This is a genomic window from Reichenbachiella sp. 5M10, assembly GCF_002742335.1.
Classification (GTDB): Bacteria; Bacteroidota; Bacteroidia; order Cytophagales; family Cyclobacteriaceae; genus Reichenbachiella.
Genome location: NZ_MDGR01000007.1, coordinates 1,485,244 through 1,542,914, shown reverse-complemented (window position 1 = coordinate 1,542,914; position 57,671 = coordinate 1,485,244). Strand labels below are relative to the sequence as shown.

Below are 57,671 nucleotides of genomic sequence, written 5' to 3'. Positions count from 1 at the left end.
TCCTTGGAATAGACCCTCATCCTGACAACATTCAAAACTTAACAAAAGAACAGGCCAAGGAATATTATATCCATAGCCGTTTCGAAAAATATAGGATTAACGAAATCTCCAGTGAAAAGACTGGAAATGCGCTACTTGACCAAAGTGTACTGACTCCTAGTTTGATCAACAAAAACGTAAAAAAAGCCCTCAACTCACTTGGACATACGCTTGAAGTTAACAAAGCAAGATTATCAGATATTGAACTTCAAATGCTGAACAAGGCAGATCCAGATAAATTTGTTGAAGAATTTGTCAAACTTCAAAATGAATATTACCGATCCTTGAAGAGCAGCAAATACGAAAAAGGATGGCTTAACAGAACGAAACGACTAACTAAATTCAACGAAACGCAATGAAAACAGCGCTAACACTCTCAGTATTACTGGTTTTATCTTCTTGCACAGCAAAAACACAAAACACTTCTAACCTTGCCCAGGACTATTGCTACGGAGACGGCTACAATGATCTAAAAATGACTTTAAAGCAAAGTCAGGATACAGTATATGTGTATTACCTCAACATACTAGATGAAGGCAATTACATCAACGGCTATGCAGAGGATGACGACTATGCTGGTTTTTTCATTCTCCCCGAAACGGGAATAACATCCCCTATTTCTTTCTCCCTTCTCAATTATCGCTCTCCCGATTTTTCATACCTCCTTACATTGACTCCCAGCCCAGAAGGATTGACATGGAAAATTCAAGAAGAAAACCCAAGCTTTCTTCCAAGGGAAGCCATACTTAGCCCATGCAAACCCTGAAATTGCACGAGTAAGCGCTCTATGGCACTTACTCGTGCTACTAACGATATGCTAACAGGAAAATGGCAATCCATAGAAGGCGACCACTGGACTATCGCTTTTGTATCTGATACCCCCGCCTATTCACAACTCATATCATACGACAATGACCTCAAAAGCGTGCCAAGCCCTTCTCAAAAGTGCCGTTTAAAACACCTGGAGAGGGTTTTTATCCTTCTTTTTGAAACACGTGTGTTTGATCGATCAAACACACGTGTTTCGAGCGCCAAACACACGTGCTTCGACGGTCAAACACACGTGTTTGTTTTGACGAGTACTTGTAGTCGGTTCATCCGCAACTTTTAGGTCTCAATGTTGATCTCTTTGCTCTTCCCTTAGTGCCCACCAAGACCAAAGGATTGGTCGGTATTTTGGGGGCTACAAATCAACATTCGACATTGAACATTCGGTATTCATTATTGAAATGATAGGAACTATGAACCTTGAATAATGAAGTGCTCTCCCTGTGTTTGGTTCGAGTCCCCTCACGAAACTCTGCCTCTAATGCGAATATTTTTCGCTTGGAATATCAATATTTATACTTGAATAAATTACTTTCACGGTATGCAAGAGCGAACACAGCCCTCTTGCTTTAGAATCAACCATAACCAACCACCTAACACTCCCATTCTCTACTACCAAACATTTTCATTTTCAACCACAATAAACACTAGGATTATGCGCCTTACTCAAAATTTTTATGAACTCATGACAAAGACCTCTCAACTCCTGCTGCTCGCTATCATGACTACTCTCATGGTCGCCTGTGGCGGTGATGACGATAGCGATGGAGACGATGTAGTCCCTTCGTGTGACGACTTCTCAGCCAGCGCAGTACGTACAGCAGCCAATGAGATCCAACTGACCATCACTGAGGGATCAGCTCCCTATGCCTACACCGTCACCTACCAGGGAGGGGCGACTCAGGACGGAGAGACCAGCCAATCACCCGTCACCATCGCTCTCACAGAGACCGCAGAGGCACAATCCATCACCGTCACCGACGAGACAGACTGCAGCGCGACTGCTGAGCTAGCCGCCTGTGCACTCACCGCTACTGCAGTAGCTTCGGACGGGGAGATCACACTCACTGTAGCAGAGGCTACAGCTCCCTACACCTATGTGATCACCTATGCAGGAGGCAGCACACAGGAGGGACAGTTCACAGACGAGAGCACGACGATCACTGCGGATCAGTCCGAAGACGCCACCCTCGTACTCACCGATGCAGACTTCTGTACCACAGAGACTACAGTGAGCGCAGACGACTTGACGTCCCTACTCGATACCCGAGACGGACAGAGATACCAAATCGTCACCATCGGCACACAGACTTGGCTCGCGGAAAACTTCAACTACGACTACTCCGGATCGCTATGCTACGATGACGATGCAGCCAACTGTGAGGTAAATGGCAAGTTCTATTCTTGGGAAATGGTCACTCAAGAAGACTTTGCACCAGAAGGATGGAAAGTCCCTAGTAAAGATGATCTAGATGCTCTTTTGACTGAGGTTGGAGATAACTCAATTGATAAATTAGAAATCGGCGGAGAATCTGGACTTGACCTACCGTACAGTGGAATTAATGAACTGACTATATTTGGTGGAGCTGGTGACATAATGAACTTAATGTCTACAGATGCCAACGGCGAGGAAATATACATTTTGGAAGTCATTAGGACTAACCCTGTTGCCTTAATATCAGACGGTTACGGAAAAACTGCTGCTGATGTAATGGGATCCGTCAGATTACTCAAAAAGTAAGAACAACTAAATAAGGTATAAAAGGGAAAGATATGAAGATGATATTTTTAGTGTTTTGTTTACTGCTAGTTGGTTCAGAATCAATTGGGCAAATAACACTTAAAACATTGGACGGTACCACATCTACAACTGGAGACATATCTGACCCTTTACTTTACCTTATATTAGATTACTTTCACGGTATGCAAGAGCGAACACAGCCCTCTTGCTTTAGAATCAACCATAACCAACCAAAATCAACCACCTAACCATCCCATTCTCTACTACCAAACATTTTCATTTTCAACCACAATAAACACTAGGATTATGCGCCTTACTCAAAATTTTTATGAACTCATGACAAAGACCTCTCAACTCCTGCTGCTCGCTATCATGGCTACTCTCATGGTCGCCTGTGGCGGTGATGACGATAGCGATGGAGACGATGTAGTCCCTTCGTGTGACGACTTCTCAGCCAGCGCAGTACGTACAGCTGCCGATGAAATCCAACTGACCATCACTGAGGGATCAGCTCCCTATGCCTACACCGTCACCTACCAAGGAGGGGCGACTCAGGACGGAGAGACCAGCCAATCACCCGTCACCATCGCTCTCACAGAAACCGCAGAGGCACAATCCATCACCGTCACCGACGAGACAGACTGCAGCACGACCGCTGAGCTAGCCGCCTGTGCACTCACCGCTACTGCAGTAGCTTCGGACGGGGAGATCACACTCACCGTAGCAGAGGGTACCGCTCCCTACACCTATGTGATCACCTATGCAGGAGGCAGCACACAGAAGGGACAGTTCACAGACGAGAGTACGACGATCACTGCGGATCAGTCCGAAGACGCCACCCTCGTACTCACCGATGCAGACTTCTGTACCACAGAGACCACAGTGAGCGCAGACGACTTGACGTCCCTACTCGATACCCGAGACGGACAGAGATACCAAATCGTCACCATCGGCACACAGACCTGGCTCGCGGAAAACTTCAACTACGACTACACCGGATCGCTATGCTACGATGACGATGCAGCCAACTGTGAGGAATACGGCAAACTATACACTTGGGCAATGGCTACTGCCGATGATTTCGCCCCAGAAGGATGGCACGTGCCTTCAAAGGAAGAAAGAGATATTTTCATCATTGAAATTGGTGATGATGCGGTGTCCAAACTACGAGAAGGCGGGTCTAGTAAATTTGAAGCAAAATTCGCTGGAGTTGAAAACAATGGAAAATATATCTTAATGGGCACAGATGCCTATTTCTGGACAAGCACAATTTCTGATGACCCAACAAGAGCCTGGTTGTTTAGGCTTGATGAAGAGGGAACCATTATTGAAGCAAACTCTACTTTAACTTCAGCATACTTAAGCTTGAGATTAATAAAAAACTGAATTGATGAGAAAGTATAACTTATGTTTCTTTTTTCTGCTTAATGTTCTTACCTCAATTGCAGATATACCTTCAATTTCATCATCGTCACCTACTGCTGGTGACGATGATATTACTCCATACATAACTTCAATATCAGTAGTCTTTGCTTCTGATGTAGCAGACCCAAGAACAACTGACAACATATCATTAAATGGAAACACAATATCAAACTCAGACCTATCTTGGGATGAATTAAATTATACTCTAACTATCAATAATATTTCAGGATTAGAATATAGTACGATATACACAGTTCGTTTCGAATATCTAGAAGATGGGGATACTCCAACAGACAACGTGTCCGATCTGGAGTACTCCTTCACCACCGCAGCGGCCACTCCTCCTTCTATATCCACCACGACCCTACCTGATGGAGACGAAGATATGGGCACCAGTGCCTCTGTAGCATTTTCTTCCTCTGTCGCCACAATCACACTCCCCCCGACCCTCACTCCCGCATACAACACGCGCTACCGTGTCGTCATGAATGACGTCTGGGCATTTGCAATGCGTTCAAAAGCAGGAGTAAGGAGATAAATACCTCATAGCAAGTCAACATTCGACATTGAACATTCGGTATTCATTATTCAAATGATAGGAACTATGAATCTTGAATAATGAAGTGCTCTCCCTGTGTTTGGTTCGAGTCCCCTCACGAAACTCTGCCTCTAATGCGAATATTTTTCGCTTGGAATATCAATATTTATACTTGAATAAATTACTTTCAAGAGACCAGCCAATCACCCGTCACCATCGCTCTCACAGAGACCGCAGAGGCACAATCCATCACCGTCACCGACGAGACAGACTGCAGCGCGACCGCTGAGCTAGCCGCCTGTGCACTCACCGCTACTGCAGTAGCTTCGGACGGGGAGATCACACTCACTGTAGCAGAGGGTACCGCTCCCTACACCTATGTGATCACCTATACAGGAGGCAGCACACAGGAGGGACAGTTCACAGACGAGAGCACGACGATCACTGCGGATCAGTCCGAAGACGCCACCCTCGTACTCACCGATGCAGACTTCTGTACCACAGAGACCACAGTGAGCGCAGACGACTTGACATCCCTACTCGATACCCGAGACGGACAGAGATACCAAATCGTCACCATCGGCACACAGACTTGGCTCGCGGAAAATTTCAACTACGACTACTCCGGATCGCTATGCTACGATGACGATGCAGCCAACTGTGAGGAATACGGCAAACTATACAATCACATCATGATCACTGCCGATGATTTCGCTCCTGAAGGCTGGAAAGTACCTTCTAAGAATGATTACCAGACTTTGATCGATTTCATAGGTGGTGATGGTAGTGATCTTATGGTAGGAGGATCATCAAAATTCGAAGGGCAATTATCTGGTCAATACAACTCTGCAGACAAAGAATTCAGACAACTTGATCAATACGGGTGGTTTGCAAGTTCCACTAAAATCACTGAGTTCTCATACACACAACTGCTCCTCGGGTTCGGAGATCAATTAGCCAGATTGGACAATATATTCAATGAAATTGAAGAATACCCTGCGGTAAGACTTCTCAAAAAATAATCAGTTACCGAATTTAAGGAGAGTGAGAAATACAGAATTATGAAAAAAGCATTCCTACTAATTGCAGTATTTTATTCGTTAATTGGCAATGCTCAGCCCAGTTTCGATTCTAGTAATGGCAATAACACGTCTTCTCCCTCTCCTTATCTTTCGACAATACGAGTTGGGTTAACAGGTGTCACGACACCTACAAGTCTTTCAGTAGTAAAACTACATAATGGAGCCAGTAGTACTGATTCAGAAATCACTTCTGCTATATCAGCATCCGGTTATAAAAATGGGGCAGGGACAAATATGCATTTTTCGACCTAGCCATAAACCTTGAATACAATCACGATTACACTATTTCATTTGAAATTAATAGCACAATTAGAGTATACCTTCACCACCGCAGCGACCACCTACACCACTACCCTACCTGATGGAGACGAAGATATGGGCACCAGTGCCTCTGTAGCATTTTCTTCCTCTGTCGCCACAATCACACTCCCCCCGACCCTCACTCCCGCATACAACACGCGCTACCGTGTCGTCATGAATGACGTCTGGGCATTTGCAATGCGTTCAAAAGCAGGAGTAAGGAGATAAATACCTCACAGCAAATCAACATTCGACATTGAACATTCGGTATTCATTATACCAATATCACCTCCAATCCCCATCAGTAGAGGGGCATGAAAAACAACAACCCATGTCGAACTATGAACCTTGAATAATGAAGTGATCTCCCTGTCTCCGCCCTGCTCCCAACAATTTATCTCTGCCATTCGCAATATTTTTGCTTAGAATATCAATATTTATACTTGAATAAATTACTTTCACGGTGTATAAGAGCGAACACAAATTGCTTACTTGTAAAATCAACCCATAAACCAGCCAATAAACCAACCAGCAGACAACTCCATTCTTTTCGTATCACACATTTTATCATTTACAACCACAATAAACACTAGGATTATGCGCCTTACTCAAAATTTTTATGAACTCATGACAAAGACCTCTCAACTCCTGCTGCTCGCTATCATGGCTACTCTCATGGTCGCCTGTGGCGGTGATGACGATAGCGATGGAGACGATGTAGTCCCTTCGTGTGACGACTTCTCAGCCAGCGCAGTACGTACAGCAGCCAATGAGATCCAACTGACCATCACTGAGGGATCAGCTCCCTATGCCTACACCGTCACCTACCAGGGAGGGGCGACTCAGGACGGAGAGACCAGCCAATCACCCGTCACCATCGCTCTCACAGAGACCGCAGAGGCACAATCCATCACCGTCACCGACGAGACAGACTGCAGCGCGACCGCTGAGCTAGCCGCCTGTGCACTCACCGCTACTGCAGTAGCTTCGGACGGGGAGATCACACTCACCGTAGCAGAGGGTACAGCTCCCTACACCTATATGATCACCTATGCAGGAGGCAGCACACAAGAGGGACAGTTCACAGACGAGAGCACGACGATCACTGCGGATCAGTCCGAAGACGCCACCCTCGTACTCACCGATGCAGACTTCTGTACCACAGAGACCACAGTGAGCGCAGACGACTTGACATCCCTATTCGATACCCGAGACGGACAGAGATACCAAATCGTCACCATCGGCACACAGACCTGGCTCGCGGAAAACTTCAACTACGACTACACCGGATCGCTATGCTACGATGACGATGCAGCCAACTGTGAGGAATACGGCAAACTATACACTTGGGCAATGGCTACTACCGATGATTTCGCCCCAGAAGGATGGCACGTGCCTTCGAAGGAAGATTTCGAAGCACTTCTCACAGAAGTCGGAGATAACTCAGAAACCAAATTAATAAAAGGTGGTAGTAGTGGGTTCGAAGGTCAATATGGCGGATATATTGAGTACTCAGATCACGATGGGATTACTGAACATGGTCTTTTTTGGTCTGATACACCGGACGAGGACGAATACTATTTCTTATCATTTGGACACTTATCTAATGCTAGAATACTATCAGTTGATAATTCATTTTCACTAAGTGTTAGACTCATTAAAAAGTAATACATCATTAATAAATGGCAGGTTAAACCCTGCCTATTTTCTTTCAAAAATTGAGTTGTATGAAACTACATGTTAACTTTCTTATAGTATCTCTAATATTGACATCCTCAAACGTAGTGTTTGCAACAGTGCCTAGTATTATTGATAATAGTAGTACGCCTCACAATAACTCAATTGATGTAACCCCATACCAAAATCAGATCGAAATAGTCTTTAATATTGACATTGAAGAAGTTATTTCAAGTAATGAGGCTTCAAATCAAATTACAATTACTTATCTAGACAATGAAAACAATTCTCAAACAATTGGTAACGAAAACTACAGCATAAGTGGTTACGCCCCTGGAAATAGAGAATCCTTTTTCATAGATTTTATTGCAAGCTTCAATTTCAATTATAATCAAACCTATACCATAAACTTGACTGGAGTAACAGAGCGTGGGGGGACGGATTCAAACGACCTCACCTATTCCTTCACCACCGCAGCGGCCACTCCTCCTTCTATATCCACCACGACCCCATCGGATCCTGCCAACGCCACCGATCAAAAGCCTTCGATTGGTTTCAGCACCATCACGGTCAACTACTCCCAAGACGTCAAAGATGGGAACGGAGCAACCAACAATGCAACCATCTACACCACTACCCTACCTGATGGAGACGAAGATATGGGCACCAGTGCCTCTGTAGCATTTTCTTCCTCTGTCGCCACAATCACACTCCCCCCGACCCTCACTCCCGCATACAACACGCGCTACCGTGTCGTCATGAATGACATCTGGGCAGACGAAGATGCCCAAAACCCCGCGGCGACTGGCGAATCGTTCACCTTCACCACGACAAACGAACCACCCGCTATCTCCAGCACTACTCCTGAAGCTCCCACCAACGCCACGGACCAAAAACCTTCGATTGATTTCAGCACCATCACGGTCAACTACACCAAAGACATCAAAGATGGGAATGGTACGGTGGACGGCAATGTCTCCATTTATGTCAATGGCAACTCTACCCCAATCGAAATCCCACAGAGCAGCACGACCTTCGGTACCAACAATGTACTCATCGATTTGGCTAGCCTCCTCACTCCAGATTACAACACCACGTACCGAGTCGTCATGAATGACATCTGGGCAGACGAAACGGCCCGAAACCCTGCTTCCACAAGTGAATTTTCCTTCACCACCACAGCCGAACCACCTACGATCGACACGACAAATCCTACAGGGACAGGTGTGACACCTGACTTCTCCTCGATCACAGTCACCTACACCAAAGACGTCATCGATGGCAATGGGGGCAGCCACAACGCTACGATATACACCACAGTGGGGGGCACAGAAGACAGTGGCACCAGTGTCGCCGTAAACTTCACGAACAACTCCTCAGAAGTAACCCTGGCCCTCACCCCACAGTACGGCACCACCTATCGAGTCGTCATGAATGACATCTGGGCAGACGAAACGGCCCAAAACCCCGCAGCGACTGGGGAGTCGTTTACTTTCACTACTGCGGATGCCGTAGCGCCGACCATAGATACTTCCGTTGACACAAGCCCTGCAGGGACGAATGTCACTCCTGATTTTGACGAGCTCACCGTCACCTATACCCAAGACATCAAAGACGGGAATGGCGGGACGAGCAATGTCTCCATCTACACGACCTCACTGCCTAGTGGGACCGAATCAGCAGCCATCTTGGTTCCAAACAACAAGGTGAATTACTCGGACAAAGTAGCTACAATTGATCTTGCGGGCGTACTGACGCCAAACTACTCTACGACCTATCGAGTAGCCATGAGTGGAATCGCAGCAGACGAAAGTGCCAATAACCCGGCCGTGGATGGTGAATTTTCCTTCACTACCCAGATGGCCGTCACCATCACAGACCTGGGAGACCTCGGCACACAGTGCCCAGCGACAGCCATAGACCTAGGTGACATCTTGTGGTTTGAAGGAGAACCAGGACAATTCATGGACCCTGATTCGGGAGCGCCAAACGATCTCATATCCATGACCATCAGTGCTCCTAGCGCATTTGCATTTGACACTACGGGGGTCACGCTATCCGTCCATGCGACAGACAAAGACATTGACCTATCCCAAATCCAGTTGAGCTACGTCTACACGGATGGCGTACGCCAAGACAATCAATTGATCATTGGTTTTGATCCCGATGACATCACCACCGACAACTATGCTGATCTCCTCACGCTCTCGGGGCTAAAACTCGTCTACATAGGAGGTAGCGTCACCGGGGATCAATCCATCACAGCGACACTCAGCAACCACGACGATTTCCCAGGCTGGACCACAGCATCAAGAACCATCGCTGAATTCACCCTATCCCCGAGTACAGACGGATATATGAACGGAGGAACACCCACTAGTGCTGTTGTAACACTGACCGACTATGAGTCGGTCTGTAGTGAAGATTTTAGATTTTATGACTCCTACGACCAACTTTGGAAGATCGATGACAACAACGTCATTTCTCTGGTCGGCTCCTTCAGCGGAAATACTATATTTGTCGACTATGCGGACTATTATGATCAGGGACGAACGATCTTCTTTGCGACATCAGGTCCAGGCCCTTGTCCGACTACCGTATCCAGCCCCACTGAGCTGCATTTTCAGCCGAGTTTACCACATCCGTATAGCGTCTATTTCAAAGTGACGACCGGTACTGATGGTAACGTCTCCCCCAAAGTAACTCATAATGTTTCATACGGCAGATCCATACGCTACATGATCCCCCCAGGGACATCAAGCTCTGAATGGGATGACCAAGATGTCACCATCCAAGCCTATGCCAGTATATTCGACTTGAACAACGACACCCCACTGAGTGGTACTATCTCTGGATCAGTAATTGCACCCGTAGATAGTGCACTTACTTACAATAGGGATGAAAAAACCGCACACTGGAATCCCTTCAAGTCGTTTGAGCAAGGGATCACCGACTTTCGCGTCACCATTGACCCGGTCTGTACCACCTCCTCATACCACCCTTACTATCAAGATCCGGTGATAACTATCGTCAATTTTGACCCAGAGACAGGCAGCCAACTCTCCAGTACAGCCCTCAACAATAGTTCGGTATGCCTACAAGATATGGATGACGCACAACTGACTTGGATCCCTGGTGAAGTTACCGGGGTAGAGGTGAGTAGCATTACAAGCTCCATCTCGGGTTTGATCTATACATCCGCGGGCAAATACATGATCTCTCCCTCAGCCATACCTGAGACGCTCGCAGGTACAACCATCCCCATCGTCATACAATATATCACCCCAGAAACCACTACCGCCAAAACCACCTACCAATACATCTACGTGTCTCAACCTGTAGAACCCACCGTACAGACCTTCTCCAATGGACAAACAGAGACGCTCTCCGATGCGGAAACTGACACTACCTCATATTGCTATGGGGACAATCTCATACTCGGCGTAGAAGAAAGAGGAACCGCTACTTTTTACATCACCAACAACGACAACTTAACGCAGAGCTGGTTGGAAGAACCCACGTTGATTTTCAGGGAACTGACAACAGACGACCTCAATGGAAAAATCACTACAGCCAACTCACTAGTAGCCAACGAAACAGGCTACACCTTGACTGCCGAGTTTAGAGAACCATTTGGAGAATGCTTGAGCACCAAAACCTACAACATCAAAGCATTGCCAAAGGTGGAAGCCTTTGATGAGATGTCTTTCACCTACTGCAGAGGCTATGGTGGAGACGAATTGAAGCCAGTAGAAATCACACCAGCAGTAGACACGATTGAATTGCGCTGGTACAACGACGAAGATGTGTTTCTTGGGACGGGATGGACATTTGACGTGGGAGTTCCCAACCACACCACGACTACCGCCCCTTATGTCTTTCATGTGATCAAAAAAACAGAAAAGGGTTGTTTCAGTGATGCGTCACAAGTGAACGTTAATATCTCAGATGACATCACTGACAGCTCTGTTTCGCCTTTGGTCCCCTCTGCCCTAGGAGATACTACTCTCGCCTATTGTAGAGGCTATGGTGGAGAAATCCTGCCCGAAGTAGACATCACCCCTCTAGCGGCGGACAGTGTACTGCACTGGTACGATGACGCAGGGAATTTCCTTGGGACAGGCTGGTCCTTTGACGTAGACGTATCCAACGCCGTAGTGCAAAGCACGACCTTCAAGGTAGAGCGTGTCGTGACGGGTGGCTGTATCAGTGCCCAATCCGATGTAGTCGTCCAGATCTCGGATGACACGACTGACGATACCGTCTACCCACAGGTCCCTACAGCGCTCGCAGATGCCACCCTCGCCTATTGTAGAGGTTATGGAGGAGAAACTCTGCCCGACGTAGAAATCACCGCCGTAGCAGCAGACAGTGTACTGCACTGGTACGATGACGCAGGAAATTTCCTTGGGACAGGCTGGTCCTTTGACGTAGACGTGTCCAACGTCATAGTACAAAGCACGACCTTCAAAGTAGAGCGCGTCGTGACGGGTGGCTGTATCAGTGCCCAATCCGATATAGTGGTCCAGATCTCGGACGACACGACTGACGATACCGTCTACCCTCAAGTCCCTGCGGCTCTTGGAGACAGGACATTGGCCTACTGCAAGGGCTATGGAGTAGATGCTCTCCCAGCCGTAGAGATCACTCCTGTAGTAGACAATGTCGTCTTGCAATGGTACGACAGCTTAGGCAACCCCTTGGGGTCAGGTTGGACCTTTGATGTAGGTGTTTCCAACCTGACGCAAGCAATCACCGAATTCAAAGTCGAAAAAATCACAACCGATGGTTGCATCAGCCCCCAATCTTCCATCAATGTCCAGATCACCGATGATGCCTCAGTTGCCAACGTCTACCCTGAAGCATTCGAAGCGCTGGCGGACACCACCATGGTCTACTGCGAGGGCTATGGAGGTCAAAATCTCCCTGCAGTCATAGTGACGCCTACAGAAGACAATGTCGTACTCAACTGGTACGATAGAATCGGCAATTTTCTAGGTACAGGTTGGACGTTTGACGTGGGAGTTTCGAACCTAAACCTACAGACCACAACTTATGCCGTAGAAAAAGTCAAAACCAACGGCTGCATCAGTGCCCGCTCAGTGATGAACATCCAAATCACCGACAATGCGACCACTGCAAATGTCTACCCGAGCATCCCGGCTCCTCTAGAAGCGAAGACATTGGTCTATTGTGAAGGCTATGGTGGAGAAAGATTCCCAGCGGTAGAAATCGATTCGGTCGCCCATAGCAACCTACTCTGGTACGACAAGAATGGCAAAGCACTGGGTACCGGATGGACCTTTGATGTGGGTGTTTCAAACCTTGATTTGGAGACCACCCAGTTTATTGTAGAAAAAGTAACCACAGACGGTTGCATCAGTGCACAATCTACCGTGGACATCAAGGTCACCAACAAAAACGACACAAACAATCTCCCGGGAGTACCCGATGCACTAGCCGATACCAACTTGATCTATTGCGTCGGAGAAGGACAGGACGGACTCCTGCCCAATCTTGAAATCAGCGAGACTCCCGGATACAGCCTACTCTGGCTAGATACCAAAGGCAACTTGTCCGAAGAAACCTGGTCCTATGCTTCCGGCATCAAAAACGACCAAGTATCCGACAATGCACTGACTGTCAGGCTCAAAGAAGATGAAACGCACTGTCTCAGCCCACTATCCACAGTCAATGTTGCCGTGGGAGCCAACCCAAAGGCTGATTTCGAATACGCATTCAATTGCGAAGGCGGTCTCTTTGTCCACGACTTATCCACCGAAGGCATCGTCAACCGAGACACCATATCCCTATGGGACTGGCACATCGTCAATGACGACACGCACATCGTCTATCAAGACAACGACCTACCCGACACAGGCATTCAACTCACCCCAAACCATACTGGAGTTCAAAACGTAATGCTGACTGTCTCTACTCCTATGCAATGCGCAGATTCGGTCACCCGGCAGGTCAGCCTATTCGAACAAGCCACAATCACGAATGCTACCTACCACACTGATTTTGAATCTGGCAAGGACGGATGGATCGCTACCTCTGACAACCCCAACACCTCGCTAGAGGATGTCCAGCGCAACAGCAGCTGGACACTGGAAGAGTGGGAAGGCGTGCCCTCCACCTGGCACACCGCCGGCAACAACGAAAAAAGCTGGGTCACCAGTCCCTGCATAGACCTGAGTCTATTCACCGCACCCAAATTGACCATGCAACTCTACCACGACAGCCCTTCACTCGAAGGTGCAGTAGTCCAATACAAAGTCAAAGCGGACACACCAGATCAAGACAGTGACTGGGTCCAGCTGGGAGTAGCGAATGTTGGCATCAACTGGTACAACAGCGAAAGCATCTCTGCAAGCCCTGGAGGCGGGATAGTAGGCTGGAGTGGTACCAGCGATGAAGAGGAAAGCCTATGGAAGACTGTCTCCTATGGTCTGTCTGATGTCCTGCGATCCATGAGCACCCACGGCAGTGACCAAGTACAATTCAGAGTTGCCTACGCGAGTTTGGATCTAGGGGACAACCGCTCCAACGGCGGAGTGGCCTTTGACAACATCACCATCGACAACAAAAGCCGCAAAAACCTCATCGAGCACGTCACCAACCTCAATGCCCCCTCTGACCTACTCGACCAGCGACAACTCGTCGACGACTATGTCCAAGACATCAATCGATCCCAGGATCCTGACGTCATCTACATACAGTATCACGGCATGGATCTAGAACCAGACGAACTCTACTATGGGTATCACTTCAGTGAAAACACTGCCAGCGACCACTCCATCAGAGGGACCTACCCTACCGGCACTACACTAGTCAATGGTCAGGGTGGTGAGAATAAAGATTTTCGTACATGGGGAGACCAACAATACAACGCCGAGACCCTACTCTCTCCGGCATTTGATGTATTTCTCAGCTACGAAGACTATGTCCCAGGAGAGCCTCTCCAAGTGACCGCATCTGCCGTACGTACCAGCGCTCCCTACCTCCCCTTGGATACCGCCAGTATGGACCTCTTGCTCACGCTAAACATCGCTGTAGTCGAAAAAAATGTCACCGCCACTGACGGTAGCCAGCATCACAACGTACTCGTCAAGTTTCTGCCCAAATACGGTGCAGATGCCAAATGGGCCGACTGGGACGTACAGCTGGGTGAAACCCTCAGTGCTCAGGTAGAATGGCAAGTACCTATAGAAGCTGACCCCAATCGATTTGCCCTTATCGCTTGGGTAGAGAAAACCAACACCACACGTGACAACCCCAATGCTCCAGTTCGCCCGGAGGTATTCCAAGCCGTACAACTGGACATCAATGAGTCGCTCCAAGCAACACCCCTCATCACATCGGTGGACGAGCAAAACATGCGCTATCAAGTGTACCCCGTCCCGGCACAAAACCATCTCATGGTCAGCAAACAGGGACAACCGCTCCCTCCCTCGCAATGGGTCATCTATAGCTTGCTCGGCCAAGAAATACTCCAAGGCAACACCAACTCCGTCAATGGCACACTGATGATGGACGTCTCCGGTTTGAATACGGGGACATACATCCTCCAAATCCAAAATAGTGACGGGCAGTTTTTCGAACGTTTCATCAAGCAATAAAACCCAAGTCCTAGCCGCTGTATGCACCACAAGCCCTCTACTTTTGGCTCTACAAGCCCTACACCCGACAGCTCTCCCTACGCCCTAGGCATAGAGAGAGCCATCGGACGCTACGATTTCTCATTGCATAATCACCTCAAAACGGATCATAAGAAGAATTCTATCCTTATTTTAGCCCCTAACCCAACCTAATTCTCCGTCCATGGGAACAGAAATTGCATACGTAGACCCTGTAGAAGAGCTCGAGCACGAAACCGAATCGCTCCGGCAAAAGTACATCCATGCAGCATTTTTGTCTGACGATCAGCGCAAAGCCCTTCGACACGTTGCAGAACGCGCCCACAACGATGCTTCTCTGTCCTACTCCTACGATCAGGTCCTTTCGGAAATACAGGACTTTCATCGTCGCAAACATGCCCCCGCTCCAGGCATGGTGCCAAAGGACGGCTCCTCCAACACAACAGAAACAGAAGCCAAAGTAGCCGCAGACCATCCCTCCACCCCCGTCACCCAAGACGAAAAAGCACCAAAAGTCAGCCAGGGAGATGGATTTGCCAAACTCCAAGAAATCAACCGCCGACGAAAAGCCAAAGAAGCCTTCGAAAAAGGGATTATCAAATACTACAAAGGCGTCAAAACGACCTACCTCAATGCCTGCCTCAACCGTCGTGAGAAAGAAGGGACTCGGGCGAAATTCAAACGCTTCGAAAGCAACGTAGTGCGCAACGGGCTCGGTTGGGGATCGAGTGCATTTGTCAGCGCACTCAAAGCACAGTTTCCGCAGATTCTATGGGCGGCCGAAATACAGCATTTTGACCAACCAGAGGTTGCTGCTGTACGCGAGGACCCCGCAGCAGCAAGCACCACACCAGTGCCCCCCTCTACCTCTGCTGTACCTCCCACCAGCGACACTGTGGACGCACGACCTACCCCACAGGCCCCAGATTCGAAAAGCCAAGAAGAAAACCAAGAAGAAAGCCAAGAAGAAAGTGAAAAGGAGGACAAAGGGCAAAAAGAAACAGACACTAAAAAAGCCAATGCTGATACATCTGAAGGGGTACTACAGGCCTACATCCAAAAGCGACCTACCGAACAAATCGATGCTGCAGCAAGTCTAGCTGATCAAGTCAAAACCAAGCTTCACGAAGAATCAACCAAAGCCAAGGAAGAAATCCCGACGGTAGATCAAGTCCCTACGGGTCTAGCATCCAGTGAGTCCAAGCCCGTCAAGCGCCCTCCACTGGGTGAGAATAAAATCCCTGACTTGGCCCCCACAGGCGAGACCGTTAAAGGAGACACACTTATGTCTCCAACTCCCAGACCCGATGGCGATTCGGCACAATCCGCAGAAGCCATCCAAGCAGCCAAACCACCCTTCGAACCTGCTCCCACTCTGCCATTGCAGGGAGCTACTGATCCAGAGCAGCTTGGGGACTTTGCACAGCAATCCAAGACCGCTACTCAAAAAGCCGCACAAGCCGCAGACCATCGGACACAAGCCCATACAGGACTGGACCGTATCGCTCCTGCTCCATCGACCAAGGGGCTAGAGCCTCAGGCAAAGGACGTAGCAGAAGTCGAGATCAATCCGATCGCCATCGATCCCATCCAGACCAAAGTCCCAGAGATCGAAGACCAACTCAACGCGCAAGCCAGTCTAGCGATGACCGAAAAACTGGCCGCAGAAGAAGCCAAATTGACAGAGGCCAGCAGCACGCTCGAAACGCAAAAAACGGAAGCCAAAGTGGATTTTGAGCAGAAGATGGCGAATGAAGTCGCACAAACTACCGCAAAGCAGAAAGCCGCACAGCAGAAAGCCAAAGCAGACACCGAATCACACCAGGCCGCATGGCAAGCAGAAAACAAGCAACTGGTCAATGAGTTTGACACGCAGCAAGCAGCCAGCCGTGCACAAGCCCAATCGCAGATCGAAGAGCAAGTCGCGCAAACCAACCAGCAGACTGCCGCCAAAATGTCTCAAGCGCAATCCGAGGCAAACAAAGCCGTAGCTACCGCCAAGTCTGAAGCAACGGCAAAACAAAAGAAAGCAGAAGAAGACAAAAGCTGGTTCGACAAAGCGGCCGACTATGTATCCAGTGTCTGGGAAAACCTCAAAAGTGCGATCAGCAATATTTTCAATGCCCTGGTCACACTTGTCAATGGCATCATCGATGCAGCCAAAACAGCTATCGCCGGACTGATCGACATGGCGACCCAGCTGATTGTAGGTTTTATCAAGACCTTTGGTGAAATCCTCAAAGCAGCCATCAAAGTATTGTTTGCGGCCTTCCCTCGTATAGCCAAGAAATTTGAGACCCTCATCGATGCAGCGATCAATCTGGCCGTCCAGGCAGTTCAAAAACTGGCCGACCTGCTCAAAGCAGCCATTCAAGCCTTGCTGGATTTTGTTGCCACAGTGATCGTGGCTTATATCCAAGCCTATCAAGCGATCGTCAATATGGTCCTCTCTGCGATAGAGGCTATTGCCAAAGTACTAAAAGCCGCCCTTCAAGGCATCACTCACCTGGTCTTGTCTGCACAGCAGTCACCCAGCCAGTTTTGGGGACAGCTATCCGAGGAGTTGCTGGGGCAGGATGTGACCCGACCACTACCCAATGAGATCATCCCTCCTGCCGTGGAGACCGCTCCCAGTACCAACGAGCTAAAGGATCTGATAGCGTCGAGTCCAGTCTCTGCCAATGACGCCAGCATCCTCCACAAAACATCCTACGAAGCGGGTGATTTCAGTGTAGAGCCGAGCCCAAGTGAAGTCACACTTGATGGAGGACTCATGAGAGACCTCAGCCTATTGGGAGATGGGACACATGAGTTTGGGCACAACGACCAAGACATCCAAGGACTAAAAGCAGATGCACTGCAACAAGATGATACCACCGCAGAGGTCACGGAGACTACATCGGTCGATACACAGTCTGTCAGTCCTGATCTGGTAGGTCCCTTCCACACGCCGGGCGAACGAGCAACCTTCCTCATCGGTCAGATGAAAGATGGCGTGATGAAGTGGCTGGGCGAAAACAAAGTAGCCATCCTCGCAGGATTGATCGCTGGCATCACAGGAGTGATCCTCGCCAATATACTCACAGGCGGTGCGATCATGGCAGCTTTGCCGCTGATCATGCAGCTCATGAGCGCCTACTTCGCCGCAGAGCTGGTCTATCAGGTAGCCAAGCGACTGGGTAGTTATCTTTCTAGCGCATGGCCAGGCAATCTGGTCGAGGGAGCCAAACACCTCGCCAGGGCCTTTGTGATCCTGGCCATCGAACTGCTCATGGCCCTTCTCTTTGGAGCCAAAGGAGCCATGAAAGCCGCCAAGGGAGCTGCCAAAACAGCCAAAGGAGGTAGGAAAAGCGCCCAACAAGCCGTCAAGGCAGGTGCTAAACAATACATCAAGAATCAAAAACAAGCAGCACGCAAGCTAGCAGCCGTCTCCCAAGGTGGTGCCCAAGCAGCTATCAAAAACGGGAAGTTCGTGATGAAGGGCGTGAAGAAGAGCACACTCAAAGGCGCCAAATCTATCGACGACCTGACTCAAAAACTCATGAAGCAGCTTCGTTTCAAGAAGTTCCGCTTCACCCTCAAGCAGCGCAGATTCAAACTCGAAGGGCAGGTCAACCCCTGGGTACTGCTGGCGAGTGGGGAGGTTAAAGAAGTAAATATTAAAAAGGGCGACAGAATCGGAGACCACGGCACATTTAAGACTAAGCCAGAATATGCCCAAAGGCAAAAGGGACGTAAACGTCAGCGAACTGATTCGGAGGAAGTAGAAGGCTACCTAATAGGTAAAAGAGACAACCCTACCCCTAGTGCCTATGTGCAAAGTCTACAAGCTGATGACATGACCGATGCAGCCAGAAAAGTCGAGTACAATAATATCGAGGCGGATGGGAGAAACCACATCGTGGGTAGAGATGCATTTGACTATGAAAAGGCCGTCAAAGAACTAGGACTCGCACCTGCCAATGCTATCAAAAACAGAAGTAAACTAGCCGCGAATCTTGGGATGCCTCCAGGAACTAATTATAATGCGCATCACATTATCCCAATAGAATTGATAGCCAAGAGTAAAGCTCTAAGAATCGCAATAAACAACGGCTTTGACTTCAATAGTAAGCTAAATGGCAAGTGGCTCAAGCGGTATAGTAGCTCTGTCAAAAGAAATAAGGCTGGCGATATGATCGCTGACACGTCGGGGACGCATGCTTCGCATCCGAAATACAGTGATGAAGTGTTACTGGAACTAGACAATATTGATATATCCGCGAGTCCAGAGAAAATCAAAGAGGAAATAATCGAAGTGATTAAATACTTCGATGAAATGATTGAGAACAATAATTCCACCAGATTAAATGAACTATTTCAGAATTCGTAAAAGCACCTCCCTAAAAGAAGTAGGCCACATCGACCAGATCGATGAAGGCATTCGACTGATTGAAGTTGATGAACGAGATGCATATCAAACCTTGAACAGGAGAGAATGGCCCGACCCCATGTTGCCATTGGATATATTCAAATTGAATCGAGCGGCTAAATTGACAGATGTGTTGAGTTGTACCTTTACTCAAGAAACAGTAGGTCTAGTTGTCAATGAAAAAGTAAAATCGATACTGGAATCATTTCGGTTAGAGTGCACCAAAGTATTTCCGATGAGCATACACTCGGCAGACCTAACTAAGGTGCATGAGTACTTCCTGTTTTATGTCACAGAGTCTCGTGAACTGGTTGATTTTGCTTCTTCTACTTACTTCAAAATGGATAGAGGACGTACCCAGATGATAGAAGAGATCTCTTTGAGAGACATTGATGAATTTTATGATGCCTACAAAAAAACAAGGGGAGGCATTCTTGCTCCACAACAAATCCAATTCAACTCAGAACCAGACTTTTTCAGAATTCCTTGGGGTGTTTCTCCATATATCTCCGAACGGCTAAAAAATGCTCTAGAAAAAGCCCAAGTGACCGGTATTGATATTCAGCCCGTGAAGCTTGAAATCATGGCGCCAAAATGATGCTTCAGTATCGGTTCTTGAATAAAGAAGCTCAAATAGAAGTAGAAAATTAGATTTATGAGTTCAAATAGCAATAGGTTATATGTGGCTACCCTAAGAGGTGAAATACACAAGTTAAAAAATTAATCAAGGAGGGGTTTGACATTGATAAAATGGGAGATACAGATCAATGTCCGTTACATGCTACCATAAGTATGTATAAAATCCCCACAGAAGAAAGAAAACAATTACAAGAGATATTAGAACTTCTAATCTCCCACGGTGCAGACCTCAATGTCAAGACCAAACCAGGCTATACCGCCTGTCACTTGGCTGCTATGAGCAACAACCTAGAGGCCTTAAAGCTCCTGATAGAAAACGGCGCAGACAAGGATATCCGTGATCCGTATGGGAATACGCTGCTAACTACGGCAGTTGCAAGTTTTGATGGTGACGATTCAATTGTGAAATATCTACTGGACCTGGGAATGGATCCATTGGCAGAAAACAACAGAGGGAACAATTTGCTCAACGGTCTAGATATGCCGCGTAAAGATCCAATTCGCCATTTGTTTGAAAAGTGGCTGTAGATAGCGTCTGAGCAAGCAGCTCCCCTTAGCGCAAATTCCGCTTCACCCTCAAGCAGCGCAGATTCAAATTCGAAGGGCAGGTCAACTGTAATCTTCTACGGAGGCTATTCTTTCCACAAAGGCCTTTTTGTACACCCGTCCGATGGGGACCGTATGCGCACCAGAGAGCTGCACCTTGTTGTGAGACACCTTTCTGACGTGCTTGAGGTGCACCACAAAGGATTTGTGTACTTGGCAAAAACTGTCATCCAGTGTTTCGAGCCAATGTCGCAAAGGATAGCCACTCAAGTGCCTGACATGTGCGCCAACTATCTCTGTATAATCTGCGTCAGACTTGATCAGTACGATATCATCCAGTGACATGCGGATGAGCTCATGCCCGGACTTGATAACTATCGTCCGTTCGTCCTTGTCGTCTTCGGTATGACGTGTACTGACAACCTTGGACACAGCCAGATTGAAGCGCTCTACAGAAAAAGGCTTGAGCAGATAGTCTATCACCTGGTACTCGTAGCTCTCCAAGGCATAATCAGGAAAGGCGGTGGTAAGGATCACCGGAGGATGGTCGGCCTGAGACTTCAAAAACTCCAACCCTGACATCTTAGGCAAATGGATATCCAAAAAAACCAAGTCTATTTTAGACTTTTGCATAAAATCCATCAGCGACACTGCGTCCGAAAAGGTCGCCTTTAGACTCAAACCAGGGTGATCCCCTATAAACTTGCTGAGGATGCGCTGCGCTGGTGGCTGATCCTCTACTATCACACATTCAAGCATAATCTGACTGTTTTAACTTTAGCTGCAACCGTACTTCGAACGCATTGCCCTGATCATGGATCTCCAAGCGGTGACTATCCGGATAGACCAGTCCCAATTGCTTCTTGACATTGGACAAACCAATACCATGAGCCAAATTTTCCGTATTGGTATGGGGCAAATAACTATTGATACATACGAAATTCAAAATACCCTCTGCACTCACCTCCATGCGCACATGGATGTATATCATGTCGGACTGACTGGATGTAGAGTGTTTGAATGCATTTTCCACAAACACAATCAGTATCAACGGAGCAATCATGAACCCCTCATGATCCACCTCGGATGTGAACGACACTTCCCCCCTATGCTCGATCCGCAGTTCGTTGAGTGCCATGTAATCCTGGAGGTGCTTGACCTCTTGTATCAGATTGACCTGCTCCGAATTGCACTCATACAGCATATAGCGGAGCACCGAAGACAGCTCCAAGATAATCGAAGGGGTCTTGGGCGAATTCTCTATGGCGTAGGCATACAGGTTGTTGAGGTTATTGAATAAAAAATGGGGATTGATCTGTGATTTAAGGAACTGTAGCTCGTTTTCCTGTGCCAAGGATCGCAGTTCCTCTACCTCCTTTTGCTTCTTGATAAAATCCCACGCCAACTTAAAAGCCACAAAGATGACCATGATCGGCAGAGTCTCACTCAAGGTGAATACCAATCCAGGAAAATACGTACCCCGAGTATCTGGAAAGTAGAGCTGCTCCAAGCCATACTCATCGACCAAGATCACCAATACAATCACCGTCACCACTGCTGCGACAAACAGCAGCATGCGGTTGCGATAGTAGAGCTTCGGCAGCAATACATAGTTGATCACCATAGCCGCTACCATGTAGTTGGCAAAGAATGCAATCTTGTATGGCTCTATCGCAAAAGTGTAATCCTGCACATACGAAAAGAAGAAAAGCAGTACAAGCATGACAGCCAACTGGTAGAGTATTTCTCTGCGTGTCCATTTATTCATCTTCAAAACAAGTCATATAATTTCATTCGAACGACTCCTTAACCCAAAAAGTAAGAAGCCCTCCATGACACATGTCGTTCATCCTGTTTTTCGTGCAGTTGACAGAAAAGCCCCTCCTATTCATTAGAAATACACCATTTTCGCAATCAATAATTAGTCTAAATAAGATTAAGGCCTAAGTTTGTGATTCAATAACCCAAAAAAGGCAAGTCAAAACAAGCCATTAGAAGCAGCAAACTGAGTCAAAAAGTAAACAAATAAATTCATTGAATCACAAAACCACGCATATCCTTATCACCCTGCTGATGGCCTTACCCATCGGTGGATTGTTTGCTCAAAGTCACCTGCTGACAGGGCATATCACAGACGAAAAAGGAGGCGACCTGCCTGGCACAACTATCCTCGAACTAAACAGTAGAAAAGGCGCTGTGACCGATGGAAAAGGTCAATTTGAACTCAACCTAAACTGTACTACCTGCCAAGTAGAAATCTCTGGATTGGGATTTGAAAAACAACTCATCAAAATCGACTTCTCCAGTTCTACACAACAGCACCTCGGCAAAATAGTCCTACGTGAGGACACACAGGTACTCAACGAACTAGTCATCACAGAAAGCAAAGCAGATCAAGTCGAACAGAAAGCATTTTCGGTCACGGCGATAGATGCCAAGCCCCTCCAGATCCGCAACATGGATGTCAACATGGTACTCGGGCAAGTCACCGGAGTACGCATACGCGAAGCAGGTGGCATGGGCTCACGCTTCACCTTTTCGCTCAACGGTCTATCTGGCAGACAGGTCAAGCTGTTCATCGATGACATCCCCATGGACGTGATGGGCAGAGCCTTTAGTCTCAACAACTTCCCCGTCAACCTCATCGAGCGTGTGGAAGTGTACAAAGGCGTAGTACCTGTACATCTAGGCAGTGATGCCCTCGGAGGTTCAGTCAATATCTTGACCGATCAGTCCGTTCAGTCATTCTTAGATGCCTCGTACAGCTATGGATCATTCAACACCCATCGCGCCGCATTCGTAGGTCGCTATAGGTTTGAAGAATCAGGTTTCACCGTAGGACTCAAAAGTTTCTTCAACTACAGCGACAACAACTACACCATGTACGACATGGAAGGCTATGTAGACAAAAAACCTGTAGACATAGATGCAGAAAGATACCATGATGCCTACCGATCATTCATGACACAGCTAGAGGTCGGGTATACAGATACCAAATGGGCAGATGTGCTGATGGTCAATGCGGCATACGCGGATTTGCACAACGAAATCCAGACGGGCTATACCGTGAAGCAGCCCTTTGGAGAAGCCGAGGAATACGAAGACGACTACATCCTCAGTCTGGACTATAGGAAATCCGATTTTGGGATCAAAAATCTGGATGTGAAACTATTTTCGCTATACAGCAAGTTTAACCGTACGGTCATCGACACCTCATCCTACGTCTACGACTGGGAAGGCAACCGTGAGCCCAACATCAACCCCTCATGGGGAGAAGCCCTCCGAGAAAAATCATACTACGAGTTTAGCCAGCGCTCCTTCCTCCAGCGCGCGTACCTCAGCTACGATTTCACCCCCAACCAGAAGTTGAGCTTCAACTACATCACCACCTATATCGAAAGGCAAGGTGAAAACCGCTACGGTATACCGGAGCAGCAGTCTTTTGCTAGCCCCAACAAACTGGCCAAACACATCCTAGGCCTCTCCCATGAAATGAACCTGCTACACGACAAGCTGTCCGTGATCCCAACGCTCAAGCGATACCTCTTTAACATCAACGCCACAGACATCCTAATCTACGAAGACAACACCTTTGAACAACAGTCGCTGACGACCCACATCAGCAATTGGGGCTATTCCCTTGCATTGCGCTATTACTTCACCGACGACTTATACATGAAGGGCTCATTCGAAAGAGGCTACCGTATTCCAGAGCCTTTTGAGATATTCGGAGATGGTCTAATCACCGAATCCAATCCTAACCTGAAGCCTGAAGAGTCCTACAACTACAACTTAGGCACCTATTTCAAGCTTGAATTGAATGACTTTCATAGCGTTCAGCTCGGTCTCGGAGGGTTCTACCGCGACGTACGTGACTACATTTTTGAAAAGAACAACGGCAAGGTCAATCAATTTGAAAACATCGAAGATGTCGTCAGCAAAGGTCTGGAGATCGAAATGGGCTACAAATGGAAGGACAAATTGACGATCAATACCAACCTGACCTGGCAGGAGTTCATCAACAACCAGGAGACCACCTTAGTCACCAACCGCCCCAACCCAGCCTACGGTCTGCGTATCCCCAATACGCCCTACCTGTTTGGCAACCTAGATGCGACCTATACCTTCAAGCCTCTTTTTCAGAAAATCGGACTTTCGGCCTATTACAGCTTCAACTACGTTCACGATTTTCTACTGGCCTATGACTTGATCAACAACCCACAAAACGAAATCCCTGCCCAATTCATTCAAAATGCAGGGCTGACCTTCTCTGGACCTAAACAAAAACACTCCCTTTCACTCGAAGGACGCAACCTCTTCAATGAGGTCGCCTATGACAACTATAAGCTTCAGAAGCCTGGGCGCGCTTTCTATGTCAAGTGGAGATATTTTCTCAAGTAATTTCAAATCATAAATTTTATCAAAGTGAAACAAATCAATACATTCAAGAAACTTAGCTATCTACTGATGGCATTCGCGATTGGCTTTACGGCTTGTAACGATGACGAAGGTTCTAGTTTACCAAAAGATGACGAAGAATATAGCTACCTCGTGTCTCCCGCACTAGAGTCAGCAGACTTATACCCTATGCACCCTCAGACGACGTTGCAGTCTGGCACGACGAGCATCTACGATGCACAGGAGATCCCTGATGCACCTTGGAACGTAGTAGTCGGCGGTGCTGACGGCTATGTCTATCTCAACTATGACGGTACGCTGACCAAATACAGCGTAGACGGACAAGGCTCCCTCACTGCTGAAGGATCTATCCTCGGCACAGGTACGAGTGGCGGACCACTCTCTACCTTCACTACAGGCTCAGAATATTTGGTATCAACAGGTGTGAGATACAACACGACTGGTCTTTTCGCTTATCAAGTACTAGACACAGAGGGTATGACTGAACTTTCCAGTGGCAATATCACCGTGAACTTAGCGGAAGGTGAAGCTGCTGCTCCATCGATCTACATCTACAAAGACGGCAAGATTCTCGTACCCTACATCCACTATGACACTGAAGGGCATTCGTATGATTATGCACCACTACAAGTATATGACGCTGCTACCATGACCTACGAAAAGACGATCCAAGATGATCGCACTGCGGGCCTAGGCTATAGCGTAGTAAGCTCTCATGGGTTTGACGAAGACGGTAATTTGTACATCGCTTCTTGTCCATCTAGCTACTGGGGAGACAATGAAGACATGCCTTCAGGCCTACTCCGTATCAACAATGGAGAATTAGACTTTGACGACAGCTACTTCCTCGATTTGAGTAGCAAATTCAACGGCAACCATACAGCAGGATTCCTATATGTGGGCAACAACAAAGCCATCGTGCAGGTATTCAGAAGTGACTTGATCGAAGCATACGCGGACTTCCAAGGCAGCTACTGCATCGAGTACCACGTCGTAGATGTAGTCTCAGGTGCTACCGAAAAACTCAACATCGACTTGAGCTTGTACCCAAGACACGCACTCACGCTCAGCAGAGATGGAAAAGGCATCATCGCAACTACTACCGAAGCAGATGGCTCGGCTATGTACGCATACGATGCGGGTGACGGTTCACTTACTAAAGGACTAGTCTATGAAGACACTGATTACATCGGTGGTATCTTGAGTTTTAGATAACATCTACCATAATCCAACCCTACCATGCAATCACACGGCTCATCACGAGCTGTGTGATTTGTTTGGTTCATAAACTGTCAGTACTCCTACGCATGAAAAAACCACTCAAAAAACTCATCCTCCAACTCCACCTCTGGATCGGTCTGCTCACAGGTCTTGTCGTCTTCATCGAAGGAATCACAGGGGCGATCTATGTTTTTTCGGGTGAGATCACCGAATGGGTGGATGCGGACAAACACCGAATACCTGGAGAACCAGGGGTAGCCTACATGCCTGCTAGCGAACTGCAAGCCCTAGCTCAAGAAGCCATCGAAGAAAAAGACGCTTCTCTGCTGCGCTTTTTCATAACCAACGACCCCAAATCCTCCATCGCCTTCACTTTTCGCAAGCTCAACCCCGATGCGCTGTTTTATCACGACTATATGGAGACTTACAAAACAGTCTACCTCGACCCCTACACCGGAAAAGTCCTAAAAGTAGAAAACACCAAATGGGAGTTTTTCAACATGATCATGTGGCTACACATGACCCTCCTGCTCAACTACAGCCTCGGAGGTACGATCGTGGCGTGGGGCGTACTGGGCTTTGTACTGCTCATCGTCTCGGGTCTCATACTCTGGTGGCCCAACAACAAAACAGTACGCAAAAAACGATTGACCTTCCTCTGGAAACCTGAATTCGGATGGAAAAGAAAAAACTTTGACCTCCATGCCGTCTTGGGCTTCTACATCATCGCATTGGCATTGATCATATCCATCTCTGGGCTCTTTTACTCCTTCCACTTCGTGAGTGACAGCCTCCGATGGATCGCCAACGGTGGCCAAACCATCAAGCGTCCGTTTCCCACAACCGCCGAGGTGATCCCCAGCTCCGACATGCAACCGATCGATATTGCCTTCCAAGCATCCCTCCTCAAAACGCCCAACGCAGACTCCTATGTAGTCAAACTACCCCGAAAACCAGAATTCCCCTATGTCGTAAGAGCCTACATGTCTAAAGATGTCTACTACCACCGCGTGGTACACTACTACGACGGCCAAACTGGAGGCCTACTCCAAACAGACACCAGAGCAGACCTCACCAACGGCGAACACTACAGCAACATGAACTACGACATACACGTCGGTAGCATAGGCGGCCTACCCACCAAGATCCTCGCCTTCCTCGCCTGCCTGATCATCGCCAGCCTACCCGTCACAGGCTTTCTGATTTGGAGAAACAAGAGTTACAAGATCTAAGCAAACCTTATGTGTGTCTAAACCCAGTAGTAGCCCGCCTGACTCGTGAGCATACGCAAGCCAAAAGACGCTCGACCCAAAAAGCTGTAGATCTGAGTTCGATTCATAATCACTACAAATCATCTGTTGTCTGCTTTATTCAATGTTTTGAAAATTATACTGTTTGAGCGATAGCGAGTTTATGACTTTCTAGACCTTTTGCTTCCTTTTTTGGCAATGAAAAATAAGCGTTTACATGCCGGAAGCATGGCTTGTCTGGCTTGAAGACAAAGTAGGATTGTAGCATTACAGACAAGGTTTTAATGAAATTTAGAACCGAACTCAGGTTGTAGCTTACCCAAGTGAACACTCTGCCTACAATACCCCTTACTCATCCAAGATGGATGCGCAAGCCTTTGTCTTTTGACTCAATTGAGTTATCTTCCTGACTTATTCAAACCTTGGGACGCCCACCCGTAGCATCGTTGCTTCAACCAATTATTACCTATGAACTATTCTAGCTCTTTGCTTTTTCAGCAAACACTGACAGGGAGTATTTCCCGATCGAGTGATCGCCGCATTTCCCATGCAAATGGAAGATTGCTTGACCTCCACATAGGTTTATCAACCGATTGAATCCTGTCAACTGACAAGATGTAATGGATCTCAGACCCAGCAAGAGGCAGCACGTCTTGCCTCACTGCCTCTGGTACTACAAAATTCTGCATACAATGAGCAAAGCCCTTTTTACCCTATTCACCCTAGCCATATTCTCCTTGTCTTGTTCCCAAAAACAAAGCGCACAACTGGAACCGATCACCTCCTCTCAAGATTCATTGACAATGGAGCAAATCCGTGGACGATGGAAAAAGTCGCTCTACCAAACTCCCGACTCGGTAAAGGCAGCAGCTGAAGAAATGTTGCAGTTCGCTCAAGCAAAAGGCATCAGATCAGGCATCATCGCTGGCAACAACATGATGGCCGTCTACTACTCAAAAAGCGGAGATGATAAGCAAGCACTTGAAATCTATGATGAAAACTTGACACTGAATCAAGGAGATCTCAAAGGAGAAGCCAACATTTATAACAATATGGGGAATTGCTACCTCCGATTGGGTGATTTTGATTTGGCACTAGAGGCTCAAATCAAAGGGCTAAAGGCTGAAGAAGCCAGAGCCAATACGGAAGGCATTGCGATCTCTCATCTAAACATATCAGGTGTGTACGCGCATCTCAAAAATGATGACAAGACGCTGGAAAGCGCCATGAAGGCCTACGACATGGCGCAGAAGCATAGCATAGAACCTGTCATCATGCAGAGTGCTTTTCAGATTGCCGAGCTTCGGATCAAGCAAGGAAATGATTCTTTGGGAATGGTCTATGCCGATACGGTGATCCGCTCGGCTCAAAGACTAGGCTCGAGTTTTGGGGTACACAAAGGCATGTCTGTGCAGGCCAAAGCCCTTGCCAAACAAGGCAAATTGCCTGAGGCACTGGCCGTGATCAGAGAGGTCAAATCATACTATCTCTCCAAGGATATCAAAAATGAGGTGCTCCTCCAATCCGTATCGGAAATCGAGTTTCTAAACATGATGGGCCGACACCATGAATCTGAAACATTGATCTCCAAAGCCCTCAATCTGGCTCAGCAACTAGGAGAAAAAGAGCAACTGGCCAACCTCTACTACACCCTATCGATGATTCATCAGCACCGAAACAATGCTATAGCAGCACTGGAAGATTTCAAGCGGTATCACAGCTATAAGGACAGTCTGCTCAATTCCGAAAAAGTAAAGGCGATCGAGGATATGGCGATCAAATACGAAACAGAAAAAAAAGAAGCAGAAATAGCCACGCTCTCTCAGCAGGCGGCTATTCAAGCGCTGGAATTGAAACAAAAAAACCTTGTAATCCTTATTGGCTTGGTCGTTTTCACCTTGGTGATCGTCATTGCCTACTTTGTATACCGAGAGCGGTCACTCAAGAAGGAACGCGCACAAACCGAGCTAGAACAGCGCTTCCTTCGCTCCCAGCTCAATCCTCATTTCATCTTCAATGCACTGATGGCCATTCAGAATTTCATGTTGAAAAATGATGGACCAACAGCCGCTATGTACCTCACCAAGTTCTCCAAACTCATGCGAGAGATTTTGGAGAGTTCAAGACAAGAGTTCATACCTCTAGCCTCTGAAGTAGAACTGATCACCAACTATCTCGACATACACAAAATGCGCCTAAATGATGCCTTTGCATACAGTATTGAGATTGATGAGACAGTAGATCCTGAGACCGACACCATCCCTCCGATGTTCGTACAGCCCTTTGTCGAAAATGCCATCGAACACGGCATAGCAGACAAAAAGAATGGAGGACAGATCGACCTTCGGTTCAAAAAATATGACGAGCACATTGCGATAGAAATCACGGACAACGGAAAAGGACTCATCAAGAAGACCCATTCAGGACATAATTCACTGGCTTCTACCATCATTCAGGAGCGAATGACCCTCTTCAACAAATCCCTGAAAACCAAAATCCAATTGGTACTGGGCGACATCAAAAATGACCAAGGAGAAATTGAGGGTACGAGAGTAGAATTGAAGGTTCCTTTCAGTTACATTTGAATAAGCTAGTGAAGAAACAATTATGCGCGTAGTTCTGGTGGATGACAATGATGTCGTCAGAGACAATCTAAAGACCTTATTATCAATGTATGCTCCAGAGGCAGAAGTAGTCGGTGAAGCAGACGGAGTGCAGGCAGGGATTGCCTGCCTCAAGGCGAACAAACCTGACCTCCTACTTTTGGATGTAGAAATGGAAGACGGTACGGGGTTTGACCTACTCGCGATCTATGGACAACTTGACTTCAAAGTGATCTTCATCACTGGACATGATGCCTATGCGATCAAGGCCATTAAATTTAGCGCCATTGACTATCTCCTCAAGCCTGTTGACCCGGAGTTGCTTTCAAACGCGATTGCCCGTGCCAAGCAAGCCATGGATACCCAGGAAGAAAATCTGAAACTCACCAACCTGTTTCAAAATCAAGACAGCACATTGCCCGATAAAAAGATCGTTCTCAAAGATGCGGAAACCATCTATCTGATTGCCATCAAGGATATCATTCGGTGCGAGTCTCAAGCAAACTACACATGGTTTTTCATTTCAGATGGTCGGAAAATCATCGTTTCGAAAACGTTGAAAGAATACGACGCTCTCTTTGAAAGCAAGTACTTCTTTCGAGCGCATCAGTCGCACTTGATCAACCTCATGCATTTTGACCGATACGAGAAAAAAGATGGTGGCGTAGTACATATGAAAGATGGCAGTACCCTACCCGTAGCTGTACGAAAGAAAGACGCGCTACTCTCCTCATTGGAGTCGATTTAAGCAAGTTAAACGTCGAGGGAATGAGCCCTAAAGGTTTGCAATGAAATCCTGTGGGCACAATATTCGATGCTAGACATTCGACAAATCGAATTCGGCCCAAAACGAATAATAGAAATAGTCCAACGAATTTTCAATAGGTAGACCCGAACAGTCAATTGGAAATTTACTCCTGTCAATATGCTTTTTGTTTGATCAGCCTTAAACAAAAACAAACTTGTCATGAGATACCTTTTACCAACAATCATCGCAGGGTTCATCACCCTAACCACATTCAACGGAATGGCCCAATGTCATCTGGCCGTTCAAAACATAACCGAAGATTTCAACAATCCAGTGAGCTGCTGGACTTTCACCGCTAGAAACAATATTGCAGAAAATTTCACTGGCGTTAGCAATGGTGTTTTACGGATGCTTCCTAGACACATCGGATCTCTCGCCGTATTGCCTCGCGTGTACAACGCCAGCGGGGTATTGTCATTTGATATTTCCGGTTTGGGTCATTACCAAGTCGGCGTGATGGCCAGCCCTGGGGATGGCGGTTCATTTACAGAGATATCAAGTGGAACGATCAATACAAGCGGTACAGTTGCGCGAACAGTAAATTTCGGAAGCTATACTGGAACGTATCAATATATCGCTATCCTCGTGACCAACGGACCCTATTCCAATGGAAACATTTCCGTAGATGATCTTAGCTATATCAGCGGATGTCCTAGCACAGATTTTCCGGTTTTTAATATCAATGAAAACATCACAGTAGACTTGGATGCATCAGGCAATGGGAGTCTATCTGTTGGCGATGTAGACGTGAGCTCTGTCACGTCCTGTGGCCATGCGCTATCCAGCCTCAGTCTCGACCAAACGGCCTTTACTTGCTCAGACTTAGGGGTCAATAATGTAAACCTGACCGCCGAATACAACGGAAACCCAATCGGCGTACTCTCTGTCCCCGTGACAGTGGAGGACAACCTGGCACCTATAGCCGCTGGTCAAAACATCACCGTACCTGTAGACGCCAACACAGGCTTAGGCATGATCACCGCTGACATGGTCGAAAACGGCTCTACGGACAACTGCGACAGCAATGGAGATTTAATCAAATCGCTTTCCAAATCCATCTTTAGATGTGAGGACACAGGAGACAACCTCGTAACGCTTACCGTAGAGGATGCCAGCGGAAACATCAGCACGACAGAGGTCACCGTGACCGTGACCTCCGATGTGACAGATGAATCGATCACTGCTGCAAACGCCAATTTCTGTCCTGATGGTACCGCAGGATCCACCATATCCACAGGCAGTTCGGTTGTGGGCTTCAACTATACCCTGAGAAACAGCGCATCCAACGCCATCGTAGATGGTCCCTATGCGGGTACAGGCAGTGCCATTGATTTCGCCACCGGAAACTTGAGTGAAACGACTACATTCAATGTACTCACAGAAAAAGTAAGAACGCCGACCCAGACCGCTTTGGCGTTTGATGGGGTAAACGATTATGTATATGCCGGCACAGACAACAGAGGCATCACCACTGAAGTCAGCATCGCCGCGTGGGTAAAAACCACAGCAAGCGTGGTTAAAATCATGGTGGCCAAGTATGATGGCACAAACGGATTTTACTTACAGATGAATGCAAATGGAACAGCCATTCTTTATGGAAGAGATGGGTCTGGCGCCAAAAATTCAGGGAGTTCTACAACAACGATCAATGACGATGAATGGCACTATGTAGTCGGTACTGCCAACCTAGCCACGGGAAACTGGAGGATATACATCGACGGAATCCAAGAAAACGGAGTGACCAATTCTACTGGTGCCACCCTAGCCTCCCCTGCCAATTTCTACATTGGAGCACAATCGGCCATCTATTTCCCTGGTAGTCTTGATCAAGTCACAGTTTGGAATATGGAACTGGGAGCAGCAGACATTCTTTCACACTTCACCTCCTGCCTGACCGGTACGGAAACGGGCATTGTCGGGCACTTCATCTTCGAAGACGGGTCTGGTACGACATTGACCGATCAATCCCCATCAGCTATAGACGGGACATTGTCAGGCATGGACGATGCGGACTGGATTGATGTCATAAGCCCATCCTGTGCGGCTAAAGCGTGCGAATACCAAATGGTCACTGAGGTAACAATTGGAGACAATACACCTCCTACTGCCATTGCGCAAGCGTTCACCTTGTTGCTAGGGAGCACAGGTAGTGCGGCCTTGAGTGTGGCAGATATAGACAATGGATCGTCGGACAATTGTACCGCAGCAGGCAACCTAATGATGACATTGGACAAAACGGAGTTTACCTGCGAGGATATCGGCACCAATACCGTGACACTCACCGTGACGGACGAAGAAGGCAATGTATCCACCGCCAACGCAACTGTCACCGTGACGACCGTCATCGAGGACGAAGCGGTCACCATATCTGAGACGGAGCTTTGCCCATCAGGCGCTTCTGGCACTACCGTCTCCGTCGCTAGCTCAGTCGTGGGGGTAAATTACTATCTCCGAAACAGCAGCGACGATAGCGTACTGGACGGCCCTATAGCTGGGACAGGGAGCGCACTGGATTTCTCCACTGGATCGACGAGCACATCCACGACCTTCAATGTTTTGGCCGAATCAGAGGGGCTTACAAGAGACTATCTTGATTTTGATGGAGTAGATGATCAAGTCAACGCAGGAAACGATAACAGAGGGATTTCGCAAGAACTGACCGTGTCCGCATGGATCAAAACATCTGCATCGACCACTCAGGCCATTGCCCAAAAATACGACGGTACGAACGGGCTCTTGATGTACTTGCATACATCTGGTGCGGTAGCCATCACAGCAGGTGATGGCAATGCCTATAAGACATCCAACTTCTCCACCACTGCCGTCAATGACAATGAATGGCACTATGTGACAGGTACGATAAATATATCCACCGGATTCTGGGCGATCTATGTAGACGGTGTACTGGAGAATAGTACAATGAATGTATCGGGAGCAACTTTGGCGACCACTGCGGATCTCATCATTGGGTCGTACTCAACATTCTTTTTTGAGGGAGCGATTGATCAATTGACCTTCTGGAACACCGCCTTGGATCAGGCAACCATTCAGAGCTACATGGCCAACGGCATCACTGGGTCAGAGTCTAACCTTGTTGGCTATTTCCCATTTGACGAAACTGCTGGCACCACAGCCACCGATGCTTCCGCTACGGCAATCCACGCATCACTGACCAACATGGATCCATCCACGGATTGGCTCTCTGAGCATACACCCGGCTGCCAACTCGAAATGAGCACCGAGGTGAGTATCACGATAGCGGACAATACCGATCCAAACGCCTTGACTCAGGACATCACCATCGCACTCGACGCAAACGGCGATGCGAGCATTGCTGCTGCCGACATTGACAATGGATCATCCGACAATTGCTCCACAGTGACTTTGAGCCTTAGCAGCAGCACCTTTACCTGTGCTGACCTGGGAGCAAATACCGTGACCCTCACAGCTGAGGATGGCAGTGGCAATCAGTCCACAGCCACAGCGACGGTGACCGTCGTAGACACTACCGCTCCTACAGTCGCTTCCCAAAACCTATCCGTTGCACTTGACGCCACTGGCCATGTCACCGTTGATCCTGCTTCTATCAATACATCTTCATCCGACAACTGCAGCGCAACACTGACTTTTGACTTAAGTCAAACTGCCTATGACTGTACGGATGTTGGGGACAACACAGTTGCCTTTTCCGTGACCGACGAAAGCGGAAACACGGCAACTCAAAACGTAACTATCACCATCACCGATGCTGCACCGACCGCAGTGGCTCAGAATATCACGGTGGAGCTGGACGCCAATGGCGCAGCTACTATCAGTCCATCAGACATAGACAATGGCTCCATGGACGATTGTACAACTGCTCTTGACTTGGTCATGAGCCTAGACGTGACGTCCTTTGATTGCGAGGATATCGGCACGCCCAATCCAGTGACTCTTTCGGTGACCGACCTCCATGGAAACACAACAACGGCCACAGCCACAGTGACTGTCGTAGACCTACTGGCACCAACCGCAAGTACGCAGGACATTACTATTGTACTGGACGAAAGTGGAAATGCCTCCATTGCCCCTGCTGACATCAATAGTGGCTCTAGCGACAACTGTACTGCTGCGGCTAGCCTCATACTGAGTCTGGATGTGACGACCTTTGACACAAACGACCTTGGGCCAAACACTGTGACCCTGACCGTCACAGACGCCCATGGCCATACCGATACAGGTACTGCGACCGTCACCGTATCTGACAAAGAGCTACAAACAGCAACCTTCACTGGCATGATGGACAAAGTGTTTGGAGATCCGAATTTCGACATAGTCGCGACGACAGACAATGGCCTTCCAGCCACCTTCACGGTGACCAGTGGCAACCTGAGCATTGTGTCCTCCACCACCCATTCGGCGACCGTTTCTGTAGACGGTGCAGGTGTAGCCATGATTTCCGTTTCCAACAGTGGGGATGACACCTATGCACCCCTACAGGAGACCATCACCATCACAGTAGACAAAGCCGATCAAATACTTGCCATCGAAAATGTGACAGACCAATCCATGGATGCTTCGCCCCTAGCCATCAATGCCTCGGTCAACTCAGGGTTGACTCTAGATTATGCCGTGACCGGCCCTGCGTCCCTTTTGGGAAATATAATCACACTGGACGGAACCCTAGGCACTGTAGAAGTGACGGTAAGCCAAACAGGGAATAGCAACTACCATTCGGTTTCAGAGGCGATTCGTTTCGATGTAGTAGAAAAGCAAGCTCAGACCCTTGTGTTTACTGACATTCCTGATTTGACCTACGGGGCACTTGATCAAAGCATGACTGCCACGGCATCCTCTGGATTATCGGTGGACTTCCATGTGATATCAGGCCCTGCCGTACTGAATGGAAGTACACTATCGATTACAGGCACTGGCACGGTAGTAGTCGAAGCGACTCAAGCCGGCGATACAGATTTCCTCGCAGCTGTAGCCCAGCAGAGTTTTGTGGTAAGCAAAGCTCCATTGACCATCATAGCAGATGATCTGTCCATTACTTATGGTGATGCCATACCTTCGCTAACATTTACCTACGTGGGGTTGGTAAATGGCGAAAGCGGAAACGATTTATTATCTGAACCAACCCTGACCACAACAACAAACAACGCAAGTGATGCGGGAACTTATCCTATCACACTTTCAGGTGGTGCTTCAGACAATTATGAAATTTCACTACAGGATGGTGCCTTGACGATCGACAAGGCAGACCAGATCATCAGCATTGATCAAATTGCCGACAAGGCGCCAACCGATGTAGACTTTGACGTGGTGGCATCTGCGACCTCTGGCTTGGCGCTCACCTATGACATCTCTGGCCCTGTGACCATCACGGGGACGACCATTAGCCTCCATGGCACCCATGGTACCGTGACGCTCACTGTGACACAGGCAGGAGACATCAATCACAACGCGGCATCTGAAAGCATAACGTTTGAGGTACAAGTCATAACAGACGTATCCGCTTTTGACACGGCTATACGCATCTACCCCAATCCAGCGGTCCACGAATTGGTGATCACGGGAGCAGAGCACAGTGCAGTGAAAATGTTCTCCTTGGACGGAAAACTCGTAAAACAAGTGACCCTGAGCCATCAAAAACTCAATATCGGTGACCTAGAGAATGGCACCTACCTGGTGGAGGTTAGCCAAGGACAAGAAAGAGTAGTGAGAAAAGTAGTGAAAGTGAATTAAGGCAGCGTGTGCTACCGTACATGCAAAGGCGACTCTTCTAGGGTCGCCTTTATCATTTTCCCACCATGGATACCCCCATATAGGTTTTGGTTGGAAGCAAATACCTAAAAGAGGCAGATATGATTCCTTCTCCATCCCATACGATTGTTTTGACCCGTATAGGTTGAGTCCTACGCCGTCTGCATCGCCCCTTGGCACAGGCCATACTGCTTGTTTCTCTGAATTCCCGAGCACACTTTAGGATGAGGAGGATAAAAAAAGACCATGAACCTACACTTTCAAAGTGTCATTCATGGTCTCTTGTCATTGGTGTATTGCGGGTGCTTATGCAGCGGGTTCCTCATGTTTTCCATTAGACGATTTTTCAAATTTCACATGGTCCAGCCCCTGTTGTAGCAGTGCGCTTGGACGATAGACGATCTTGAATCTACGGATGTTGTTTCTCGTAACTTCATCCGCACTATCGGCAGGCGAGCTGCTGATGGAAGGATAGAGCGTACCCAACTGACCCAAATCTACTGCACGACCATTGATCAGATGATGGTTTGCTTTACGAAGAAACGCTTCCAATACGGCGATAAAAACACCGGGATGTACAACATTCAACTCTTCGATCTCTGTCAAGAGATCACGAAAATCTACTTTGTCACCTCTATCGATGGCAGCATAATACTTGACGACTCCCCCGCCAACTACTCCTGGATGGCCTTTGGGGACTATTTTGAACTTTACAGTCATAACTTTACTATTTAGATGTTAAAAAAAAATTGAGAATCGCTTAACTAACCCTAGCGCAGTTTGGACAGAGTCCTTCCCTGAGGGAGACCTAGGCAAAAGCCGACAATGCTTGTCTGGAGCTTTGCTAAGTGGGTACTTGCAAAAGGGGTGTTGCTTGGCTGGGTCGCGACAGTGTAGTGCTCGACTTGGCTGGGCATGGGCTGTGAAAAGCGCGGGTACCGAATGGCCTTTTCGATGTATCTATTAGACAATATTTCTATAACAATTTCCGATCCAAAAGCACCACACGAGACGTTAATAAAAGTTAAAAACAAACACGTGTGTTTGACGCTCCAATCACGTGTGTTTGACCGTCCGAACACACGTGATTGATCGACCGAACACACGTGATTGATCGACCGAACACGTGTCTTTGAAGCCGCAAACACACGTGATCAAAAAACCCCACTCAAATGGCCCTAAACGCACTTTTTTGAGGGTGTTTTTTTTGATAAACCACTATGGGCTGAAAGCACCATAGGTTTAGGGGGAGAATGAAATTCTCTACATTCCGAATCAAGACCTTAGATCGCTAGACAAAAAAGTATCAAATTTTAATCTAGAGACTAAAAACTAAATACTAGTATCCTATTGAGGTTGGTAGAAGCTAAAGCGAGATGCACTAAAGTGCATAGTTCTAACTCCAAGTCTGACCAATAAAAAAACAATAACAAATGTCGAACAATGAATCTTGAATAATGAAGTGATCTACTATCTCTACCTCAGACATACGAAGTGATCCGTTGTTTATAGTGTTCGAGAGGATGACTGTAAACCAAAGAATATAAAATCAATGTCTCCGACACCGGTCGCCATAAGATTATCACTAAGTTTTGAAATTATTTTTCAGTGCTTATTTGTAATCATTGTAAATAATGTAGTTTCGCGTTTAGAATCATTCTAAACAATGACCAAAAGTATTCTATATTCTTCTTTCAAGTCGTTATTTGTGGCATTCATAGTTACTTGTTCCTTTCCAGTGATCGCGCAGCATACGCTCAGTGGTCAAGTGAAGGACAGCAACGGAGCAGCACTTGAGTTTCTTAATGTCTATATCCAAAGTCTTTCCCACGGTACCACAACCAATGAAAAAGGTCAATTCAGTCTTGCAGACATCCCTGCAGGAGAATACGAATTGATGATTTCGGGAGTAGGCTATGATACGCGCCTGCTGCAGGTAGTTGTCCCGGGCAATCCAGTGAATGTGACAATGGAAAGTGGCGATTTTCAACTGGATGAGGTCACTGTTGAAGCCAAGTCAGAAACGAGCCTTCTGCGAGAGGAGCCTATCCAGTCAGTAGTCATAGATACCAAGGTATATGCCAGCCAGCCCTCCACGATGATCGAGCTAATGAATCGCTCGGCTGGGGTACGTGTGAAACAAACAGGAGGACTAGGGTCTAATGCTAGTCTTTCGCTCAATGGCTTTCAGGGCAAGGCGATCAAATATTTCAAAGACGGCATACCGATGGATTATCTAGGGGCAGGATACAATTTTTCGCTGGTACCTGTCAATATGCTGGAACGCATGGAAATCTACAAGGGTGTACTACCCGTCAATCTAGGGGCAGATGCACTCGGTGGTGGACTGAATATGGTCAGCCGAAAGTCTTTCAAACGCTATGCTGAGGTTTCCTACGAAATCGCTTCCTTCAACACGCATCGTTTATCACTCAATGCTTTTTATCAAAACACGGACAAGCATTATTTCGCAGGTGTGGATATGTACTTCAATCACTCTGACAATAACTATGAAGTGACAGCACCTGTGGTGAATCAGGATTTAGGGACAATACAAGATCAAAAAGTCAATTTGTTTCACAATGACTTCACTCAATACTTTACGGAAGTATATGGTGGCCTGACCAATTTGACTTGGGCGGATGAATTGAGGATCAGTCTGTCTGGATTTTGGATTGACCGAGACAACCAGTATGGATCCAGGATGAATCAGCCGTTTGGCGCGTCCACCAGTCGCCAATACTCTGTGATACCTACAGTCCGATATCAGAAGCGCTTACTCAATGACCGACTGACTGTCGACCAGTTCTTAGTGGCCAATACCATCACGGTTGAGCAAGTGGACACCCTACGCGGCACCTACACTTGGCTGCAGGAATTTATCCCAAGTGATTCCCGAAAGGGTGAAATAACTACTCAGGGATCTGCTGCTCAAACAAAATTCTCCCTTTTCACCAGCCGAACCAATATGAGCTATGAACTAAGTGACAAGCATAAGGTAGAAGTAAATGGCGTATATACATCCTCGAAGCGCGTAGGTCGGGATTCACTTGGTCTCACATTAGTGGCATCAGGTCGTGATTTGCTATCTGTACCTGCCTACTACAACAAACTGGTGGTATCTGCTGGACTGGAAACCAAGCTCATACATGACCGATTAACCAACAATTTGATTATCAAATATTTTCAATCCAACGTCGAAGGGGTAGATGGCGATTTTTACGGCAATGAAACCGAACAGTCTGCCATGAACAATAGATGGGGTGTAGCAGAGGCGCTTAAATTCAACCTGTCGGATGATTCTTTTTTGAGGCTATCAGCGGAGGCTGCCACTCGTCTTCCTGAGCAAGATGAGGTATTTGGCGATGGAAACCTACACGTGTCCAATCTAGCACTGAAACCCGAAAGAAGCATGAATATCAATGCGGGGTACCGGTCTTCTACCTCAAAATACTCACTGGAGTTAAATTCATTTTACCGAATTACACGTGATTTGATTCTAAATGTCCCTTACAACTTTCTGTTTAACCGAAACGAAAACGTAGATAATGTCAAAGGTCTAGGTGTAGAAGTAGATGTCACGGCCCACCTACAGCGATGGCTTAGTATCAATGGCAACATGACCTATCAGGATTTCAGAGTTTTTGATACGGACAATGCCGCATTAGAGGGAGCTAAACTGAGGAATACGCCCTTTTTCTTTGCTAACCTAGGCTTGAACTGCAATTTCAACAAGCTGTTTGGCACGAAAGATCGATTTCAGTCTTACTGGTTTTACACCTTCGTGAGACAATATTACCTTGATTACATACCCAAAGACAAAGAGCCTGATGGGTTTCTTGGACTATGGGGAGATGCTCAATTCGATGCGCCCAACATTATTCCCAATCAAAATCTTCACACAGCTGGTATCACCTACTATCCAATGGGTGACGCACTGACCGTAGGCTTGCAAGTGAAAAACGTGTTTGATGCGCAAGTCTTTGACAATTTCAAGATTCAGAATGCCGGCCGAAGCTATCACCTAAAGCTTACTTACATTTTAAATTAATTTCTTTAACAATAAATTCATATGAACACATACTTTTCAAAACTCGGAATAGCATTGATGGTACTGTCACTGTCACTGTCATCATGTAGCGAGGACGACAATGGCTCTACTACCGAAGGTGGTAAATACATCATTCTCAATGCACAAGAAAAATTTGGAGCTGGATACATCACATCATACAACGATTTTCCTTCTGGCGAAACGGAAGAAATCACCAATCAATCTTTGCAGACCAGTACTGCCTTTGGTTTCAGATCATTTGGGAGCTGGATTTTCGTCAGAGCAAACCCTGCTGGAGATGCCGGACTCCAAAAGTTTGTAGTCGGTGACGATGGGAGTCTAGCCGAGGACGGATTCATCTCTAATGCTAGCCAGTTTCTAGTCGTTGATGAATCAACGGGTTTCTACCTGGACGAAAATAGAAGCACTTTGAAAATACAAACATTCGACCCTTCTACCATGCAGCGCACAGGAGATATTGACCTGACTTCATTGAAAGATGAAACGGTAGAGTATCAAGCGATCGGTAAGCATACCTTAGCGGCTAAAGAGGGTAAACTGTATGCAGGAATCACCTATGGTACTACGGCTCGTCAAGGATTTGGAGATGATGTAGTGGATTATATCGAATTTGCAGTCATTGATATCGCTACGGGTAGCTTAGACAAAACCATCAAATACGAACAAGGTGGATTGAAGTCTATCGGATGGGGGTCTTCTGGAAACAAAATGTGGACATTGGGTGACGATGGTGCGTTGTACTTTTACAGCACAGGAATTGGTGTTGCTTTCGAAACGTCAAGTATCATCCGTATCAAAGCTGGCGAAACTGATTTTGATGCTAACTGGAGATTGAATGCAACCGATTTAGGTACTCAATCCAAATCTTCTATTGCGACTGGCCTTGTCAAAAACGGGAAGATATACATTGAGTTGGCCAGTGAAGATTTGTCTGGTGACTTTGCCAATCTTCAAGATGATATTTTCGAATACTATGTGGTGGATATCAGCACGCTACAGGCGACTAAGATTACAGGTATGCCGATGCATCATTACGCCTATGGCAATGAACAGTGTATCACTGAAGTGGATGGAAAACTATTGTTTTGGGTGAGAAATGTGGCTGACAATATCGACGCTTACTATTCGCTCAATAGTGATGGTGTCAGCGCTACGCAGGAATTCAACCTGTCGCATGATGGATTCATGTGGGGGTTCGTAAAGCTTGCAGACTAATTTATTAGACAAAAAAATATCAAGGAAGGTTCTGGATCGTGATCCAGAACCTTCTCTATTAAAATTTACAAACTATGAGCATCTCCAAAAAAGCGGTCAGGGTGTGGTTCGAAATCCATAAGTGGACGAGCTTGATATGCACGGTGTTTCTACTGTTACTTTGTCTTACTGGTTTGCCACTGATCTTTCATGAAGAAATCGAACACTTGATGGGCGAAGAGCCAGAGGCGATTGTCATGCCAGCAGATACACCCAAGATGGCGCTTGATAGCATCGTCATGAAAGCCAAAGAAGCACGCCCAGACGAGGTAGTTCGATTCGTTTTTTTAGGTGGTGATCTACCTAATGTAGTAACGGTATTTATGGCGGACTCGATAAGTGCCCCCCCAGACAATGCCAACATGGTTTCCATGGACGACAGAACGGGTCAAATACTCGCTCAACCCAAGTTCAACGAAGGTTTCATGTACATCATGTTCAAACTTCATGTCGATCTATTTGCAGGCATTCCGGGCAAATTGTTTTTGGGTTTTATGGGGCTGCTCTTTGTTATCGCCATTGTTTCGGGATTGATGCTGTACAGTCCTATTATGAAAAAGTATGACTTTGGCATGGTCAGAACAGAGAAGTCTCCCCGAATCAAATGGCTGGATCTGCACAACGTCCTAGGGGTGGTCACCGTCGCATGGGCGCTGGTCGTAGGCCTCACTGGAGTGATCAATACCACCTCAGACATCGTACTGGGTATGTGGCAGCAAGGGCAACTGGCTGAGATGATCGCCCCCTACAAAGACGCAGAACCACTGACAGGAGCATATAGTTCCTTGGATGCAGCTGTCGACGTAGCGTTAGCTGCTGCTCCCGGCATGTCGACATCCATTGTTGCATTTCCTGGAACGGTATTTACAAGCAAGCATCATTATGCTGTATTTGTCAAAGGTCAGACACCATTGACCGAAAGGCTCGTCAAACCCGCCCTCATCGATGCAAAAACTGGCGAGTTGACCGATATGCGCGCCATGCCCTGGTATATCAATGCCATATTTATATCACAACCCCTACATTTTGGGGATTATGGAGGACTGCCATTGAAAATTATTTGGACCGTTTTTGACCTCATCACCATAGTCGTACTGATCAGTGGATTGTATCTGTGGGTAGTCCGTAGAAAAGCACAATCAACCCAAATCAAGAGACTTGAGGAGCTAGAAGAAGAAAAAACATTAGAACCCGCAATTTAAAAATTATGAATTCTGTATTTGTACGTGTTTGGAAGTATCCCATTATTCTTGCCGTGTTAACTATTTTTGGACTGCTTGCAGCCCTCATGGGGACTGGTATTTGGCATGTTTTGTCTTGGTTGGCTTTGGCTATTCCGCTGGCAGTATGCATAAGGTATGCGTTGTTTCCGACAACCCGATAGCAATCCGCTAAATCCTAGACCCTTCGCAGATTCATTCGGTGATCGGTCTGCTACTCGCAGACTACTAGAGAAAACCATCTTTGCCAAAGTTCTTGCTGATCCGCAGATACTTTGGCAAAGATTACAACACTAGCCCTCCTCCACCTAGTTCCCATAGTAGTAGTCCCTAAAAACATCTCCTGAAGCTCTTGGGTCACTTGCCGCCTTTGGATACCCCATCAAACAAACGCTTGGTTTCTACACGGATATCCGGTTGGAGGTTGATATAGGCATTGTTTCCAAAATTCAATTGAAACCCCTTCGACTCAGGAGCGTCTGTCCCCGTGAGGTTGTGACAGCCCAATATTTTCAGTTCGATATCCATGATTAGATTCTTGTCCTCTTCGGCCATTGGAAGCATCCCTTCTTGTGGAGGAATATCTCCAAACCGCATAGGACCATCTCCGAAGAATTCCCCTCCAAAAATGGACTTATAAAAACTGAATGCTTCCTCTGTGTTTCGAGAAAAATTGAGATAGGTGCTTACTGCTACCATGGTTAGCCCTCCCTGTAGCCTGCGAGAAGGGTTAACACGCTCATTTGTCATGAACCCTGCGAGAAGGGTTAAAACAATGGAAAGAATTCCAAATAACTTAAAAGCCATCCCAATTAGCAACCTCATCCATTCAATTATAGTCGACAGAGACTTAAAGGCATTTTCCGTAGGCTGTTTGGGTTTTGCTTTCTCTTTAGCTTTTTGGGGATATTTCACTTTGACACATGCTGTCCATTTGGGTGACAGGCATGGATGTTCACTTTGCGTCATTATTACCCATACCTTTGAAAACTCACTGCGGTGAATCAAAGGATGACATATGACACTTGTTGCTTCCAGAAGAATTAGAAGCTGTTCGTTTTTTTTTGAGGGTTGATCCTGACTCCTTTCGAGTATCAACTTTTTGAGATCGCTTACTTCCTTAGTGAGCTGTGTTACCGCTGTGGGTAAACTTTCAAAACCTAAATTTTCAATCATTGCTATTCACCTTTATTGTGGTGTTTTGCATAGATATTGTGGGCAATTATGGGCATTTAGGAACAATAGTCCCTATTTGATTGAATTATAGTCTTTTTCTACTTGTTCTTTGTGTTTATAGGCAGTATAGCGATCATTCGTACCGCCGCTATTATTTACTAATGAGGTAATATTCTTTCTTACTGAATCCCCATTTTTATCAGAGTTGAGCCATTTGGCAATCTCAATATTTCGTTTGTTTGCAACAGGGAAATATTCCTTATTCAAATGGTCAATGAAACCTAAAAAATTAATCATTGCTATTTGATATGGCAGTTTTGCCTCATATATTTTTTTTAATAGATCACCCTGTTTTTCCTCACTTATACTTTTCACCTTTTCAAGATTGAAAAAACCATGTTCGGTAAGTTTATCCCTCAATAAAATTGAGTTACTTAAAACAACTTCTTTATAGATAAACCTAAAAATATCTTCATAAGGTTCAGTTCTATTGTAAAGATCAATGAATAGCTCGTTTCCTGTTTTTGTATCTTTCACCCTATCTAAAACAAGTTTCATTTGTTTTAATAGATACTTTTTCCTTTCAATCGAATACACATTCTCCTCTAGAATAACACGAGGTAACATCCTGAATCTCATTGGAAAACAACCTGTATCGCCTCCGCTCATAATTTTGTCAACCGCTTTAACATATTGCAAAATAATCGCTGTATCTTCTGCATCATTGTTCCAGTAATCTGTTGCCATTGTCTTTTGTCCTACGAGTTTACAAATCCATTTTAATTTTATCCGTTGCTTTTCTCATTGCTTCATCGACCACCTTGGTGGAGCATCTTGAGCAGTTACTTCCCGATACAGAAAATGAAGTAACTTAATTTTCAGATACTTACACACTGCGAGGTACAAATAGAGTACAAACCATACACTATTTTTGATTGTTTTTCTTTGTTTCTGATTCGTAATGGGCTTTTTTGAGCATTTTTAGCCGAGGTACAAGATAATATATGAAATGACCTCATGGCCTAGTTACTTTCCAGATTTGGTTGTTTTTAAGATGTTCCAAAATGCTATACTTTCAGATTATTTTGGGTGTTTTGATTCAAAAACCCCATCTCTAGGAACCGATAAAAGGCAGTCTATATACGTGCCATCACATGTAGATATTACAACTGAAGCTAACAACCTTGTTGCCCAAAAATACTAATTAACCAGATCATGAAGATTAGTTTTTATCTGATTAAACCGCTCATCATTTACCTTTGCCTCTGTGGCAAAGTCCTGCCAGTTTTTAATGATGCGACCTATTTCATCAATCGTTTTCTCTGCCTTCTTAATGTTGTTAGCTTCAGCAATGGTCATGAAGTCTTTTTTGGTGATTCCAGTATGCTTTCCATTGACACTCAATGTCTGCTGACTCACCCAGCTATTCGTCGGGTCGAAAGAATAGCAGACATCATAGGCTGGAGACAAAGTCCACTTTTCATCCTTTTTGAGTCTGAATGAAAAGTTCTTGGTATGGTCATCACAATTAGTCGCCAACACATTGAAGACCATTCTTCTAAACATCTGCTCGGCTTCAGGATAGCTAAGTCTGAGTGCTCTCATCGTTTGAAATAGCTGTTCATAACTGTAGCTATACAAGTTCTTGTAGTCAAAATGCTGAATGCCGCAGAATGTCTGGACATGATGCTTTTCATTTCCTGTTCTATCAAACCTCTTGGTCATAAAATGCGCTCGACCACCCTCTTCAAGCAATTTACAATCAGACATCTCAATACCACATGCCTGGGCCATTAAGTAGTATGCATACTCTACTCGTCCCCATCCCTGCCCTGCTCCAAACTGTGCATCACTTACGCCATCCAACTTCAATAGCCAATGCTCATACCCTTTTGGCACTTTGCTTTGACCAGACTTCACTGCGCCTGTTTTTTCATCGTAAGCTATGACCGCTTTTGGCCTTGCTCCTCCAGCCGAGGTTCCGATCTTCAAGATATCCTTCATAGCCTGTTCCTCATCCTTGCTTAGGTTCGTCAAAAACTCATCCTTGGCCGAAAGCATTTTCTTAGCAACTTCTATTAATCCACTGATTTCCAAGTTATCCACTGATTTGGATTGAATATCGTGGGCAGGACTGAATTCCAATGCACCCATTCCTCTAGTTCCAATAAAACACAATTGCTCTACTGGGTTCATACTATCTATAGGCCGACCTCTTTGTGCCAACCATAGATTGATCAACTGATTTCCATACCTATCAGGAAGGGCATCTGCTAACATTCCTGGCAAACCTTTAAAGGTTGTTTTTTCTTCTTTTGTTTTACCTGATAGCTCTGGAAAACTATAAGTTCTTGCACCGTTAGCAATAGGTAATAGTAAGGGGGATAAATCCCATCCTTTAGCGATGAACTTAGCATCATATTCAAACAGGGCAATTTGGCGATCTGGTATCCATTGTACCGCACCAACCACTTCATTCCATATTTTCACTTCGGCAATTTCTACCATCCTAAATCATCCTTTTTTTGTTCAATATTCTTGCTTGGTGAGGCTTTCTGTCGTTGCTTACTAGCTGCCTTCAATGCTGCTATTGGGCTAATCTGTTGCTCTACTTTGAACATATCAAATACGTACAAAAGATTGAGTACCCTTAACACTTGAATCAATGTTCCTACATTTACTTTTTCACCTTTTTCTAGCAGACTCAGTGTAGAGCGACTAATTGAAGCACGTGATGAAACTTCTTCTTGTGAAAGGTTCTGTTGAAGTCTGTGGTGATTTATAAAATTACCAATTACCTCACCCAATGCCTTATCACTCATTTGATGCCAATCAATGTATGATTTATCAGTCATTAATAACTATTTACATATACAACGTATGATTATTCATACAATATTACGAATAATATTCATAATCGTTATCATATCAGATTAAATAAGACATAACGCATGATTTATCAGTCATTATATCGATAAACAAACATGATTGCATGAAATATCATTCGATAGTAACAATATTTACATATCCTACCTTCTCAATCCACTTCATCCCCTTTCGATCCCAAACCTTCCCAAACTAGGAACACATAAAAACCGACTTCCAAATATTGCAAACAGAAATGAACATAAACTTATCAACTCCAACAATAGCGAAGCGTGGAGGTTGAAAGTTTATCGTGAATTCAATGTGGCCTATAGAAATAGTCACTTCACATTAAACTAAAACACGTTTGCAATGGACAATCCCTTTCAAGAATTGTATGAGCGCCTCGATAGGATCGAAGGCTTACTAGTCATAGTCAAAGAAAACAAAGTGCCTGCGCCAGAAGAAGATGAAGAGCGACTACTCAATGTCCGCGAAGCAGCTCGATACCTTGGCGATGCTGTCGCCACTCTCTATGGTCGAACCAGTAAGAATGAGATCCCATTCTACAAACGAGGCAAGAAAGTATATTTCAAAAAGTCTGAACTCCTAGCCTGGATAGAAGAAGGTCGTGTAAAGAGTCAGTCTCAAATCGTTAGTGCAACACACTTACAACTGGATAAATGATTTGACCCTCATTGAATACTCTACTCCAAGAGTTTACAATCGGTCTGAATGTATTCATAGTGATATGAATCGATGCAATAACAATCCTCCTAATTGAATGACTCAGTTTACCGATTCATTAAGAATTTGTCCCTTTCACAACGGTTTCAATCTCGATGTGTGGGAATGAAACTAAGTGGCTCGAACACTCTCAATCAATCACTAATCTTACCAAAAAAGCTAGAAAATGGAAAACATAATTGCAACCCCTATGAGCCTATCTGAATTGGCCAATGCTTACGATGTGAGCAATAAGATCATGAAGAAATGGCTCAACCCTCACCACTCAATCATCGGCAAAAGAGAAGGGCTTCTTTACACGCCAAAACAGGTGAGTAAAATATATGAATGCCTCGGTTACCCACCATATCTGGATGTCAAATGAGCAAGTTTAACCAAGCCAACGAACGCTTTGAAATAGCAGTAAGGAAGCTCCAGGACAACCTGCAGTACCTAGCTGATCAGGGCAAAGTCAGTGTCCAATTTCTTAGCATCCAGAGTAACATCATTAAGGCATTGATAGACTACCAACATGAGGTTTTGAATTCTCTCGAAGCTTATGATCAACTGACTCTTGACTTGTCAATCAAAAACTCTCAGAAGTACAATAGGCTTGTCAGTGTTAAAGAAAGCTTTGAGGCGATTTGTATTATTCATGGCATCATGGATTTCCGTGTTTGGATGGCAAAAGGTAAATCATACCTGATCTCTGAAGCGGTCTATCATCATCGGAATGGCGAGGTACAACTCCCCTCCTCTTTCATCGAGTTAATCAATGGACTTCCTCAACACGAGCGCGAAACCTTATGGGCTATCCTGAATAAGAAAGCATTTTCTAAGTGGAATCGCCAATTCGGTATAGAATCTAAAGCATATGCTTGAACACAAAGACATTCAGAAAAATGATGGTGAGAAAAAGAAGCACCACATACTGGAGGTAAAGGACTACCTTGATCTCAAATATGAGTTTCGAAGAAATGACTTGACACTAGAGGTAGAGTATCGAAAGGTAGAGGATGACAAATTCAAACTACTGGATGAAGCTCGAATCAACTCTATATGGATAGACCTACAGGTAGACGGTTTCAAAATATCGGATTCTGTCCTAATCAAAATACTCAACTCACACCTAGTACGAAATCATCATCCATTGAAATCCTACTTCAAGGGTTTGCCAGCACATGACGGGATTGATTATATCCAGAAGCTGGCAGAAAGTGTTGAAATTGATGAAGCCACTATCGAGAACATCCATTTAAAAGACCTCTGGAAGCCCTATTTACAAAAATGGTTGGTGGGAAGTGTAGCTACGGTACTAGGCAGAGGAACCAATCAATTATGTTTGATACTAGCCGGTGGCCAAGGTGTAGGAAAAACCACTTGGCTGAATCGATTATGTCCAAAAGGGCTAGAAGACTTTCTGATTTGCTCCCATATCAATCCATCCTTAACCGACAACACCACTGCCAACTATTTGGCTGAAAAATGGTTTGTGAACATAGATGATCAGCTAGAAACCATTTTCGGGAAGGACTTCAATAGCATGAAGGCCATCATCACTGCTCCTTTTGTAACTAATAGAAAGACCTGGCATAAGTTCAGTCGCAAAAGAGATCGCGTCTGCAGCTTCATGGGAAGCGTCAATAATACTCAGTTCTTATCGGATACCGAAAATCGCAGATACCTTGTCTTCAAAGTAAACACTGTCCATTTTGATCATAATATTGACATGGTCAAAGTCTGGTCACAGGCATTGCACTTGTTGGACCAGGGCTTTCCATTTTGGTTTCAGCAGGAAGAAATGCGCGTATTGAATTCAGTCAATAACCTGTTCAGGCAGAACTCCCCTGAGGAGGACTGGCTCATACGCTTGTTTGAACCCTGTACAGCTGATAATCCCCAAGCCACCTTCTTAATGCCATCAGAGATCCTAACCAAAATGAATGCTTATTCCAACATGAAGCTTTCAATCAGAAAGTTGAATATGGCCATGGAGAAGCTAGGATTCATTCACAAGGTATCAAAGAGAATACATGGACAACCTCGATATGTCCACCCAGTCATTGAGCACCTCAATGGCAATGATAGCCAGTATCAACACGGTCTTCGCCACGAAGATTAGTATTGAGCTAAGCATACTGTAGTTAATCACCCTCCTCTTCTACTACCATTTACTACCGCACATTTCATTTGAGTCTAATCAGTTGACTAAAATGCAACTGACTGTATTACTGTGCATTAGCGAGTCTTAATAGTCCCTATTAGAGATTATCCTTTTTTACTTACTACTCTACTACAAATAAGAGCACATAACTAATAATCAGATAGTTGAGTGTAGTAGAAACAGTAGTAGCCAAGTAGTAGCAGTAGTCGGTGTAGTTAGGTAGTTGCAAGCATTTTGGAATACTCCAACCATGTAGTATCCATGCTTTATGTATGGCTAGTCTATGCCTTATTTATTAAGGGCGTAATGCCAAAGGTGAGCCTCTTTATTCTTTATTGATCCAAGATTAAACCAAACTGTACCAAAGCGAGAAGGTAGGTTTTGAACCTTCCTCATCTTACCTAAAATCTAAATTATTTAACAATGGCAAGACAAAAAGGCATAGTAAAACTGGAGGGAACAATTGGAGATGTTTCCTTCTACAAAACCTCTGATGGATTTCTCGCGAGAGAAAAAGGAGGTGTGGACAAAGAACGGATCAAGAATGATCCAGCGTTTCAGCGAACCCGTGAAAACGGAAGTGAGTTTGGACGTGCAGGAAGAGCTGGCAGAGTATTGAGAACTTCTTTCAGGTTGTTGTTGCAGAATGCTGCGGACAAAAAAGTCACTAGCAGACTGACTAAAGAGATGATCAAAGTGATCCAGTCTGACCCTACCAATGAACGTGGCAAAAGAACCGTCACAGATGGTGATTTGGCTCTACTCAATGGATTTGATTTCAATATTGATGGCAAGTTGAGTGCTACACTCTTTACTCCCTACAGTGCCAACGTGGATAGAGTCGCTGGGACATTGAGCGTAAACATTCCTGCCTTTGTACCTGGTAACAGCATCATTGGTCCACAAGGGGCAACACATGTAAAGATCGTCTCAGCAGGTGCTGCCATCGATTATGAAGCAGAGACATTTGAAGTGAGCGTCAGCAAGACCAATGATATAGTGCTTGGTAATCAACAAGAAAATGCTATTGACCTGGTCAACAATGTAACTGCTGATACCCAACTACCACTTTTCATGGTATTGGGATTGGAGTTTATGCAAGCTGTGAATGGGGAAATGTATCCTTTGAAAACGGGAAGTTTTAACCCGTTGACACTTGTAGCCATTAATCAAATACCCTAATTCGGCAGTTAATGGAAGTGATTAAGCTGGAAATCATTCTGAGTGGGGTTCTTTCTATTATGGTCACATTGGTGGCTTATTTCTTAAGACAGTTGATAGCGGATTTTAGAAAGGTAGAAAGTGACCTGACTCAGGTGAAAAACACAACGGAAATCATTCGTACTGAAAGTAAAGGAATGACTGATCTCATACATCAGAGGATTGACTTTCTGGAACGGAGGGTCAATAGAATTGAAAATCAAACTTTTAACGAATCATGAAAAAATCATTGAATAAACTGGGTGTCATCCAAAGGATGAAAGCCCCAACACCAAAGTTTTTTAGAGTACTCCGGAATATTGGTTTGGCGTTAGCTGCTGCTAGTGGTGCATTATTGACCGCTCCGGTTTCACTGCCAGCTGCCGTGATTACGGCAGCCACTTACGTAGCTGTAGCGGGAGGAGTACTCACGGCGGTAAGTCAAGCCACTGTAGATGAAGAGGAATACGCCCTGGATCAGGCAGCAGGAAGGCATTAAAATTATAGGTTAGTTGGTTGGTAAGGTTGGTCACCTTACGGTTGAAGGCAGAGCTCGAAAGGGTTCTGCTTTTTTCATTTCCTTCCAATTATTATTCACCAAAAGAGAAAAAAAGAAAAAAGAGAAAGGTCTTTTTTCAGGAGAACAGATAGGTTAGTCAAGGTTTCAAGAGAAAATACTATCCCGACAAAGACAAGTGTTATTGACTCAATAATCTGATATGGAGGGTTGGAGATTTTCTCTTTAACCCGAAGGGCTTGACCTTTACTAACCGGTGCACGGCACGTGCTATCTGTTCTCCTAATTTGGCTCTTTTCTTTTTGATTTTCTACACCATGCACTTAGTTAAAACAAAAAAAAGCCACCCTAAAAGGGTAGCTCAGATAAGCTCAACTCTAACCAAAAGACCCGAACTGTGTAATCGATAATACCATGATCTACAATGCCAAAAAGGAAAGGGCAACCAGATGTACGAACGCCCGCCAATAGCCACCTGCTACCGAAACGAACTCTAAATAATAAAGTAAACATGGTGCTACCACACAGGACGGTGTGATTGCGGCAAGGGCAGTAAAAAAATACTACCCTCTTGGGTGGAGATTTTTTAAAACTGGCGTAGCGAACCCTTGCAAGCTCTCACATCCGCATGCCTGTAACTTTGCACTCAATGTTTGTTTTATTTCTTCGTCAAATACTCTTTGTATGGTTGAGTAATATTAAGTACGGTATTAACCACGTCCTCAATATCCACACTTGAGCTAACCATACACAAGCGGTGTTTGATTTGAGCAAGTAACAATTTATGTTCTGGTTTAACCGATTTTCTATTGATGAACTTGTCTATTCCTTTTTCCAAAGATTTCCTCACTTTGGTAAGATACTTTTCTAAAGATCCACGAATGTAAGAATTCCCTTCTTCTCGTGCACAAATTGCCGCAAAAGCATTGACACCCCAAGTATCACGCCCTATTTCGTTTTTTCGATGTGCCCTCATCATTAGAATTTTATAAGATTGAACTTTCATGTAATTATCCATTGCATTAATTATTTAAGTTAAAAATGTAGCTCTGCATATTTACTATCCCTGCTTCAAAAAACATAGGACACTATTTGAGCGGCTGGAAAAGGCAGGTAAACTAACGGCAAAGCCGATTTATCGCGAGCCGTCTGCGAGTTGAACGAGGGTGAAAGCAGAGGTAGCCCGATAGGGCGCTGCGACCCATGTGGGTAATCCTGTGGCAAATCAAAATACAATATGCCTATGAAAAATACCACAGGATGGACAACACTAGGGCTGGCGTGATTTTTTGCCTGGTGTGGCGGTATGGCACAAGCGATTGCATGCGCTGGTGGGTGCCATGTGGAGGTGCAAAAATCATGACAGCCTGCAGCCCGAAGTGAATGCGCAGGCGAGCCAAAACACGGGCAGTGTCTGGAGGCATGGCGGCTGAATGGAAAGTAGTGACAGAAGGAACGAAATGCAGTGAAGCGGCTATGCCTACAGGGGAAACTGCCGTGAGGAAGAAGGCAGTCCAAGCACAGGGCATGACAGGTGGCAAAGCCACTTTGTAAAAGCATGCAGCGCTATGCAATAGTGCTAAATGCCTGGCGTGATCTGTGCCGGACAACTGATGACGAACACCGCTTTACCTGCGTGGGTGTGCGGTGGGGAAAGCAAGTGTGGCACGGTATGGTATGCAGCAGGGCGAAATGGAATAGCGGATTACTCTTGCTGTGGGATTCCGAAAGCTTGTGAATGTAGTCCCGGTAGTAACGGGACAGAATGAACAGGCTGGAGGGATTTATTCAATAGGATAAATTTTATATTCTAACATCCATGATATTGCATTTTTTATTTCTTCAATATTAAACTTCTCTTTCTCCTCAGACCAATTATAAAATTTGCTAATAACTTCTTTTTCGTCAAATTGATTTTTCTCTTCAAGTACCTTTACCCAACAAGCGTAAACTGTTCCAATCAATTCTACTTGTCTAGTTTTCATCTTTCGAAATAAATCTATGATCAAATTAATATCATCAATTTCATTTCTAAAATAACGTTCGAACCATTCTTTGTGATCACCAGCATTCTCTAAAGCGATATATTTCTGATTTGCTGATTTGTTATATTTGAACCATTTATTTTTCACAAATTGAGAATCTATTGATCTCATCAACCTTGGATCATAAGGCCCCATAGCTTGTCTCAAGAAATTGGTATGTATAGCCATTCCTGTTGTTTGCTGACATAGATAAATTAGCTTTTGAAGTTTCAAGTGCCCTAATGACCATTCACTATGAAGCTGAAACACAATTTCTGCAGCTAAAACTGTCCTCTTATGATAATCAACACCAGAGATAGTTTGCGATTGTTTTCTTACTGAGTTCAAAATCTCAGAAGGGTCAATTTTATTTACATCAGCTTTGAATTCATAGCCCTCCGAAAACTGATTGAATGATTCAATATCCTCAGATGACTCAGGGAAACCAAACCCAGTACTATTTAGAAAAGAGTCCATATTATCAGTTTCCATTTTCAACAGCTTCTAAAATTCTAATTCCTTTCAATGCAATCTCGATTTTATCTAGAGCTTCCTTCTTATATGATCTAATTGTCACCTGTTCAATACCTAAATGCTCTCTTAGCTCATTTAATAGCTTTCTTGGAAGATTACAACCAGCGTTTTCATAAGATTTATAAGTCATAAAAATCACTTGATGACTATATGGAAGTTCACTTAATACTTGATGGACTACTTTGTTTTTTAGAGAAGCATTCTTTGGAAGTGCTGGCAAACAAGTAACAATTGTTTCTGATCCATCTGACCACTTACCTTCCTTTTTACGTTTTTGAACCCTATAAATATCTGTCAATACAGTCCTCGCTATACCCAATAAGTAAATCAAAAATGAATGGTCATCAGTTTTTCCTTTTGCCCGAGTAATATCAAAACCTGGTTTTTTTGCATAAGATTGAAAAACTCCAATTACCACTTCTTCCGCTACTTCAGGAGATTGACCAAACCTCCTACATCTTATCTCACAATGATTAAGAACGTCTTGTCTAAACCTATAGACTATTGCATGAAAGGCATTATCACGATCTGGATAAGTCAAATCTTGAAAGAGATTAATTAGGTCTAATGTGCCTTTGCTTTCATATTTCTTCCTATTACTCATCTTCTATACGCAAAAGCGTTGGGCACTCAATTATGTACTGATGGTGTACGACTGAGATTACAATTATTTGGTTGTATCAGGTAATTTCTAATTAAAACTAAAAATAACAAAAAAGATGGCGGTAAATAAACCTTATGGTGACAATGCTAGAAAAGGAGCTGTAAAGAAGCGCTCACAAACTTACAACCCCACAACGGGACAGTATGTAAAAAGAAATACTGACAATGGTCAGTTTATCGATGTAAAAAAAGATGGCACCCCATTTAAAGGTGTACGCAAGGAAAAATAGAGACTATGTTAATTACTTCAGATGCATATACCCAGTTAGAGGATACTCTTGCAAAAATGGCAGAAGCTGCCGAACTGGATCAAACTCGATGGAATAGATTAAAAACGGCCTATGAGGCTATAAGTAAATGGCTCAGTGAAGACCCTGACTTTTTTGGTGAAGTAGAGATTGAAATATACCCACAAGGGTCAGTATCTATTGGAACCACGACAAAGCCATATGGCAGAACTGAATTTGATTTGGATGTCATTATTCATATCAAATTACTGTCATCAAACCATCAGCCTGAGACCATATTTAATGAGGTGGTCCGTAGGCTTAATGAAAATGAGACTTATCAGAAAATGAGTGAGTCAAAATCACGCTGTGTACGACTAAATTACAAAGGTGATTTTCATCTTGATGTCGTTCCTGGATGCATGGTCGTTATCCATGACAATGAGCTAATTGACATACCTGATCAGAAGCGTAAAATCTGGCTAAGATCATGTCCAAAAGGATATCAATCTTGGTTCTTAGAAATTGCCAACAAAGTACAGCTTACCTTTCTTGAGAAAGCATTTTCTGCGAATAAAATCGAAATAGAAGAATATGCCAAGAAGAAACCACTGCAAAGGGCAATTCAACTCATCAAGATGGACAGAAACATCTATTTTAATAAGCATCCGGAGCATGCTCCTGCCAGTATCATTCTCACTACATTGGCAGCTCAATTTTATGATGGACAACCTTCTATCTCTGAGACATTCGAGGGCATAATTGACAAGATTCGAAATCACATTAAAATACTATACCCAAACAGACCATTTGAAATACCCAATCCAGCCAATCCTAGTGAGAATCTCGCTGATGTATGGGAGGATAAACCAGAATTATATAGTCATTTCATTTCCTTCATTGAGAAGTTGTATTCTGACTGGCAGAAACTGAAAAAATCTCATGGGATAGAGGAAGAAGCAGAGCTAATGAAAGGGATGTTTGGAGAAGATTCATATATCAAAGCTATGGAGGCCAAAGCCGATATGGTTAATAAAAGAAGAGGTCAAGGACTAGCGATTCTTCCATCTGGAATTATGATCGATAGTCATGCAGAAAAAAGCTTACCTGTAAAGCCTAATACTTTCTATGGAGATTAGAGACATTCCTATACATATACAGAGAGCAGCCATAAAGGCAAAGATTCCTGAAAGTGATATCTACTTGGACAAAAATTACCTGAGAGCCAGAGGAAAAATCAAACCATCTGCCCGAAGCTGTTGGTACTCCTATGAAATCAAATACAGATTCAAGGAAAATATCAAAATATTCATTCATGACCCTTTAATCAAGACTGAACTCAATGGAAAAAAAGCAGAGCACTTATACAAGGACGGAAGTCTTTGCTTGTTTTTCCCAAAAGCAAAAGAATTTAACTCCAAAAAATTAATCGTTGACTACATCATCCCCTGGATCTCTCTTTGGCTGTTTTTCTATGAGATATGGTTAGTAACAGGCGAATGGAAAGGTGGTGGAATTCACCCAAATTAATTAAAAATGAAAAGACTATTGAACAACATATTTACAATCCTGACAGCCGGACTATTTATACTATGGCTAATCATGCCGGATAATCCATATTGGGAAGCTACAATTGGAATTCTTTTCATTACCAAGGAGGTTGTAATTAGGTGGCAGATGAGAAAAATTGAATCACTTGAATTTTCTCCTGCGATATCATTGGCACATGGTTATGTCAACAACTTTTTGGAACCAGCCATAAATGAAATTTTGCTTAAGAGTGGGGCATCTGTGACGAGTTTCAAAATATACATTCCTGATGAGCTAGATGAGTTATCAGATCAACATATCGATAGGATGAAGCTGGAAATAAAGTCAAAAGGGTATCAACTAAATGAGATCAAACTTAAGCGAAAGACAGGAAGACCACACGATTTATTGACTGTAGAAAAGCAAGCAGGTTCATTATCATATTTTGATTTCCCAAGAACACTTCTATCCTTACAATCTTACATTGATTACAAGGTAGAATCAAGTAAAAACGAGTCTCTAGATAGCAAAAAGCAGGTGCTTGGAACAAAACTCATTAAAGCATTTAAAGATGAGGTACAAAGACT

The 57,671-nt window shown here is 45.3% G+C and carries 45 protein-coding genes (2 of these 45 only partly in view); 34 read left to right on the top strand and 11 right to left on the bottom strand.

Translation table 11 applies throughout. The features are described from left to right. The 5 genes from BFP72_RS06210 to BFP72_RS18970 form a co-directional block, all read left to right on the top strand. Nucleotides 1–398, top strand: partial view of a glycosyl hydrolase 108 family protein gene (locus tag BFP72_RS06210; RefSeq protein WP_158233310.1) — the final stretch only. The gene continues 823 nt to the left of window position 1, outside the view; only the last 398 of its 1,221 coding nucleotides appear in the window; the start codon falls outside the window, past its left edge; its stop codon occupies nucleotides 396–398. Nucleotides 399–514: 116 nt separating this feature from the next. Then, nucleotides 515–805, top strand: coding sequence for a hypothetical protein (locus BFP72_RS06205; RefSeq protein ID WP_099598309.1), 291 nt, complete (start codon nucleotides 515–517; stop codon nucleotides 803–805). Nucleotides 806–1,522: 717 nt separating this feature from the next. Next, a complete protein-coding gene (locus BFP72_RS06200) occupies nucleotides 1,523–2,608 on the top strand; it encodes an FISUMP domain-containing protein (RefSeq protein WP_158233309.1) in 1,086 nt (361 codons plus the stop codon). 306 nt (nucleotides 2,609–2,914) lie between these two features. Beyond that, complete coding sequence (locus tag BFP72_RS06195) at nucleotides 2,915–3,994, top strand: FISUMP domain-containing protein (RefSeq protein ID WP_099598307.1); 1,080 nt, start codon at nucleotides 2,915–2,917, stop codon at nucleotides 3,992–3,994. Nucleotides 3,995–3,998: 4 nt separating this feature from the next. After that, nucleotides 3,999–4,571 (top strand): Ig-like domain-containing protein, encoded by a 573-nt coding sequence (locus tag BFP72_RS18970; protein ID WP_143519955.1) that lies wholly within the window; start codon nucleotides 3,999–4,001, stop codon nucleotides 4,569–4,571. Between the two features lie 187 nt (nucleotides 4,572–4,758). On the opposite strand, the gene BFP72_RS19135 is transcribed toward BFP72_RS18970, so the two are convergent. Beyond that, on the bottom strand, nucleotides 4,759–4,920 hold the full coding sequence (locus tag BFP72_RS19135; RefSeq protein WP_158233308.1) for a hypothetical protein: 162 nt from the start codon (nucleotides 4,918–4,920) through the stop codon (nucleotides 4,759–4,761). A gap of 31 nt (nucleotides 4,921–4,951) precedes the next feature. Here BFP72_RS19135 and BFP72_RS06185 point away from each other — a divergent pair, with 31 nt between their 5' ends. The 8 genes from BFP72_RS06185 (at nucleotide 4,952) to BFP72_RS06155 (ending at nucleotide 20,848) form a co-directional block, all read left to right on the top strand. Next, nucleotides 4,952–5,593, top strand: coding sequence for an FISUMP domain-containing protein (locus BFP72_RS06185; RefSeq protein ID WP_158233307.1), 642 nt, complete (start codon nucleotides 4,952–4,954; stop codon nucleotides 5,591–5,593). Nucleotides 5,594–5,632: 39 nt separating this feature from the next. After that, a complete protein-coding gene (locus BFP72_RS18965) occupies nucleotides 5,633–5,905 on the top strand; it encodes a hypothetical protein (RefSeq protein ID WP_143519954.1) in 273 nt (90 codons plus the stop codon). Nucleotides 5,906–5,944: 39 nt separating this feature from the next. Beyond that, nucleotides 5,945–6,181: a hypothetical protein gene (locus BFP72_RS06180; protein ID WP_143519953.1), complete on the top strand. Its 237-nt coding sequence runs from the start codon at nucleotides 5,945–5,947 to the stop codon at nucleotides 6,179–6,181. Nucleotides 6,182–6,550: 369 nt separating this feature from the next. After that, nucleotides 6,551–7,621 (top strand): FISUMP domain-containing protein, encoded by a 1,071-nt coding sequence (locus BFP72_RS06175; RefSeq protein WP_099598303.1) that lies wholly within the window; start codon nucleotides 6,551–6,553, stop codon nucleotides 7,619–7,621. A gap of 419 nt (nucleotides 7,622–8,040) precedes the next feature. Further along, nucleotides 8,041–15,252 (top strand): T9SS type A sorting domain-containing protein, encoded by a 7,212-nt coding sequence (locus BFP72_RS06170; RefSeq protein WP_158233306.1) that lies wholly within the window; start codon nucleotides 8,041–8,043, stop codon nucleotides 15,250–15,252. A gap of 202 nt (nucleotides 15,253–15,454) precedes the next feature. Beyond that, entirely contained in the window at nucleotides 15,455–19,642 is a 4,188-nt protein-coding gene (locus BFP72_RS06165) for an AHH domain-containing protein (protein ID WP_099598301.1), read from the top strand. Continuing rightward, a complete protein-coding gene (locus BFP72_RS06160) occupies nucleotides 19,620–20,279 on the top strand; it encodes an imm11 family protein (protein WP_099598300.1) in 660 nt (219 codons plus the stop codon). The genes BFP72_RS06165 and BFP72_RS06160 overlap by 23 nt, the downstream gene beginning before the upstream one ends. A gap of 152 nt (nucleotides 20,280–20,431) precedes the next feature. After that, on the top strand, nucleotides 20,432–20,848 hold the full coding sequence (locus tag BFP72_RS06155) for an ankyrin repeat domain-containing protein (RefSeq protein WP_099598299.1): 417 nt from the start codon (nucleotides 20,432–20,434) through the stop codon (nucleotides 20,846–20,848). 81 nt (nucleotides 20,849–20,929) lie between these two features. Here the strand turns inward: BFP72_RS06155 and BFP72_RS06150 are convergent, their stop codons facing one another. Both BFP72_RS06150 and BFP72_RS06145 read right to left on the bottom strand, forming a co-directional pair. Then, nucleotides 20,930–21,625, bottom strand: a complete 696-nt coding sequence (locus BFP72_RS06150; protein WP_099598298.1) for a LytTR family DNA-binding domain-containing protein — start codon at nucleotides 21,623–21,625, stop codon at nucleotides 20,930–20,932. Beyond that, entirely contained in the window at nucleotides 21,618–22,634 is a 1,017-nt protein-coding gene (locus tag BFP72_RS06145) for a sensor histidine kinase (protein WP_099598297.1), read from the bottom strand. Before BFP72_RS06145 ends, BFP72_RS06150 begins: the two co-directional genes overlap by 8 nt. A gap of 266 nt (nucleotides 22,635–22,900) precedes the next feature. Between BFP72_RS06145 and BFP72_RS06140 the strand changes: the two genes are divergently transcribed. The 6 genes from BFP72_RS06140 (at nucleotide 22,901) to BFP72_RS06115 (ending at nucleotide 36,894) form a co-directional block, all read left to right on the top strand. Then, nucleotides 22,901–25,267, top strand: a complete 2,367-nt coding sequence (locus BFP72_RS06140; protein ID WP_143519952.1) for a TonB-dependent receptor domain-containing protein — start codon at nucleotides 22,901–22,903, stop codon at nucleotides 25,265–25,267. Between the two features lie 24 nt (nucleotides 25,268–25,291). Next, complete coding sequence (locus BFP72_RS06135; RefSeq protein WP_099598295.1) at nucleotides 25,292–26,500, top strand: DUF4374 domain-containing protein; 1,209 nt, start codon at nucleotides 25,292–25,294, stop codon at nucleotides 26,498–26,500. A 92-nt stretch (nucleotides 26,501–26,592) separates the two neighbouring features. Next, on the top strand, nucleotides 26,593–27,738 hold the full coding sequence (locus BFP72_RS06130) for a PepSY domain-containing protein (protein ID WP_099598294.1): 1,146 nt from the start codon (nucleotides 26,593–26,595) through the stop codon (nucleotides 27,736–27,738). Nucleotides 27,739–28,448: 710 nt separating this feature from the next. Continuing rightward, on the top strand, nucleotides 28,449–30,341 hold the full coding sequence (locus BFP72_RS06125; protein ID WP_158233304.1) for a histidine kinase: 1,893 nt from the start codon (nucleotides 28,449–28,451) through the stop codon (nucleotides 30,339–30,341). 22 nt (nucleotides 30,342–30,363) lie between these two features. Beyond that, a complete protein-coding gene (locus tag BFP72_RS06120) occupies nucleotides 30,364–31,107 on the top strand; it encodes a LytTR family DNA-binding domain-containing protein (protein ID WP_099598292.1) in 744 nt (247 codons plus the stop codon). Nucleotides 31,108–31,326: 219 nt separating this feature from the next. Continuing rightward, the gene (locus BFP72_RS06115) at nucleotides 31,327–36,894 is read left to right on the top strand and encodes a LamG-like jellyroll fold domain-containing protein (protein WP_099598291.1); all 5,568 of its coding nucleotides are present in this window, start codon (nucleotides 31,327–31,329) and stop codon (nucleotides 36,892–36,894) included. A gap of 324 nt (nucleotides 36,895–37,218) precedes the next feature. On the opposite strand, the gene BFP72_RS06110 is transcribed toward BFP72_RS06115, so the two are convergent. Then, nucleotides 37,219–37,632 carry a hypothetical protein gene (locus tag BFP72_RS06110; RefSeq protein WP_073118457.1) on the bottom strand — a complete coding sequence of 138 codons (414 nt, stop codon included), beginning with the start codon at nucleotides 37,630–37,632 and terminating at the stop codon, nucleotides 37,219–37,221. Between the two features lie 988 nt (nucleotides 37,633–38,620). Between BFP72_RS06110 and BFP72_RS06105 the strand changes: the two genes are divergently transcribed. The 3 genes from BFP72_RS06105 to BFP72_RS06095 all read left to right on the top strand — a co-directional run bounded on the left by BFP72_RS06105 (nucleotide 38,621) and on the right by BFP72_RS06095 (nucleotide 43,440). Then, the gene (locus BFP72_RS06105) at nucleotides 38,621–40,963 is read left to right on the top strand and encodes a TonB-dependent receptor (protein WP_158233303.1); all 2,343 of its coding nucleotides are present in this window, start codon (nucleotides 38,621–38,623) and stop codon (nucleotides 40,961–40,963) included. A 21-nt stretch (nucleotides 40,964–40,984) separates the two neighbouring features. Further along, complete coding sequence (locus BFP72_RS06100) at nucleotides 40,985–42,199, top strand: hypothetical protein (RefSeq protein ID WP_099598289.1); 1,215 nt, start codon at nucleotides 40,985–40,987, stop codon at nucleotides 42,197–42,199. Between the two features lie 74 nt (nucleotides 42,200–42,273). Then, nucleotides 42,274–43,440 (top strand): PepSY domain-containing protein, encoded by a 1,167-nt coding sequence (locus BFP72_RS06095; RefSeq protein WP_099598288.1) that lies wholly within the window; start codon nucleotides 42,274–42,276, stop codon nucleotides 43,438–43,440. Nucleotides 43,441–43,815: 375 nt separating this feature from the next. On the opposite strand, the gene BFP72_RS06090 is transcribed toward BFP72_RS06095, so the two are convergent. The 4 genes from BFP72_RS06090 to BFP72_RS06075 form a co-directional block, all read right to left on the bottom strand. Next, entirely contained in the window at nucleotides 43,816–44,157 is a 342-nt protein-coding gene (locus tag BFP72_RS06090; protein WP_185123719.1) for a VOC family protein, read from the bottom strand. A gap of 549 nt (nucleotides 44,158–44,706) precedes the next feature. Further along, nucleotides 44,707–45,381 carry a hypothetical protein gene (locus tag BFP72_RS06085; protein WP_099598287.1) on the bottom strand — a complete coding sequence of 225 codons (675 nt, stop codon included), beginning with the start codon at nucleotides 45,379–45,381 and terminating at the stop codon, nucleotides 44,707–44,709. A 453-nt stretch (nucleotides 45,382–45,834) separates the two neighbouring features. Then, on the bottom strand, nucleotides 45,835–47,142 hold the full coding sequence (locus BFP72_RS06080; protein WP_099598286.1) for a type II toxin-antitoxin system HipA family toxin: 1,308 nt from the start codon (nucleotides 47,140–47,142) through the stop codon (nucleotides 45,835–45,837). Next, nucleotides 47,136–47,489 (bottom strand): helix-turn-helix domain-containing protein, encoded by a 354-nt coding sequence (locus tag BFP72_RS06075; protein ID WP_099598285.1) that lies wholly within the window; start codon nucleotides 47,487–47,489, stop codon nucleotides 47,136–47,138. The genes BFP72_RS06080 and BFP72_RS06075 overlap by 7 nt, the downstream gene beginning before the upstream one ends. 382 nt (nucleotides 47,490–47,871) lie before the next feature. Here BFP72_RS06075 and BFP72_RS06070 point away from each other — a divergent pair, with 382 nt between their 5' ends. The 7 genes from BFP72_RS06070 (at nucleotide 47,872) to BFP72_RS06045 (ending at nucleotide 52,088) form a co-directional block, all read left to right on the top strand. Then, nucleotides 47,872–48,186, top strand: coding sequence for a helix-turn-helix domain-containing protein (locus BFP72_RS06070; protein ID WP_099598284.1), 315 nt, complete (start codon nucleotides 47,872–47,874; stop codon nucleotides 48,184–48,186). 226 nt (nucleotides 48,187–48,412) lie between these two features. Beyond that, a complete protein-coding gene (locus BFP72_RS18960) occupies nucleotides 48,413–48,610 on the top strand; it encodes a hypothetical protein (protein WP_143519951.1) in 198 nt (65 codons plus the stop codon). Beyond that, a complete protein-coding gene (locus tag BFP72_RS06065; RefSeq protein WP_099598283.1) occupies nucleotides 48,607–49,107 on the top strand; it encodes a hypothetical protein in 501 nt (166 codons plus the stop codon). Before BFP72_RS18960 ends, BFP72_RS06065 begins: the two co-directional genes overlap by 4 nt. Beyond that, nucleotides 49,100–50,347 (top strand): VapE domain-containing protein, encoded by a 1,248-nt coding sequence (locus BFP72_RS06060; protein WP_099598282.1) that lies wholly within the window; start codon nucleotides 49,100–49,102, stop codon nucleotides 50,345–50,347. Before BFP72_RS06065 ends, BFP72_RS06060 begins: the two co-directional genes overlap by 8 nt. 465 nt (nucleotides 50,348–50,812) lie before the next feature. After that, nucleotides 50,813–51,571: a hypothetical protein gene (locus BFP72_RS06055; RefSeq protein WP_099598281.1), complete on the top strand. Its 759-nt coding sequence runs from the start codon at nucleotides 50,813–50,815 to the stop codon at nucleotides 51,569–51,571. Between the two features lie 11 nt (nucleotides 51,572–51,582). Further along, nucleotides 51,583–51,831, top strand: a complete 249-nt coding sequence (locus tag BFP72_RS06050; protein WP_099598280.1) for a hypothetical protein — start codon at nucleotides 51,583–51,585, stop codon at nucleotides 51,829–51,831. Further along, a complete protein-coding gene (locus BFP72_RS06045; RefSeq protein WP_099598279.1) occupies nucleotides 51,828–52,088 on the top strand; it encodes a hypothetical protein in 261 nt (86 codons plus the stop codon). Before BFP72_RS06050 ends, BFP72_RS06045 begins: the two co-directional genes overlap by 4 nt. 676 nt (nucleotides 52,089–52,764) lie before the next feature. Here the strand turns inward: BFP72_RS06045 and BFP72_RS06040 are convergent. Beyond that, on the bottom strand, nucleotides 52,765–53,124 hold the full coding sequence (locus tag BFP72_RS06040; protein ID WP_099598278.1) for a hypothetical protein: 360 nt from the start codon (nucleotides 53,122–53,124) through the stop codon (nucleotides 52,765–52,767). A gap of 365 nt (nucleotides 53,125–53,489) precedes the next feature. On the opposite strand from BFP72_RS06040, the gene BFP72_RS19130 reads away from it, so the two are divergent. Beyond that, nucleotides 53,490–53,660, top strand: coding sequence for a hypothetical protein (locus tag BFP72_RS19130; RefSeq protein ID WP_158233302.1), 171 nt, complete (start codon nucleotides 53,490–53,492; stop codon nucleotides 53,658–53,660). A 230-nt stretch (nucleotides 53,661–53,890) separates the two neighbouring features. Here BFP72_RS19130 and BFP72_RS06035 read toward each other — a convergent pair whose 3' ends face one another. Both BFP72_RS06035 and BFP72_RS06030 read right to left on the bottom strand, forming a co-directional pair. Continuing rightward, the gene (locus tag BFP72_RS06035) at nucleotides 53,891–54,622 is read right to left on the bottom strand and encodes a hypothetical protein (protein ID WP_099598277.1); all 732 of its coding nucleotides are present in this window, start codon (nucleotides 54,620–54,622) and stop codon (nucleotides 53,891–53,893) included. Beyond that, nucleotides 54,612–55,268: a sigma-70 family RNA polymerase sigma factor gene (locus tag BFP72_RS06030; protein ID WP_099598276.1), complete on the bottom strand. Its 657-nt coding sequence runs from the start codon at nucleotides 55,266–55,268 to the stop codon at nucleotides 54,612–54,614. Before BFP72_RS06030 ends, BFP72_RS06035 begins: the two co-directional genes overlap by 11 nt. Nucleotides 55,269–55,383: 115 nt before the next feature. On the opposite strand from BFP72_RS06030, the gene BFP72_RS19260 reads away from it, so the two are divergent. The 4 genes in view from BFP72_RS19260 to BFP72_RS06010 are tightly spaced (at most 6 nt apart) and all read left to right on the top strand, a layout consistent with a single transcriptional unit that may run on beyond the window. Then, nucleotides 55,384–55,557, top strand: a complete 174-nt coding sequence (locus BFP72_RS19260) for a hypothetical protein (RefSeq protein WP_099598275.1) — start codon at nucleotides 55,384–55,386, stop codon at nucleotides 55,555–55,557. A 5-nt stretch (nucleotides 55,558–55,562) separates the two neighbouring features. Further along, nucleotides 55,563–56,693: a nucleotidyltransferase gene (locus BFP72_RS06020; protein ID WP_099598274.1), complete on the top strand. Its 1,131-nt coding sequence runs from the start codon at nucleotides 55,563–55,565 to the stop codon at nucleotides 56,691–56,693. Continuing rightward, the gene (locus BFP72_RS06015; protein WP_099598273.1) at nucleotides 56,683–57,084 is read left to right on the top strand and encodes a hypothetical protein; all 402 of its coding nucleotides are present in this window, start codon (nucleotides 56,683–56,685) and stop codon (nucleotides 57,082–57,084) included. The genes BFP72_RS06020 and BFP72_RS06015 overlap by 11 nt, the downstream gene beginning before the upstream one ends. Before the next feature lie 6 nt (nucleotides 57,085–57,090). Beyond that, nucleotides 57,091–57,671, top strand: the 5' portion of a protein-coding gene (locus BFP72_RS06010; RefSeq protein ID WP_099598272.1) for an STING domain-containing protein. It continues 61 nt past the right edge of the window; the window shows 581 of its 642 coding nt (coding positions 1–581); the start codon lies at nucleotides 57,091–57,093; its stop codon lies beyond the right edge, outside the window.

Excerpts from the sequence above, each read along its gene's own strand:
- BFP72_RS06205 (WP_099598309.1), top strand. The coding sequence starts at position 515 with ATGACTTTAAAGCAAAGTCAGGATACAGTATATGTGTATTACCTCAAC.
- BFP72_RS06200 (WP_158233309.1), top strand. The coding sequence starts at position 1,523 with ATGCGCCTTACTCAAAATTTTTATGAACTCATGACAAAGACCTCTCAA.
- BFP72_RS06195 (WP_099598307.1), top strand. The coding sequence starts at position 2,915 with ATGCGCCTTACTCAAAATTTTTATGAACTCATGACAAAGACCTCTCAA.
- BFP72_RS18970 (WP_143519955.1), top strand. The coding sequence starts at position 3,999 with ATGAGAAAGTATAACTTATGTTTCTTTTTTCTGCTTAATGTTCTTACC.
- BFP72_RS18965 (WP_143519954.1), top strand. The coding sequence starts at position 5,633 with ATGAAAAAAGCATTCCTACTAATTGCAGTATTTTATTCGTTAATTGGC.
- BFP72_RS06175 (WP_099598303.1), top strand. The coding sequence starts at position 6,551 with ATGCGCCTTACTCAAAATTTTTATGAACTCATGACAAAGACCTCTCAA.
- BFP72_RS06165 (WP_099598301.1), top strand. The coding sequence starts at position 15,455 with ATGGGAACAGAAATTGCATACGTAGACCCTGTAGAAGAGCTCGAGCAC.
- BFP72_RS06160 (WP_099598300.1), top strand. The coding sequence starts at position 19,620 with ATGAACTATTTCAGAATTCGTAAAAGCACCTCCCTAAAAGAAGTAGGC.
- BFP72_RS06155 (WP_099598299.1), top strand. The coding sequence starts at position 20,432 with ATGGGAGATACAGATCAATGTCCGTTACATGCTACCATAAGTATGTAT.
- BFP72_RS06150 (WP_099598298.1), bottom strand. The coding sequence starts at position 21,625 with ATGCTTGAATGTGTGATAGTAGAGGATCAGCCACCAGCGCAGCGCATC.
- BFP72_RS06145 (WP_099598297.1), bottom strand. The coding sequence starts at position 22,634 with ATGAATAAATGGACACGCAGAGAAATACTCTACCAGTTGGCTGTCATG.
- BFP72_RS06130 (WP_099598294.1), top strand. The coding sequence starts at position 26,593 with ATGAAAAAACCACTCAAAAAACTCATCCTCCAACTCCACCTCTGGATC.
- BFP72_RS06125 (WP_158233304.1), top strand. The coding sequence starts at position 28,449 with ATGAGCAAAGCCCTTTTTACCCTATTCACCCTAGCCATATTCTCCTTG.
- BFP72_RS06120 (WP_099598292.1), top strand. The coding sequence starts at position 30,364 with ATGCGCGTAGTTCTGGTGGATGACAATGATGTCGTCAGAGACAATCTA.
- BFP72_RS06115 (WP_099598291.1), top strand. The coding sequence starts at position 31,327 with ATGAGATACCTTTTACCAACAATCATCGCAGGGTTCATCACCCTAACC.
- BFP72_RS06110 (WP_073118457.1), bottom strand. The coding sequence starts at position 37,632 with ATGACTGTAAAGTTCAAAATAGTCCCCAAAGGCCATCCAGGAGTAGTT.
- BFP72_RS06100 (WP_099598289.1), top strand. The coding sequence starts at position 40,985 with ATGAACACATACTTTTCAAAACTCGGAATAGCATTGATGGTACTGTCA.
- BFP72_RS06095 (WP_099598288.1), top strand. The coding sequence starts at position 42,274 with ATGAGCATCTCCAAAAAAGCGGTCAGGGTGTGGTTCGAAATCCATAAG.
- BFP72_RS06090 (WP_185123719.1), bottom strand. The coding sequence starts at position 44,157 with ATGGTAGCAGTAAGCACCTATCTCAATTTTTCTCGAAACACAGAGGAA.
- BFP72_RS06085 (WP_099598287.1), bottom strand. The coding sequence starts at position 45,381 with ATGGCAACAGATTACTGGAACAATGATGCAGAAGATACAGCGATTATT.
- BFP72_RS06080 (WP_099598286.1), bottom strand. The coding sequence starts at position 47,142 with ATGGTAGAAATTGCCGAAGTGAAAATATGGAATGAAGTGGTTGGTGCG.
- BFP72_RS06075 (WP_099598285.1), bottom strand. The coding sequence starts at position 47,489 with ATGACTGATAAATCATACATTGATTGGCATCAAATGAGTGATAAGGCA.
- BFP72_RS06070 (WP_099598284.1), top strand. The coding sequence starts at position 47,872 with ATGGACAATCCCTTTCAAGAATTGTATGAGCGCCTCGATAGGATCGAA.
- BFP72_RS18960 (WP_143519951.1), top strand. The coding sequence starts at position 48,413 with ATGGAAAACATAATTGCAACCCCTATGAGCCTATCTGAATTGGCCAAT.
- BFP72_RS06065 (WP_099598283.1), top strand. The coding sequence starts at position 48,607 with ATGAGCAAGTTTAACCAAGCCAACGAACGCTTTGAAATAGCAGTAAGG.
- BFP72_RS06060 (WP_099598282.1), top strand. The coding sequence starts at position 49,100 with ATGCTTGAACACAAAGACATTCAGAAAAATGATGGTGAGAAAAAGAAG.
- BFP72_RS06055 (WP_099598281.1), top strand. The coding sequence starts at position 50,813 with ATGGCAAGACAAAAAGGCATAGTAAAACTGGAGGGAACAATTGGAGAT.
- BFP72_RS06050 (WP_099598280.1), top strand. The coding sequence starts at position 51,583 with ATGGAAGTGATTAAGCTGGAAATCATTCTGAGTGGGGTTCTTTCTATT.
- BFP72_RS06045 (WP_099598279.1), top strand. The coding sequence starts at position 51,828 with ATGAAAAAATCATTGAATAAACTGGGTGTCATCCAAAGGATGAAAGCC.
- BFP72_RS06040 (WP_099598278.1), bottom strand. The coding sequence starts at position 53,124 with ATGGATAATTACATGAAAGTTCAATCTTATAAAATTCTAATGATGAGG.
- BFP72_RS19130 (WP_158233302.1), top strand. The coding sequence starts at position 53,490 with ATGCGCAGGCGAGCCAAAACACGGGCAGTGTCTGGAGGCATGGCGGCT.
- BFP72_RS06035 (WP_099598277.1), bottom strand. The coding sequence starts at position 54,622 with ATGGAAACTGATAATATGGACTCTTTTCTAAATAGTACTGGGTTTGGT.
- BFP72_RS06030 (WP_099598276.1), bottom strand. The coding sequence starts at position 55,268 with ATGAGTAATAGGAAGAAATATGAAAGCAAAGGCACATTAGACCTAATT.
- BFP72_RS19260 (WP_099598275.1), top strand. The coding sequence starts at position 55,384 with ATGGCGGTAAATAAACCTTATGGTGACAATGCTAGAAAAGGAGCTGTA.
- BFP72_RS06020 (WP_099598274.1), top strand. The coding sequence starts at position 55,563 with ATGTTAATTACTTCAGATGCATATACCCAGTTAGAGGATACTCTTGCA.
- BFP72_RS06015 (WP_099598273.1), top strand. The coding sequence starts at position 56,683 with ATGGAGATTAGAGACATTCCTATACATATACAGAGAGCAGCCATAAAG.